This window comes from Oleiphilus sp. HI0066, assembly GCF_001635725.1.
Window position 1 is genome coordinate 1 of the sequence record NZ_LWFH01001111.1, and the last position, 50,968, is coordinate 50,968.

The window sequence follows — 50,968 nt, forward strand, 5'->3', positions numbered from 1 at the left end:
GAACTTTTTAATTGGTAAGTGATATGGATATAAAAAAGGTCAAAGGTTTTACTTTAATTGAACTAATGATCGTTGTTGCGATAATTGGTATTTTGGCTTCTGTCGCTATTCCGGCTTATCAGGATTATGTTTCAAAGTCACAGTTAACTAGTGCATTTTCAGAATTAGCATCGCTAAAAATCACCTATGAGGTTGCTGTTAATGAGGGAGAAACTCCATCGTTAACGCCCGGTTCCGGAGGGTATGTTGGTATGACCTCAGCAAGTAGTGAGTATTGTACGCTAACTCTGCTTACGTCCAATGGTGGTATTAGCTGTGCTTTGAAAAATGTAGGTGTTGGCTTAGCTGGAGCTACTTTGCAATTGCAGCGTGCTTCGGATGGAATATGGGCGTGTGTTTCTAGCGGGACAGTGACTGCAACGTCTTCAAGCATCCCAGTACGTTTTTTGCCATCCGCTTGTAGTTAAAACATGGGTCAGATCTTGCTATATCTGACCCTAAAAGGCCTTTTGGTTTTTACTTAGCTACAATCAAGTGCTTATTCTTTTCTAATATACTTTTTCCAATTCCTTTTACTTCTTTAAGTTCCTCGACGTCATGAAATGGGCCGTAGCTCTTTCGATATTGAATAATCGCTTCAGCTTTTTTCACTCCGATTCCTTTTAAATTACTCGCAATCGTTTGCGCGTCTGCTTCGTTGATATTTAAGGGTGATTGAACGGACGCTTCCGAGGTTTGGTTTGCTTCTTGTGCGTAAGCAACTGTGCTGTGTAAAAGCACAACGGCCAACACGCTGGCAAAGACTAGTGAAATAAAGGTTTTGATTTTAAACATAACTGCTCCTTGTTAAATGACACATGGAGCGCTTTTACCGATTGGTAAAGAGTTGAGTAGAATCCTTCTACGTATTTGGTCGCATCCATGCGCGGTAGAGTGTATTAAATGCACTAATGATTTGTAAATCGCAATTTTTGGTGTAGGACTGATTTACGCTGTCCATGAGACCGTGCCTTAATAAGTCTGAGCATATCAATAATGCGGAGGTGGTGGCTCTGGGGCGTTATCTTCATTGCCCGATTTCATTTCATTTAAGCTCTGTTTGAGGACTTTGTTTGCGGTCCATAAATCTTGAATATCGCGGCTTTGCTTTGTGACAATCTGATTTAATGTGTCTATCGTATCGTCCTGAAATGCAAGCTTCATCTCGAGCTCTTCGAGTTTATGCGTTAGCTGTTCTAAAGAAAGTGACATATCCGCTTCTGTGCTGGTAAATGAATGCGCGCAGTATATGGCTTATCACTTTGATTTTGAATCGGTATCGCTCGCGACTATTGGTGGTTTTGGGGCGTGCTGCTGAGCAATGTAGGTGTACGATAACAATATTGAGAAAGCGATGACGCCATATATGAAACGCCTTAACTTCGTAGTTTGTCTTCGATTATTTTGATGCGAGTGGGATGGAATCTTTTTCATTTTCCGCTGTCTGTTTATTGTTGTTGTGTGCATTCGCCGCAGATTTGTACTCGGAGTTGAGGCAAATCACGACCAAACAGCTGCATCGTTTTAAACTTGTGGCCAAATCTTAAGCGAAGATTAAGTTGTACGTCTATCGTATTTTTCTTAGTTTGATTTTTCATTTAGCCCGAGCTCGTAAGCTTGAGCGTGTTTGTTGGAGAGTAAATGAAACAGGTTACCGTCATTCTCGGCATTATCGCCCTCACATTTTTGTTGATTTTTTGGTTTGGCTTATCCAAACCTGAAGCGACAAGCGGCGCTGTTGTGCAGTCTCGTGCATTGACCGTATCGGTCGAAAAGCTTGAGTTAAAAGACCACCAAGTGCAGCTTCGTTCTTTTGGCCTTATTGAGCCTGAGTTTGATTATAAGATTCATGCTCTTGTTGCGGGGCACGTCGTGACCAAGAACCCGCGCTTCAAAAACGGCGAGCGGGTTCGTTCAGACGATGTATTACTTGAGATTGATGACGTAAGTTTCGTGAGTGCAGTGGCTCAAGCTCAGGCTGAACTCTCGGCGTCGAAGCTTAACCTAGAAGACGAAAAAGCCCGAGCGCAACAAGCGCTGACAGATTGGAATAAGCGTAATCCAAATCAAAAAGCGCAAGATTACGTGTTGCGTATCCCTCATGTTAAAGCTGCTGAATCACGTTTGAGTGCGGCAAATGTTGCGCTTGATACGGCTAAGTTAAATCTTGAGCGCACGAAGGTGCGTGCAGGCTTTGATGGTTTGATACGAAATGCGAACGTTAGGCAAGGTGAGGTGGTCTCTACTAACACTTTGCTCGGTGAAGGTTTTAGTACGAATGCAGGTATCGTAAAGCTACCAGTGAACGCAAATGAGTTGAATATACTAGCTGCTGAAGGAAGCCTAGGTGAGGTCTTGTCCATTGTTGTTGAAAACACTTTGTTATCAAGTTCAGATCAGAGCAAAGTTCTTTGGCCTGCGACATTCCAGAGATTAGAGGCTGGTGTTGATACGCAAACTCAGCAGGTTACGCTCGTCGCTAGAGTAGACTCTCCCTTTGATCAAACTCAAGAGCGCCTTGCGCTGCTCCCTGATCAATATGTGTCTGCGACAATTACAGGCCAGGTACTGCGCGACATTATCGTCATTCCCAATTCACTTATATATCAAAATGAATATGTGTACCTAGCAACAGGCGATTCATTAGATCAGCTTGAGCGCCGCACTGTGAAGGTTATTCATCAAGACGATACGTATTCAGTGATCGGCGAGGGACTTAAAGCAGGTGACATGTTAATCACTACGGCATTAGGGCAACTTTCATCTGGTACGTTGATAAAGGTTGCTGAATGATTGCTTGGTTCGCGCGCAATAGTGTCGCAGCAAACTTATTGATGCTCACAATCGTTCTGATTGGATTGGGCTCTTTAAAACTAAATATTCCTCTTGAAGTATTTCCTAGCATAGAACCTCGAATTATTCAGGCTAGCGTAGCCGTGCCTGGGGCATTGCCAAAAGATATTGAAAGCTCTGTCTCAACCAAACTAGAGCAAGCGGTTGATGATCTCGAAGGTATCGCCGCATTGTCGAGTCGCTCGACTGAGGGAGTGGCTCAGGTCAATATTGAAGTCGATGAGCGATATGATCCGCAAACGCTATTAGCTGAGGTTAAAAACCGTATTGATAGTGTCAATAACTTACCCGCTGATGCGGAACGCCCTATTGTCTCCTTGGTGAAACGTCAACGCGAAGTCATTGGCTTGGCTGTATACGGTGATCTTGCCGAGCGTGAATTGCGACAAGAAGCAATTAGTATTCGGGACGACTTGCTTGCAATTACTGGCGTAAGCCAAGTTGAGCTTGATGGTGTGCGCGATTATGAAGTGTCTATCTACGTGCGTGAGCAAGTAATAGAGCGTTACGGCATTACTCTTGAAGAAATCGCTTCGCGTATACGAGAGGCCTCACTCGATTTGTCTGCTGGAGCAATTAAAACAGTAGGCGGCGACATATTGCTTCGCTCAAGTGGTCAGGCTTATGGGGCGGATGAGTTTAGCCGTATTGTTATCCGTACTAGTAATACTGGCGGAGTCATTCGCTTGGGTGACGTTGCAGATATCGTCGACGGTTTTGTCGAGGATGTAAGTATTACGCGTTTCAACGTTAAACCAGCGGCCCTGATTGAGATCTATCGTGTTGGCGACGAAAGTGCGATTGATGTTGCCGATAAGGTAAAAGACTACATAGCAACGCGCAGTGAAGATCAAAACCAGTTGTTGCAACTAACCGCATGGCGAGATCGATCTAATATCGTCAAAAAGCGTCTCAAGACTTTAAGCGACAGTGCGATACAAGGCGGTATTCTTGTGATGTTGCTGCTGACTTTGTTTTTACGCCCCGCGATCGCATTTTGGGTTTGTATCGGTATTCCTGTCACCTTTATGGGTGCCTTTTTTGTCATGCCGTTTTTTGGCGTGAGCATTAATATCATTTCGCTATTTGGCTTCATCTTAATTCTAGGGATTGTGGTTGATGATGCGATTGTCACGGGCGAGAACATATACTCGCATCTAAGAAAATCCGAGAGCGGTATCGAGGCCGTTATCAATGGAACGCAGGAAGTTGCTGTTCCAGTGACATTCGGGATCCTCACCACTATCGCTGCGTTCATGCCCATTGCTTTTATTGAAGGTGTTCGTGGTCAACTGTTTGCTGCAATCCCTGTGGTGGTCATACCGATTCTTTTATTTTCACTAATTGAATCGAAGTTAATACTCCCAGCGCACCTCAAGAACATCAGAATTCATCGTTCTCAAAGCGATACCTTAATGGGTAAGTTGCTAGCGTTGCAGGAACGTTTTGCAATCGGGTTTGAGCGCTTTATATTACGCTTCTATCAGCCAATGCTTAGCGTCGCCTTGCGGTATCGCTACGCGTGTTTGACCTTTGCTATTTGCTTACTCTTTATACTCAGCAGTGCGCTGAGTTCCGGTTTAATGCGTTTCATATTTTTCCCTAAAGTGCAGAGTGAAGTGGCAAGAGCCTCGTTAACGATGCCAACCGGTACCCCAGCGCCTGTTACCGATCAACACGTCGTCTTCATGCTAGAGCAGGCACAAGTATTACAAGACAAGTATATCGACCCCGTTAGTGATGAATCGATTATCGAGAACATTATGGCGACAACAGGCTCTGCGGGTAGCTCATCAGGCAGTAATATTGGTCGGGTAATGTTTGAAATTACAGCACCTGAAGATCGCTCTCTGGCGATATCTAGTCGAGAACTGGTCAATGAATGGCGCCGCCTCGTAGGTACTATTCCTGGTGCTGACGGACTGACCTATCGCGCCGAAATTGGTCGTGTCAGTGATCCTATCGATATCGAATTACGTGGTGATGACTTCGATGAGCTATCGGCAATCGCCGACAAATTGAAAGAAAAGCTCGCGTCTTATCCTAGTGTATTTGATGTCAGTGATACCTTCTCTGATGGCAAGCAAGCCTTAGACATCAATTTACGCAAAGAAGCGCATGTGTTGGGATTGACTAGGCAGCAAGTTGTATCACAAGTGAGGAATATCTTCTTTGGGCTCGAGGTGCAGCGCATTCAACGTGGGCAAGACGACATAAAGGTTGTATTGCGTTATCCCATTGACGAGCGTCAGAGTGTCGCTAAATTGCGCGATGTATTAATCACGACGCCTACCGGTGAACGCGTGCGCTTGGGGGCTATTGCTGATCTGTCTCCATCGATCAGTCCCTTGTCGATTCTTCGTAAAGACGGTAAGCGTACGATCAATGTGCAGGCTGATGTCGACAAGCAAAACACCAACATGTTGATTTTGAATCAAGAGTTAAGAGATTTCTTAGACCTTGAGTTAGCTGCATATCCTGGAATTACGTACTTGTTAGAAGGTGAGGCCAAGGAGCAAAGTCAGTCCTTTGGAAGCTTGAAATACGGGTTACTGTTCGTCGGATTTGTCGTGTACTGCTTATTGGCGATTCCGTTCAAGTCCTACTTTCAGCCGTTTATTGTGATGTCTGTGATTCCCTTCGGAGCAATAGGTGCGATTGGTGGTCATTTCATTATGGGGATGGATCTTACCTTAATTAGTTTGCTCGGTATGCTCGCTCTTATTGGTGTTGTGGTAAACGATAGCTTGGTGCTCGTTGATTTCGTCAATAAAAAGCGCGCTGAAGGGATGGCGATTCATCATACCGTGCGCATTGCTGCAGCGTCACGCTTTAGGCCTGTGATATTGACGTCACTGACGACCTTTATCGGATTAATGCCTTTGTTGTTTGAAAAATCGACACAAGCACAATTCTTGATACCTATGGCGGTATCCTTAGGCTTTGGGATCTTGTTCGCGACCTTGATTACCCTGATATTAGTGCCGATTAACTATCTTGTGGTTGAAGATATCAAGCGATTGTTTTTAAAAACACATTCACACTAGAGCGCGTTTGTTTACAATGAATGGTAAGAGCTTAGGCTTCAGGTCTAGGTTGTCATTTGATGTATAGAATAAAAACTAGGTGTACTTTGAAGCGTCAGCATTCTGTTCCCATTCAACTCATTCGATCATTACTTATCGCACCTCGTAAACGCGCGGTTGATCTTGAAGCCGTGTGCGCGCAAGCCAGACTAGAGCATTGGCTTGATTTGATTAATATTGATGATGACAACACGCGCTTCCCTCTTGAGGAGCTCGGCGTATTTTTAATTACTTTGTGGCGCTACATGGAAGATGAGGCGGGCGGCTTTCTGAGTCACAGACTCAAACTCGGAACGTTTTCGATGATGTGCCACGCCCTTATCTCTGCGCCTAACCTCAGACGAGGCTTGCTTCGGAGTGCTCGGTATATCGCCTTGCTCACGGATGATCTGCGTTTGACCTTAGAAGAAGAGGGCGACGAGGCTCGCTTTGTCTTCGCGTGGGATAATCCTCTAGGTGAAGATGAAGTGTTTTTTATTACCTCTATGTTCGTGATATGGATTCGTTTGTCTTGCTGGATGATTGATCGTCCGATGTTGCTTGATAGGGTTGACTTTCAGTTTGACGAGCCTAGTTATTCAGATGAATTTTCGCTTATGTTTCCGTGCGCACTGAACTTTGGTGCCGAGCGAAATGTCTTTGCATTTAACAAACGAATGCTTGGATTACCCATTAAGCAAGATCCGCATACTCTTGTAAATTTCCTCAGCCACGCGCCTCAATCTTTGCTGACGCAATTTAGGGCAGATGATAGCGTCACAGCACAAGTGAAAAGGCTTTTAATTGATGCTTATGCTAAGTCATCAACTCTAAGTTTTGATGATACTTCAGGACATCTAAATACAACCACACATACGCTCAGACGTCGCTTAAAAGAAGAAGGGCACAGCTTTCAAGAGATCAAAGACAGTGTGCGTCGAGAGAGGGCATTCTTACTGTTAAAGACATCTGATATATCCGTGAATCAACTATCAGAGTTGCTCGGCTTCTCTGAACCAGCCGCGTTTATTCGTGCTTTCAAGAAGTGGTCAGGTCAAAGCCCAACCGCATTTCGTAGTCCAAAATCAGAATCTCATTAAATCCAATTTTTCTCTCCAGTGCTTTCGAAGTATGAGTATTTCACTTCTGTTTTGCGTCATTTTTGATCTGTGAAACATAGTCTTACCGAACTTTTAGCTTTCGTTAAACCTGTAAGAAAAGATCAACAAGCTTGTAAGGTTTTATCATTGAGCCAAGCGCTTGCTTGTTTATAGTCATTGTCGGTTTGAATCCAATACAACAGGAATGAAAGATAATGACAAACGAAGCCCTGATTTTTGATGCTATTCGTACCCCTCGTGGTCGAGGGAAGGCGACTGGCGCACTTCATGAAGTAAAACCAGTTACTTTGCTGTCCGACTTATTAAACACCTTACAAGAGCGCAATGGTTTCGATACAAATTATGTAGATGACATTGTAATGGGCTGTGTGACGGCGGTTGGTGATCAGGGCGCGGACATCGCTAAAACTGCTGCACTTGCAGCGGGATGGGATGAGGACGTTGCTGGTGTTGTGCTCAATCGTTTCTGTGCATCTGGTTTAGAAGCCGTAAATACCGCTGCAATGAAGATTCGTTCGGGTTGGGAAAATCTTGTTGTCGCGGGTGGCGTTGAGTCTATGTCACGTGTGCCAATGGGTAGTGATGGTGGTGCTTGGGCAATGGACCCAGAGACCAACTTTGATACAGGGTTTATGCCTCAAGGTATCGGTGCTGACTTAATCGCAACGCTTGGCGGATATTCGCGCGAAGATGTTGATACCTTTGCCATGAACTCTCATAAAAAAGCAGCGGCTGCGTGGGAACGCGGGTCGTTCGGTAAATCAGTCATTCCAGTGACCGATCGCAATGGCATTACGATACTTGCTCATGATGAGCTTGTTCGCGCAGATAGTAATCTAGAAACCTTAGGCGGGCTAAAAGCCTCGTTCCAGATGATGGGTGATATGGGCTTTGATGGTGTAGCACGTCAGCGCTACCCACAAGTAGAAAGTATTACTCACGTTCATAGCCCGGGTAATTCATCGGGTATCGTTGATGGCGCTGCGGCAGTGTTGATTGGTAGCGCTGAAGCGGGTGAGAAATTTGGTATGAAACCTCGTGCTCGTATTGTTTCTACGGCAGTAGTTGGTACGGACCCAACTATCATGCTTACAGGTCCAGCACCATCTGCTCGAAAAGCACTGAAAGTCGCAGGCATGTCAGTAGATGATATTGATTTATTTGAAGTCAATGAAGCTTTCGCGTCAGTAGTGATGCGCTTTATTGATGAGATGAGTGTTAACCCTGACAAAGTTAACGTGAATGGCGGTTCAATCGCTATGGGGCATCCATTAGGTGCTACCGGCGCCATGATTCTTGGAACACTTCTCGATGAGTTAGAGGCACGTGATTTGAAAACCGGACTGGCCACCTTATGTGTAGGCGGTGGTATGGGTATCGCGACAATTATTGAACGTGTTTGAGAACAAGAATTAGAGAAGGTTTAAGGAAAATTTCATGAGTTCAGTTATCTACGAAAAAGATCAAAATAATATTGTTCACCTGATTCTTGATAAGCCCAATTCTGGTGCCAACTTGATGGACCAAGAGTTCACCGAGTCTATGGTTGCCGCGGTTGAACAGCTTAAGGGTGATGATTTCGACGGTGTGGTATTTCGTTCGAATAAGACAACATTTTTTGCCGGCGGTAATCTTGATGATTTGTTCGCGACGCAGCGAGAAAATGCGCAGCAGTTATACGACATGGTACAGAGCATTAAAGTGTCGATGCGTTATCTCGAAACCTGTGGCAAGCCGGTTGTTGCCTGTATTAATGGTGCAGCGCTTGGTGGCGGTTGGGAATTAGCACTTGCCTGTCATCACAGAATATCTGTCAGCGAAGGCGTGAAGCTCGGCTTACCTGAAGTGACGCTTGGCTTGCTTCCTGGTGGGGGCGGCGTTGTGCGCATGTCACGATTGCTTGGTCTGCAAGCTGCTTTGCCATACCTGACAGAAGGCAAGCAGTTTAAGCCAGAGAAAGGTAAAGAGCTGGGGTTGATCGATGAGATCGTCGCGTCTGAAGACGAGCTTGTTGATGCAGCGATTGCATTTATCAAAGCGAACCCGAAAGTTCAGCAGCCGTATGATGTGAAAGGCTATAAAGTACCTGGCGGTAAACCAACTAATCCTGCACTCGCGAAGATGCTACCGATAGCACCGGCAATGATGCGCGACAAAACGAAAGGTGTTTTACCTGCGCCTGAAGCGATCTTGTCTGTGATGGTAGAAAGTCTTCAGGTGGATATCGACTCAGCAATGCGCATAGAGACGCGTTATTTCGTTGAGTTGGTATGTGGTCAGGTTTCTAAAAACATGATTAATACATTCTGGTATCAGCTTAATGAAATCAACGGTGGTGCGGCACGTCCTGAGGGTGTTGAGAAAACGAAATTCAAAAAGCTGGGTGTGCTTGGCGCAGGGATGATGGGTGCTGGTATTGCATATTCTGCATCAACGCGTGGTATCGAGGTTGTTCTGAAAGATGTCAGCCAAGAATCGGCAGAGAAAGGTAAAGAGTACAGTCAGAATATTCTTGATAAGAAAGTTAAGAAAGGCCGTCTGAGTGCAGATAAGCGCGATGCGACCTTGGCGCGCATTCATCCAACTGCGGATGCCGCTGATTTAGAAGGCTGCGATATTATTATCGAAGCAGTGTTTGAAGATCGTGGTTTAAAGGCCAAGGTAACGCAAGAAGCTGAAGCACAGATGCTCGAAACAGGTGTCTTTGCATCAAATACCTCTACTTTACCGATAACAGGTCTTGCTGAGTCGTCAGCGCGTCCTGAAAGGTTCATCGGTCTGCACTTCTTCTCGCCTGTCGACAAGATGCCGTTGGTCGAAATTATCTGCGGTCAGCAAACTTCCGATGAAACCTTAGCCCGAGCTTATGACTTTGTTCAGCAGATCGCGAAAGTACCTATTGTTGTGAACGATAGCCGTGGTTTTTATACCTCTCGTGTATTTGGCACTTATGCAAATGAAGGTATGGCTATGTTGGGCGAGGGTGTACCTGCAGCTGCCATCGAAAATGCGGCGTTCTTATCTGGCTTCCCTGTTGGTCCAATTGCCGTCACAGATGAAGTGAGCATGACCTTGGTCGAGAAAATTCGTAACCAAACTATTCGTGATATGGAGGCTGAGGGCAAACAATATAAAGTTCACCCAGCAGATGCTGTGGTAGACAAAATGCTAGAAGCGAGTCGTCCCGGCAAATTAGCTGGTGGCGGTTTTTACGAATACCCCGCAGCAGGCAAGAAACACCTGTGGTCTGGTCTAACGGAGTTGTTTGGTCAAAGCGCTGAGTTTGCGCTCGAAGATCTGCAAGATCGTCTTTTGTATATTCAAGCGATTGAAACTGTTAGGTGTTTTGAAGAGAAAGTGCTTACGTCTGTGCGTGACGCTAATATCGGTTCGATTATGGGTATTGGATACCCAGTGTGGACTGGCGGTATTTTACAGTTCATCAACCAAACTGGACTACCAGAGTTCGTGGCACGCGCCGAAGAACTTCACGAACGATTTGGCGATCGCTTTGCAGTTCCAGAGTTACTGAAAGAAATGGCTCAGAAAGGTGAGACATTTAAAGATTAGTGCTAGAAGCCTGACGTCTCACGTTGGGCATCTAGTAATAAGAATAATTAAGGTAATAAACATAAAACGGGGCGAGATAATCAATTCCGCCCAAGCTATAAAGAGGTTTCAATATGATCCCACGTACTGTTTATGAATCTGAACACGAGATGTTTCGAGATAGTCTTCGAAAGTTCTTGGAAGAAGAGGCTGTGCCTTACCATGCCCAATGGGAAAAAGACGGCCATGTATCACGTGAACTGTGGACGAAGGCTGGCCAGCAAGGCTATTTGTCTCCAACAGTTGTCGAAGAATATGGCGGTGTAGGCGCAGATTTTCGTTATAACGCGATCGTAGATGAAGTGGTTGCAGAGCTTGGCCTGAGTGGCATTGGTTTTGGGTTGCATTCGGATATCGCGGTTCCTTATATCGAGCGTTACGGCACGGAAGAACAGAAGCAAAAATATCTTCCGAAATGTGTAAGCGGTGAGATTGTCACCGCGATTGCGATGACTGAGCCGGGAACGGGATCGGACTTACAGGGTGTCAAGACCAATGCTGTGCTCGATGGGGATCACTATGTATTGAATGGATCGAAGACCTTTATTACTAACGGCCAGTTGGCAGATCTTTACATCGTTGTTGCGAAGACTGACCCAGACGGCGGCGCAAAAGGCACCAGCTTATTATTAGTTGATGCGGATTCAGCAGGATTTTCTAAAGGCACGAACTTAGAAAAGATTGGTATGAAAGCTCAGGATACTTCTGAGTTATTCTTCCAAGATGTAAAAGTGCCGAAAGAAAACTTACTTGGTGCTGAAGGTATGGGCTTTATTTACTTGATGCAAGAGTTGCCACAAGAGCGTTTGTCAGTCGGTTTGAATGCTATTGCTAATGCTGAGTCAATCTTCAAACAAACGCTTGCTTACGTTAAAGAGCGTAAAGCTTTCGGCAAACCAATTTCGGCGTTCCAGAACACTCAATTCAAACTCGCTGAAATGTCCTCAACGCTCACTATGGTGCGTGTTTTTGTAGATAAATGCTTGGAACTTCACCTTGAAGGTAAGTTGGATGTAGTGACAGCGGCGAAGATTAAATATCTAACCACTGAAATTCAATGCGATGTGATAGATGAATGTTTGCAACTGCATGGCGGTTACGGCTACATGTGGGAATATCCGGTTGCACGTGCTTATGCTGATGCGCGCGTTCAAAAGATATACGCAGGCACGAATGAAATCATGAAGCTAATCATTGCAAGGTCAATGGTCTGATCTTCGTTTGTATGTGAGTCACGATGTCATGTTGGGGTCAGAGTAATATTACTCTGACCTCGGTATTCCTAGAATAAGACAGCAACCTTAAACAATCACAAGAGCTTACCATTGAATATGTCCCTACCATTAGAAGGCGTCCGCGTCCTAGATTTTTCAACTTTGTTACCTGGTCCTTACGCAACTCAGTTACTTGCTGATATGGGAGCCGAGGTGCTGAGAATCGAGGCGCCAAATCGGCCTGACTTATTGAAAGTGATGCCGCCTATGGTCGGTCAAGGTAAAGCGAAGGTGTCGGCGGCGCACGCATCGATTAATCGTAACAAAAAGTCGATTGCGATCGATTTAAAGAATCCTGCTGCCAAATCAATCATCGAGAAATTGATTTCTGATTATGATGTTGTGATCGAGCAGTTTCGCCCTGGTGTGATGCAAAGGCTTGGCCTAGATTATGAGGTTTTGTCGTCAATTAACCCACAGCTCGTTTACTGTTCAATTACTGGCTACGGTCAAACTGGCCCATACAAGGACAGGGCGGGGCATGATATCAATTACTTAGCTTTATCGGGACTGGCGAGCTATTCAGGACGGAAGGAAACGGGGCCGGTACTTTCTGCAACACAAATTGCTGACATAGCCGGAGGCTCTCATCATGCGGTGATGTCTATTCTTGCTGCATTATTCGCACGCCCAAATACAGGCAAGGGTGCATACTTAGATATATCAATGGCAGATGCTGCATTGAGTCTTAACACCATGTTCGGTGCTGGGGCATTAGTCAGCGGACAGGATCCTGAGTTAGGGTCAGGAATGCTCAATGGAGGCTTATTCTATGAGTATTATGAAACAGCCGATGGCAAGTTTATCTCGATCGGTAGCTTAGAGCCTAATTTTGCAATGAGCTTATTGCAGACATTGGAGCTTAGTGACTGGTTATCAAAAATTGCCGATCAAAGACCTGAGACGCAGACATCCTTGCGCGCAGCGATTGCAGAAAAGATTTCGGCGCAAACGCAAGCCAAGTGGATCGATATATTTGGCAAGCTAGACGCTTGCGTTGAGCCTGTTATTACAGTGAACGAAGCTGCTGAACATCCTCAATTTAAGGCGCGGAAAATGTTTATTGATGTTCAATTAGAAAGCGGTGAAAGCGTGAAACAAATTGCAAGTGCTTTGCCATTTGATAGGGTTCAAGAACCAAGTTTAGGTGCACCGTTAGGAGCCCATACCGATGAGGTGCTAGGTCAGTTTGGCTTTGATGCTGGTCAACTTGAAGAGCTCAAGAAAAGTGGCTGTATTAAGCAGGGGTAAAAGAGAGAATGTCTGCACTATTTCTCAGCGCAGACAATCGATTTTCGTATTAACTAACCATAAAAGCTTAGAGACTGTATCCGATCCCTAAGTAATAATTTGGATCTTTGTCCGGTGCGGTAGATGTTTCGTCAAACGGAAATGCAGTGCCTAGCCTCAATGCGACCGGCAGCGCGCTGTAACCCAAATCTAGACCGACATTTAGCTCCACTCCGGCGGCATCAAACGTTGATTTGTCTCGGTTTGGCGTGCCGGATTCATAAAATAGCGCTCCAGAGATGGTGTGAAGACCAATAGGCCAAGCGTCGATTCCCTGGTCGACATAGGCGATAGGGAATCGGTAATCGGCCGAATAAATACTTGGCTTAAAGCCGCGAAGCTCTTGTGCAGAATCTGGATAGCCTCGCAATGGTTTTTCGCGTTGGTGAATCAAGCCTTGTTTAAATGCGGTGATGGACGGGCTATCGCCTAAATCAAAGAAGTCTGCTCCAGTTTGCGCTTCACCTATAAATGCGCGCAAGGCTAGTGTATGTGGGCCATAGAGTGCGATGTACTCGCGCCAATCAAGGATCCAAACGTTTCCATATGACTGATCACCAGAATTTATCTCGACACGATCTCGTTCGATGTTGAGTTGAATGGTGCGACCGTGCGCTGGGCTAACCCCATATAAAGCTTGAATGGCGTTGTTGTATATCGCGCTAAGCCCTAATGTTTCGACGTGGATTGATTGCTGGGTGTTGGTGAACTGATCCTCGAGGGTGCGCTGATAATTGTTTACACCTCCAGTAAGGGTCAATTGGGAAAAATCAAAACGCCATGTTTTATGCGCCAGTAACGCGCTGTCTTCTTGGTCTTCTATGAGGCGCGCTTTGTCTACGAAGGCTGGGGGCCCCGAGGCGCTGCCTTCGGTGTAATCGTATGCACGTGAGTACAATGCAGTGAGATGGTTGTATAAGGTATAAGCGCCAGAAAAGACATTTAAGTCGTTGTCGAAATCTCTACCCGCGATAAGCCCCCAGTTATGAAAATTTAAGACATCGCGCCCGTTAAGAATGATTGAGGCTGTGGTGTTGGTGTTGTCGCTAGTGAAACCAAAAAACCAAGACTGGGGTGCAATACTTTCAAGCGGATTGTAGTCGTGTTGTAAGAGGGGTTTATGTTCACGATCTTGATGCGAGCTTGTATCTAATTCTAAGCCCTTGTATGAATGAGGTGATTGAACTGTACCTGGCATGGCGTTGTTTTCTGGGTTACTTTCCGCGGTTTTCTCCGCATTTCTCTCCGCGCTCTTTTCCGCATTAATGACAGGAGATAATTCTTTATAGTCGGTTGATACGATGTCCCATCCCTTGTCGCTGTAATAGCGATAGGCGAGCTGTCCAGTTTGAGCGCTATATGATCCCGAACTCGCGCCCCCAATACTGATCGTCAAAGGGTTCAGTGACTGTTGTTCTAGATGATATGACCATAACTCTATAAATCCATTTTTATCGCTGCTCAGTATGACGTTTTGTGAGGTAGGGCCGGCGTAGATTTCAAATATATTGGTGTTCGCTTCGCTCAATACGATGTTTAAAGACTGGCCATTCAAACTATATTCAACTAGCTGCCATGGCTGTGATGGTGGCTTTCGCGTCAATAAGATTGTATTAGCGTCTTTCCATAAGGGCGTGGCTAAGTTTTCATATGAGTTTGGCGTATATAGAGTTCGTTCGTTTTCCAAATTGCCATTAATAAACTCAGCGGTCACTAAAGATTTAATTAAGCCATCTGATTTCACAGCTGCTAGCGTTAGCTTGTCATTGGTCTGAAAAAATGCGGCGCTGTTGTAGCCCGTACAATCTTTTATTTGTGAGGCTTTGCCTAGTTCAATGTTGTAAACATAGAGTGCATTGCTCGTTGCGTGGTGGCCGCAAGGGCTTGGTTGTATATAAAATACGTGGTCTGCGTCAACATACACGATCTGTGCGGTTGATTGTGTTTGTTCTAGTGAGTGAATCTCTCCGTCTTTTGAAACAGACAGCGTGCTCGGGCCATAAGGATCAAACGCGATGAAATACAGTGAACCGTCTTCACCAAAATAAGGACTCCTATTGATGTAACCAGTATTTGTAACAGGAGAAAAAGTCGTTTGATTAGCGGTTCTTACCTCAACTGTTTGTGAATACTCGAGCTCAAGCCAGGTTAAATATTCGGCCCACAGCTCTTTTAACCCGTCTGAAAATGTTGCGAATTTCGCTGGGCCATCGACGAGAAAAGGAATCAGCCTTCCACTTGTTGCTTCAACATACCGTGGAATGCTATCTGGACCGTATTTCGACTCTAAAAATTGATAGAACTTTACGCCGTAGCTATAGCTTTTGTTGAACGGCCAATCCCTAGTGCTTTGTTGAATTTTGCCTAAGGGTAAGAGACCTGATTCGACTTCGGTTCGCATCACCATATCGTAGTAGGCGCTTTGTCCTCTTCCCACGTTTTTATCTAAAGATGTTTCTGCGTAAGTAGCTAGGCCTTCTTTAAAAAAGGTAGATAAAAATATGTTTGGGAAAGAAAAGATATTCCGTCCGAATATGTAACGCGGGTAACTCGCCGCATCACGTGTTTTATCGAGATGGATAATATGGGTCATCTCGTGCAGGATCAGTAAGTCTAACCAGTTATCGTAGTCTTGAAGCTCGCTAACACCAGAGGGCAATGCGAGAAATAATACGCTTCGGTTATAAGGGAAAGGCGTTGCGTAACCATTCGCTGAGCTACTTTGATCGCTTAATACGATTTCGACTTTGTCGAAGGGTGTCCAAGATAAATAGTCACTAAGTTGAGGCAGTACATTATCCGCAGACGCAAGAGCATGCAGGGCTTCTTTCTCTCTAGTTTTTGGGTAAGTAACCTTAGAGTATTGCCCTTCAATCGTTTGCCAGTCACGCGTGATTGAGAAGTGCTCAAATGCGGAGATAGAGGCGCTAAAAATAAGCGCTAAACAAGCGGCGAAAATACGCATGATTGGCGGCGAGTCCTTTTATTATGGTCGTAGCGATTAATGAATTGAAAGGTTGGACAAATCGCAGTTTTATATAAAAACATATTGTGATTCAATGTAGCAGTTGTCTTGGCAACAAATCTTTGAGCTACGTTACATCTGTAGCTTATTAATAATGCTAACAATTTTAAAAGAGATATTTTCATGTTTAAGAAGATAACGATTAGTGCCTTGGTCGCGCTTCCGTTTCCTTTCCTTATATTCTTAGCCGGCTCACGTTTGGATGTGTTCGCAAGCGAACAATCAGCAATTGATTTTTTAAATACGTCTAATGGAATGGCTTTCTACGCGGCAGCATTCGTTTTATTTTTAGTTGCGTCAGTGATTTCGAGTTTGTTTTTTGACTCAGATGTTCGCTCTCAGCCTTGTGATGATGCCGATGACGAAGTTGGCGGTGATGAAGGCTCAAATTACGGAAGCGTAAAATGGTTCAACGTAAATAAAGGCTTTGGGTTTATTACAACAGAGTCAGGTGATGACATCTTCGTGCACTTTAGATCTATTCGTGGTCGCGGTCGTCGTAGTTTGCGTCAGGGTCAGAATGTTCGCTTTGACATTTCTGTTGGTGAGAAAGGTAAGCAGGCGGACAACGTATCTGTCGTTAAATAACAAATACTGTGTCTGGCTAATTGCTGTAATTGCCTAGATTTAGTGTGAGTGGGGAGCTCACGCTAAATCTAGGCAGTTAAGCCCAAACCACTAATTCTTTTGAATCTCTTGTAAGTTTCCACCATTTCTCACTAAATTCTTCTTCTGATTCCGTATACGATTCTGCAGAACATCTGACTTCCGTATCCATATTAGTTAACGCCGAATGAGCACATTCTAGGTCACTTTCCCACGGAGTATTCTGGCTCTTAAACCATATACTTGTGTAAGCCTTTCCTGCTGCGCGTGGAGTTATCATTAACTCAATGCGTTGTTCGTCCAGAGATATATGCGTAGTGACGGGCTTAGGGCTATCTAATTTGATATTAGTGATCAGTTTTATATCTGTGTCGCTAAAAACTTCGGCGAGCCATGAAGCGAGGTCGTTGAGCACAACATTCTTTATATAAATCTCTACATCGGGTTGCTGTGTCATCGTCGTGTATCCGTAGTGAAAAAGCGTTTTAGTCGTTGCCACAATATCATGACATATGCAGCGACAACGCCAAATATCGATAGGGCTGCTGCTATTAATGAAACTAGACCAATTAGTTCTTGTTGCACTGAATCTTCCATATAAAACTCAGCGTAGGTTAAGCCAGAGAGTGATATCAATAAGAGTGCGCTGAACACAAAGAATAGCTTAAATCTAGTTTCCATTTATATGATTCTTTGGTTTATAGCTTGCAACATATACATCGCAGCTTAATGAAAGCGATCTCAATTCTGCGGTGCGCTCGATCTCAGAGCGTTGCGCACGCCAAACATGTGGAGTCATTGTGATGAGGTCAAGAATGGCGTCTTTTGAGTTGAGCGTGAAGGTATAAGAAACGCGTTGGTCTTCGAGTAATTCAAAATCCTCGTTTGATATCGGTGTTTTCTCTACCCGCTTTTTAATTTTTACGTCTGGGTATAAGTGCTTCCGCAATTCAATGAGATGGTTTTGGCCTGCTGACACGTCAAGAAGCAGCCCATCATTCATAATGATGCGTCGTGCTTCCGACATACAGGGACGTGAAAACATATGTGTTACAAGGCTCTGACTATGATCTGAGACGGGCAATCGAAACGCATTGCCAACTAACCATGCTGCCTCTTTCACTCGTTTGGCAGCTGTGCGAATTGCTGGTATAGAAATATCTATACCAGTTAAGGCGCATTCAAGAGACATATCGCGTGCTAGAAAATTATGGAACTGTTGAGTGTAGTAGCCTTCACCGCAGGCTATGTCTGTGTACGTGATGGTAGGCACTTGGTGCGACTTCGCATGATGACTTATTTGACTAATACAAGCATCAACAATGGCTCGGTAATGGCCAAGCGCTAGAAACCGTTGACGAGCTTGTACCATCTCGATCGTATCGCCAGGGTTCTTGCTAGATTTATCTTGGTTGAGAAGTAGGTTGAAGTAACCTTGTTTAGCGCGATCAAAACAATGGTTTTGCTCACATCTCAAGGTGCGCTCCATGAGTTTGAGCGGCTTGCCGCACACAGGGCATTTGAGATGTGGCAATTGATCATTCATTGTCTTGGGCTAGTAAACTATGGCGCTAGCAACCGCGTCAGTATACCTTCATAGATATCTGACAAATCATTCAAATCCTGAACGCTTACGTGCTCGTTCACTTGGTGAATGGTCGCATTTAATGGGCCAAGCTCTAAGACCTGTGCACCTGTTGGCGCGATAAACCGGCCGTCTGATGTGCCTCCACTAGTGGATAGCTCGGTATCAATTCCTTTGACTTCTTTAATTGACGCAACGGCGGCCTCAACGAGTGGGCCTGCCTCAGTAAGAAATGGTCGTCCGCTCAGGTTCCATACAATGTCGTAGTCTAAGTCATACTTTTCGAGTACTGCTTCGGTTTTCTCTGTGAGCTCTTCTGCTGTCACCTCTGTGCAATATCTAAAGTTAAACAACACTTCACCAACGCCTGGAATGACATTAGTAGCGCCAGTTCCGCAGTTAAAGTTGGTGATTTGGAAAGAGGTTGCTGGAAAGAACTCATTTCCTTGGTCCCATTCAATATCTGCTAATTCAGCAAGCGCTCTGGAAGCTTTATGGATAGGATTATCTGCAAGGTGCGGGTAGGCAACATGCCCTTGCTTACCTTTGATAGTAAGCTTTGCGTTCAAAGAGCCACGACGGCCATTCTTAATGACATCACCTAGCGTTGTGGTGCTTGAGGGTTCGCCAACAAGACACCAGTCAATTTTCTCGTTACGAGCTTCTAAGGTTTCGATGACCTTTACCGTTCCATTTTTCGCTGGACCTTCTTCATCACTCGTAATCAAGTAGGCGATAGAGCCTTTATGCTCTGGATACTTTTCGATGAAGCGCTCAGTTGCCGTGATAAACGCCGCTAAACTACCTTTCATGTCTGCGGTACCGCGTCCATGAATATGCCCGTCTTCAATGCGTGCTTCAAAAGGAGGGTATTGCCACTGGTACTCAGGTCCAGTTGGAACAACATCGGTGTGGCCAGCAAAACAAACGAGCGGCCACTGGCGGCCTTTACGCGCCCAAAGGTTAGTCACGTCTTCGAAGTCCATTGCCTCACAAATAAAACCAAGCTTATCAAGACGATCTTCCATTATTTTTTGGCAGCCATGGTCATCAGGCGTCACGGAAGGTTGCTGAATAAGTTGTTGCGTTAGTTTGATAGTGGGCGTGTTGATATCTGGCATCAGAAGCTCTTTGTATGAATATAAATATCACTTGAAGAAGGGGCATTAAGCTGCCCCTATCTATTAAAGCTTAATTGTTCGCGTGAAGCGCTTCGTTAAGCTCAATTGCGGTCTTGTTAGTTAAACACTCAACACGACCGTTAGCAGAGTTACGTCGGAATAGTAAGTCTGCTTTATTGGCAAGGTCTCTCGCTTTAACTGTTTCAACTTCATTTCCATCAGCGTCTAGCATCACAACTTTTGTACCTGCTGTGATATATAGCCCAGACTCAACAGTACAGCGATCGCCTAGTGGAATACCGATACCTGCATTTGCACCGATTAAGCTGCTTTCACCAACCGAAATGGTGATATTACCACCGCCTGATAGCGTGCCCATTGTCGAACAGCCGCCGCCAAGGTCAGAGCCTTTACCGACCATAACGCCCGCCGAAATACGGCCTTCAACCATTGAAGTGCCTTCGGTGCCAGCGTTAAAGTTAACAAAACCTTCGTGCATAATGGTGGTGCCTTCACCGATATAAGCGCCGAGACGAACGCGCGCCGCATCAGCAATACGAACACCAGAAGGAACCACATAGTCGGTCATTTGTGGGAATTTGTCGACAGACTTCACTTCAATGACTTTACCTTGCATACGCGCTTCAAGTTGGCGTTGTGGTAATTCTGCTAAGTCGATTGCGCCTTCGTTTGTCCATGCGACGTTAGGAAGTAGACCAAAGATTCCGTCGAGCTTGATGCCGTGAGGCTTCACTAGACGATGAGAGATAAGGTGTAGCTTTAAGTACACCTCTGGTGTGCTCGATGCTGTCGTATCTTCTTCAATAATAACGAGAGCGACAGGGTTTTCTGAGCTTCTTAGTTTTTCTGCAACAACAGATAGCTCGCCGAGTGCGTGGGTGTCAGCGATAAGCTGCGTTTGCTCCGCAGTGAGTGTCAGCGTCTGGTTTCCGCCATCTAAACCTAATGTAGAGAGAAGTGCGTCAACAAGGCCTTGCTCAGGTTGATATAGCGGAGCTGGGAATAACGTTTCAAGCCATTCGCCATTTGCGTTTTTTGAGCCTACACCTAGGCCAATTGCTACTGTCATAATCTTTCCGTATTCGTGTCGTTTAAGAATAAATTGTTTCGTAGGTCTCAGGTTTGAAGCCTAAGTAAACCTGGTTGTTGTATTCGATCAACGGGCGTTTTATAAGCGACTGATTTTCAAGCATCAGTACGATTGCTTTTTGATTATTTACATCGGTCTTTTGCTCGTCACTTAGCTTTCGCCAAGTTGTACCACGTTTATTAATGAGTTGATCCCATTCCACATGACTTAACCAAAACTCGAGTTTTTCTTGTGTGATGCCAGACTTTTTGTAGTCATGGAACTCGAATTCGATATCGTGATTGGTTAACCAAGTAGTGGCTTTTTTCATCGTATCGCAAGCTTTAATGCCGTAGATTTTGGTAGAAGTACTCATTTCAAACCTTCAATAAATGTTTTGATTCTGTTTGCTGCTTCGACGCATTCATCTACGGGGGCAACAAGTGCCATTCTGACGCGGTTTGCTCCAGGGTTTATTCCGCCAACGGCGCGTGAGAGATAAGAACCGGGTACAACCGTGACATTTTGTTCTTTAAACAATTGTTGCGCGAACTGTTCGTCACTTATTGGTGTTTCTGCCCATAAATAGAAGCTTGCGTCGGTCTGCTCAACATCCATGACCGGTTCCAAAATTTCTAGCACAGCTTTGAACTTGGCGCGATATTGATCTCGGTTTTCCACAACATGAGTTTCATCATTCCACGCCGCGATACTTGCGAGTTGGTGATGCACGGGTAGTGCACAGCCATGATAAGTACGATACTTCAAATACTGCGCGAGTAAGTCAGCATCGCCCGCTACAAACCCAGAGCGGAGGCCGGGTAAATTAGAACGCTTGGACAAAGAGTGAAAAACGATACAGTTTTTGTAATCAACTCGGCCCAGTTTTACACACGCTTCGAGTAGGCCAATTGGCGCATTGGTCTCGTCCGTGTAGATTTCTGAATAACACTCATCTGACGCAAGTACAAAATCATACTTGTCTGATAGATGGATGAGCTGCTCTAGCGTTTCAAGATCAACAACCGCACCAGTGGGGTTGCCGGGAGAACATAAAAATAGAATCTGACAGCGTTGCCAAGTTTCTTCATCAACGGCATCAAAATCAGGTTGAAAACCATGTTCTTCAAGACATGGTAAAAGTTTAAGATCTACGCCTGAGAGATATGTTGCCCCTTCATATATCTGATAAAAAGGATTAGGGCTAACAACAAGGCCGTTTGCCGTATCGTCCACACAAGCCTGCGTAAATGAAAATATCGCTTCACGGGTTCCGTTAACAGGAAGAACTTGAGTATCTGGATTTAACGGTGACTGTGCCAAATCGAAGCGTTGCGTTGCCCAGTTGGCAATAGACTCGCGTAACTCAGGAATACCCTTGGTTGTCGGATACGTTTCAACCTTATTGATATTATCGATAAGTATCTTGGTCACAAATTCAGGAGCCGGATGTTTTGGTTCGCCAATAGATAACTTAATTGGCGCTAGTTTAGGATTCGCTAGGACCTCGCCGAGTAATTTGGTCAGCTTTTCAAAAGGGTAAGGCTGGAGCTTGTCTAATAAAGGATTCATGTACTTGTCTATTCAATTAATTAGGATTCGGTACTAGCAAGCTCATCTAGCTGCGTACAAATATCGTGCTGTAGCGTTTCGCATTGCTCAACATCACTCAAAGGAAAACCGTTTTCTTGCGTGATAAAGAAAACATCTTCTACACGTTCACCCAAGGTGGCGATTCTTGCGCTTACCAAGCTTAGATCGTGCTGATAAAGAATATGGCCAATACGTGCTAGTAGTCCTGGACGGTCAGGTGTTACGACCTCGACGACTGTTCGATGATTTACTGCATCGTTGCTTAGCGTAACCTCAGTAGGGAATGAAAAATGTTTAAGGGCGCGAGGCGTTCGTCTACCAATGATTTCAGGGTAGTCGTTTGGATCATCAAGTGCCTCGGAGAGCTTTTCAATAATAAGAGACTTTCGTTCTGGGTCGTCTGCTAGCGAATCGCCATTAGAATTAGTGATCGCGAAGTTGCTTACGGTAAAGCCGCCACTCGCTGAGCTAATGCGCGCACTCAATACGTTAATGTTGAGCTGTTCAAGCATCGCGGTCTTTGCAGCGAAAAGATCGTCGTCTGAACGTAGGTAAACCATCAGCTGCGAGAACCCCTGATTGGTACCATCGTCTTTATCTCTAAGGGCAATAACGGGCTGTGCCTTGTCTTCTTGTGCAAGGATCGCTTCGCACTGCCATACGATGTCGTCAACTGCTCCTTGAAGGAAGAACTCGTCGTCAAGCGTATCTACTAGGTCATTTACGTGAGAGGCAAGATACTCTTTTTGAAACAGGGTCGAACGCACTTCTTGGCGAGTTGCGTTAATCCAGGCACCTCTTGATACCGGAGATTCAACGCCTTTACGTAGGGCGCGGCGTGCTTCCACAAACAATTGCTGTAGTAAGCTTGCTCGCCAAGTATTCCATAGCTTCGGGTTCGTCGCCGCAATGTCGCATACCGTCAATACATAGAGATATTCTAAATGGACAATGCTCGGTATTTTTGCTGCGAACTCGTAAATGATCTCAGGGTCAGCTACGTCTTTTTTCTGAGCAGTTGTCGACATCAATAAGTGCTGTTCAACCAGCCAAGAAACCAAGTGTGTGTCGCGCTCACTAAAGTGGTGGCGCTGACAGAATGCACGAACGTCGATCGCGCCAAGTTCGGAATGATCTCCGCCTCGACCTTTGGCAATATCGTGGTAAATGCCTGCTACATACAACAGCTCTAACTTAGGAAGTCCTTTGACGAGCGAAGCGGCGAGCGGAAATGATTCTTTGTGCTGTTCGTCATGTAATCGAACAATGTTTCTAACTAGTCGAATGGTGTGCGCGTCAACAGTATAGGTATGAAACAGGTCGTGCTGCATCTGTCCGACGGTCGAGGCAAATTCAGGTAAATAACGGGAAAGTACATTGTACTTAAGCATGTTGCGCAAGGTTCGGTGAAGTCTATGCGGTGTTCGCAGAATCTCTCGGAACATTGTCGTGTTAGCTAGGTCTGCGCGGAAACTATCATCGATCAGATATTGATGTTCTCGAATCAGTCTAATCGTTGTCGCGTGAATACCCTTGATTGCAGGGTTTTGCGCCATTAACAAAAATATTTCGATCAGTGCGTACGGGGAGCGATCAAAGACACCATCATCTACCGTCTCTACATAGCCATTGCTAACTTGAAAGCGGTTGTTCAGTGGAGTCGTTACAGTCTCTCGATTTGGATTAAGATAAAAACCATCAAAGTACTGAAGAATCACATCAGCGAGTTCAGCAAGAGCGAGTACAGTACGATAGTAGCGCTGCATCATAAGCTCAACGCCCAGTGAATTGTCACTGTCTTCGTAGCCAAGAATTTTGGCAACCTTGCGTTGGTGATCAAACAGCAGTCGGTTTTCGCTTCGATTTGCAACCATCTGAAGACCATAGCGCAAAGACCATAAAAAGGTCTCCCCTGAAAGAAGGAGGTTGAATTCTTCGTCCGTCAGAAAGTGATATCGTTCTCTTGCGGTTTTGGCCTCAGGGCCAAAGTGACGCTTTGTAATCCAGCCAACTGTCTGAATATCGCGAAGTGTACCAGGCGAAGCTTTAATGTTCGGCTCAAGATTGTATTCGTTGCCACCATAACGTTCGTGGCGTTCGACTTGCTCTTTGAACTTGGCCATAAAGTAGTCTTTGGACGTATAGACTTCGTCAGAATACATACGGCTTGTGAGTGTTGATTTTAATGACTCGGCGCCGGAAATTGTTCGAGTCTCTAAAAGATTTGTTGCAATCGTTACATCTAGGCTTGCTTGCTCAATACATTCGTCGATTGTACGAACACTATGTCCTATTTCGAGCGACAGGTCCCACAGCAGAGTAATGAAGCTGCTTAGATCGCTTTCAGATTCAGTGGGGATCTGATCTTTTGCAAGAATAAGAAGATCAATGTCTGAATGAGGCTGTAACTCTCCGCGACCATATCCACCAACAGCGATCAGAGAAAAATTATCTTGATCAAACGCGTAACGTGACCAGAGAGCGTTAAGAACTTGATCCATAAACCATGCTTTGGCGCCAATGATCGCTCGGATATCTTCGCCGTCACAATAGAGTTCGTCGAAGCAATCGGCAGCACGTTTTAGATATTCTTTTGTAGCCTTTGCTGGATAGCCTTGGCCGGTCAGATCTTCAAACAGTGTTGTTAGTGAAATGCCAGATTGTTCTAAAAAGCGGGATTTAATTGTTGGTTCCGCTAATTGATAGTTCATGCTAAACCGAAATGCTCTTTCTCTTCTTGGCGCATCGTTAGGACTTCAAAACCATCTTTTGTGACAAGAATCGTATGTTCCCATTGCGCTGATAACTTGTGATCCTTCGTGACAACGGTCCACTCATCCGGGAGTAATTTACAGTGTCGCTTTCCTTGGTTGATCATCGGCTCGATCGTGAAGGTCATACCTTCTTTGATCTCCATGCCTGTGCCTTTCTTTCCATAGTGCATGACTTGAGGGTCTTCGTGGAATACCGCGCCGATACCATGGCCGCAATACTCGCGCACAACCGAGTAGTAGTTGCTCTCAGCGTGCTTTTGAATGACTGCGCCAATATCACCTAAGCGAGCTCCTGGTTTGACCAAAGCAATGCCTTTATACATGCACTCTTGCGTAATTCTAACTAAACGCTCCGCAGCGATACTCGGTTCACCAACAAAAAACATCTTGCTGGTGTCGCCATGATAGCCATCTTTTATAACTGTGATGTCAATGTTAATGATGTCACCATTTTTCAGCTTCTTTTTCTCGCTTGGAATGCCGTGACAAATAACATGGTTAACCGAGGTGCAAATGGATTTAGGGAATCCTTTGTAGTTTAGAGGGGCGGGAATCGCTTGCTGCTCGTTGACAATGTAATCATGACAAATCTTGTCTAACTCTTCCGTCGTGACGCCCGCTTTTACGTAAGGGCCTATCATTTCTAATGCTTCTGCGGCTAAACCGCCGGCAATGCGCATTTTTTCGATTTCTTCAGGAGTTTTAATAGTGACGGTCATAAGTATAAAAGATAGTCGTAGTTAATAAGTCTGGGGCGAATAAGTCTAAAAGACCTAACCGCGCCATTCTACAGTGACTGTGGCGGATTACAAAGGCCATTATTACTTTAGGTCAGGCTTAAAACTCAAAGTGGGCGGCTAAGCTTTTCATTGGTGTGTCTTTATGGTATAAACCGCACCGCGAATATTCGCATGGCAGTAATGCTATTAGTTAAATAAATCCGCACATGATTCGTCACGTTTAACTGGGTGCTTGATAGCTTTTGTCTTGATGGTTGTTAAATGGGGGTCGTGGAGGTTCAACCCAATACATTAAGGAATGTAAACATGGCAGCAGTTTCAATGCGCGACCTGCTTAAAGCAGGTGTACACTTCGGACACCAGACTCGTTACTGGAATCCAAAAATGGGCAAATACATCTTCGGTGCCCGAAACAAAATCCATATCATTAACCTCGAGCAAACAGTTCCTGCTTTCAACGAGTCTTTAGCGATGGTTAAAAGACTTGCTGAGAACAAGAACAAAATCTTGTTCGTTGGTACTAAGCGTGCGGCTAGCAAAATCATCAAAGAGGAAGCTGAGCGCGCGGGTATGCCTTACGTGAATCATCGTTGGTTGGGCGGTATGTTGACCAACTACAAAACGATTCGTCAAAGCATCCGTCGTTTACGCGATCTTGAGAAGCAGAAAGAAGATGGTACTTTCGAAAAACTAACCAAGAAAGAAGTCTTGATGCGTACGCGTGAGATGGACAAGCTTGAGCGTGGTATCGGCGGTATCAAAGATATGGGCGGCTTGCCAGATGCGTTATTTGTTATCGATGTTGATAACGAGCGTATCGCAATTAAAGAAGCGAACAAATTAGGTATTCCTGTTATCGGTATCGTTGATACTAACAGTGATCCTGATGGTGTTGACTACGTTATCCCAGGTAACGATGACGCGATTCGTGCGATTCAAATCTACGCGAAAGCATTTGCTGATGCGGTAGTTGAAGGCACTGCGTCAAACGGTGGCGAATACGTAGAAGTTGCTGAAGAAGCAAAAGAAGCGCCAGCGGCAGAGTAATCTGTTAGCTTTCAAGCTTTGAAAAATCAAAAGACCTGCAAGTTCGCTTGCAGGTCTTTTGTACTAAATAGCTAAAAATTTTGCGGCGGGGATTTAACGATGTCCACGACGCTAACAAACCTAAATGCCTATTACAGGCGATATAGATGAGGAAATATCATGGCTGCAATTAGTGCCTCAATGGTAAAAGAGCTTCGTGAGCGTACTGGTCTTGGTATGCTTGAGTGTAAAAAAGCACTCGCTGAGACGGACGGTGATGTAGATAAGGCAATTGAAGAATTGCGTAAGAAGAGCGGTATGAAAGCAGCTAAGAAAGCTGGTCGTACTGCTGCAGAAGGTGTTGTTGTTGTTAAAGTTGCTGACGACGCGTCAAAAGCAATGTTGGTAGAAGTTAACTCAGAAACAGATTTTGCTGCGAAGAACGAAGACTTTTTGGCGTTTGCTAATAAGGTTGCAGAAGAGGCGTTTGCTAGCGGTTCAACTGATGTTGCTGGTTTGTTAGATGCTGAGCGTGAAGCGCTTGTTCAAAAAGTTGGTGAGAATATCTCTCCTCGTCGCGCTGTAGCTCTTGAGGGTGCAGTTGTTGGTTCATACGTTCACTCAAACAACCGTATTGGTGCAATTGTTGTGCTATCTGGTGGTTCTGCTGAGTTAGCTAAAGATATCGCTATGCACGCAACTGCGGTAAACCCTCGTGTTCTTCGCCCAGAAGATATGGCTGAAGAAGAGTTAGAGAAAGAGAAAGAAATCATTAAGGCGCAACCTGACATGGAAGGTAAGCCTGCAGAGATCGTTGAGAAAATGATGGGTGGTCGTATCAAGAAGTTCCTTAAAGAGAACTCTATGACAGAGCAGCCTTTCGTTAAAAATCCAGAGCTTACTGTTGGCCAGTTAGCGAAAGAAGGTGGTGCTGAGATCGTATCTTTCGTTCGCCTTGAAGTGGGTGAAGGTATTGAGGTTGAAGAGACTGACTTTGCAGCTGAAGTTGCTGCTCAGTTGGCTGGCGATGCTTAATCTCCATATCTAATATGCGATCTAAAGAAGTGTTTTTGTCGTAGCGGCAAACTCTGCTTCTTGCTACAATTCGCGCCGGTGCCGTACCTTAAGCTTTAAGGTGCGGCATTGTTTTATATGGCGTCAGAAAAACTAAGGTGACGCTACGCTCAAATACGCTTTTCAGGACACGACATATGCCAACAAACTTGCAGCCAAAATATAAGCGAGTGCTACTTAAATTAAGTGGCGAAGCCCTCATGGGTGATGAGAACTTCGGTATCGACCCAAAGGTACTGGATCGTATGGCGCTGGAAGTTGGTCAACTAATCGGTATTGGCGTGCAGGTAGGTATGGTAATCGGCGGCGGTAACTTGTTCCGAGGTGCTGCGTTAAGCGCTGCGGGCATGGATCGTGTAACGGGTGATCATATGGGAATGCTTGCAACTGTAATGAACGCACTTGCAATGCGCGATGCTTTAGAGCGGTCTAATATTTCCACGCGTGTTATGTCTGCAATACCAATGAGTGGTGTTGTCGAGCACTATGATCGTAGGACCGCGATGCGTTGGTTGAAAGACGGCGATGTTGTTATTTTTAGTGCAGGTACAGGTAATCCATTTTTTACGACAGATTCTGCGGCTTGCTTGCGCGGAATAGAGGTAGAGTCTGATGTTGTTTTAAAGGCCACAAAAGTTGACGGCGTGTATGATGCCGATCCTATGAAAGTCAAAAAAGCGAAGAAGTTTGATCGCCTTACTTACGATGAGGTTCTCGACCGTAAGCTTGGTGTGATGGATTTGACTGCCATTTGCTTGTGTCGCGACCATGAAATGCCTGTACGTGTTTTTAATATGAATAAACCAGGAGCGTTAACTTCTATTATGGTTGGCGAACCTGAGGGTACTTTGATTGAGCCGGCCCAAGCTCCAGTATCTGAACAAGAATAGTTAACTAGTAGATTTTAAGAGGAATTCGCAGTGATTGAAGATATTAAGCAAGATGCTGAAGACAGAATGAAAAAAAGCTTGGAAGCACTTTCTGTTGCGTTTGCAAAAATTCGAACTGGTCGTGCGCACCCAAGTATTTTAGATGGCGTCATGGTCTCTTACTATGGCGCAGATACGCCACTTAAGCAGGTTGCGAATATTAGTGTTGAAGATGGTCGTACACTTGCTATTTCGGCTTGGGAAAAGCCCTTGGTTCCCGCGATTGAGAAAGCGATTATGGCTGCGAATTTAGGTTTGAATCCTTCAACATCTGGCGATTTAGTGCGTGTACCGATGCCTGCGCTAACCGAAGAAACACGCCGCGATATGGTTAAGCTTGCTAAATCAGACGCCGAGAGTGCTCGAGTCTCTATTCGTAACGCGCGTCGCGATGGTAATTCGATGCTTAAAGATTTGGTCAAGGAAAAAGAGATTACTGAAGACGACCAAAAGCGTGGCGAAGATCAAATGCAAAAGCTAACGGATAAGTACGTAGCTGATGTTGAGAAAATGCTACAAGATAAAGAATCTGATTTGATGGAAGTTTAAGCTTCCCAATAGATAACTAAGGGCTGCTTTATGCGGCCCTATTAGTGTTTAAAGATAATAATGAGTTCAAAGATACCGTATTGCGCAGATTCTAAACCAAAGCATATTGCGATCATTATGGATGGCAATAATCGTTGGGCAAAAGCGCGAAAGCAAATTGGCGTTTCCGGTCATAAGGCTGGGGTAGAGGCCGTGCGCTCAGTAGTAGGTGCTTGTGCTAAAGAAGGGATAGAAGTTCTTACCTTGTTTGCATTTAGTAGCGAGAACTGGCGTCGCCCAGCAATTGAAGTTGGTGCGCTAATGAAGCTGTTTTTGTTTGCGCTACAGCGCGAGGTTAAGAAGCTTCACAAGAATAATATTCGTTTAAGAATTATTGGTGATCGCTCCAAGTTTAGCGAGTCGCTTCAAAAGCATATGGAAAGTGCTGAGTCGTTAACTGCTGACAATACTGGGATGACCTTGGTGGTTGCCGCAAACTATGGTGGTCAATGGGATATTGCGAATACGGTTCGTCATCTCGCCCAAGACGTTGCTAACGGAGCGCTAAATCCATCCGATATTACTGAGGATTTAATCCAGAAAAATTTAAGTATTGGTGATTTGCCAATGCCGGATTTGATGATTCGTACCGCTGGTGAATATCGTATTAGTAACTTTATGCTTTGGCAGCTTGCTTATGCGGAATATTATTTCTCAGATCTTTATTGGCCTGACTTTAGAGAAGCTGAAATACTAGAGGCAATAAAAGCTTATTCACTGCGAAAACGACGTTTCGGACAGACTGACGAACAAGTGTCCGGAGAGCTTGCTGATGCGCCGTCAGCTGAAGATCTAAATAATGTTAATTGGCCAGAAGATGAAGAACTTAGCCGTTAAGAGCTAAGCGTAAATACAAGGGGTTTTGGTTTGCTTAAGCATCGAATAATTACTGCATTGATCTTGGCGCCGCTTGCATTGGCGGGTGTGTTTGGTACGGACGTACAGGGTTTTTACTGGTTTGTGGGTGGTATTGTTGCTGTGGCCGCGTGGGAATGGGCACGTATTGCTGGTTATGAAGCTCAATCACTGCGTGTTGCGTATGCTGTTTATATTGCTATTTGGCTGATATTTGCGCGTTATTTGCCTGCAACCCCAATTTTATACGCCGGATTATTGTGGTGGCTTGTCGCGATCGTTTTGGTGCTTCGCTACCCAGATACAGGTCGATTTTGGAAGCAACGCTCAGTTAAGTTGTTTATTGGTCTATTTGTCCTTATTCCGTTCTGGAAAACGATGCTCGCCCTCCGCGAAGCAGAGATGAGTATTGGTCTAGATATTGAAGTACATATCATTCTGCTCTACGCATTATTGCTCACATGGGCTGCGGATACCGGCGCGTACTTTGCCGGGAGAGCGTTTGGCAAGGCAAAGCTAGCGCCTGCAGTTTCTCCTGGTAAAAGCTGGGCGGGAGCATGGGGCGGATTGGCTTGTACGGTTTTATTGGCGTTAGCGTCTTCAGCGTATCTTGGTTTAAGTGCGTCAATGACAATTCAGCTTGTCATTATTACTTTGTTGGTCGCAATTATTTCGATTTTCGGTGATTTGACCGAGAGCATGTTCAAGCGTGAGGCGTGTATTAAAGACAGTAGTAATCTTTTACCTGGGCATGGTGGTGTGCTTGATCGTATCGATAGCCTTACAGCTAGTATTCCAGTACTAACTGCACTTCTTTATAGCTTTGCTTGGATCTCTTGGGGTGGTCAGTGAGTTCTGAAGCTGTCTGTGTATTAGGTGCGACAGGTTCTATTGGTTTAAGTACGTTAGATGTTTGCGCGCAGCACCCTGAGAAGTTTTCAATATTTGCTCTAAGCGCACATTCTGATTGGCGGGCGCTACTAAAGCTGTGTTTGGTTCACAAGCCCAAGTATGCCGTTATTTCATCTGAGCAGGTGCGTGCTGATGCGGTTGAGGCGTTTAAAAATGCGAGTACCGACACGGAACTTTTGTTTGGGGCGGACGCGTTAACATTTATCGCTAGCCATAATGAAGTAGATATTGTTATGGCTGCAATCGTTGGTGCGGCTGGTTTATCTTCGAGTTTTGCTGCGGCCCAGTCAGGAAAAAAACTTCTTTTAGCGAATAAAGAGTCTCTCGTGTTGGCGGGATCGCTGCTCATGAATGCAGTGCGTGAGTCCAATGGTGTCCTGTTGCCTATCGATAGCGAGCATAACGCGATTTTTCAGTGCTTACCGCACAACTACGCGTGTGGGAATAAGCCTGGTTCGGAAGTAACCCAAATATTATTGACCGCTTCCGGTGGTCCGTTCCGTTCTTTCAATCGGCATCAGCTTGAGTTGGTAACGCCAGAGCAAGCGTGCACTCATCCCAATTGGTCAATGGGTAGAAAAATATCAGTCGATTCAGCAAGCCTTATGAACAAAGGTTTAGAGTTGATTGAAGCTTGTTGGTTGTTTGATGTTTCAAGTGCCGATATTGAGGTTGTTGTGCATCCTCAAAGCATTGTTCACTCTATGGTTCGTTATGGAGATGGTTCTGTATTGGCGCAAATGGGAGAGCCGGATATGCGTACGCCTATCTCGTATGGTTTGAGTTGGCCTCATAGAATTGAGTGCGGTGTTAAGCCTTTAGACTTAACTGAAATTGCAACGCTGCATTTTGAAAAGCCAAATAGCGATTTGTTCCCATGTTTGAATCTGGCTCGCGAAGCGTTTGACGCCGGTGGATATGCCTCTGCTTATTTAAATGCTGCGAACGAAGTCGCAGTTGATGCATTTCTTAAAGGTAAGGTCAGGTTTGTCGATATTCCTGATATTATCGCCAATGCAATGAGTCGTGCACCAAAGACTGAGGTCGGTACGATTACTGATATTTTCTCAGCAGATAAAGATGCTCGTTCTCTTGCTGAATCTTTCATCGAAACACAAGCGTTAGTTTAACAGTTGCCATGGAATTCTTAGAGTCAGTCATTTCGTTAATTATTACCCTCGGTATTTTGGTGACCGTCCATGAGTACGGTCATTTTTGGGTGGCAAGACGATGTGGTGTTAAGGTCCTACGATTTTCCGTAGGTTTTGGTAAGCCGATTTTTAGTTGGCATGACAAGTTGGGAACAGAGTATGTAGTTGCCGCGATTCCGTTAGGCGGATACGTTCGCATGCTTGATGAACGAGAAGGTCATGTACCAAGTGAGCTCAAAGTTCAGGCTTTTTCTTCAAAACCTGTTTCGCAACGTATAGCAATTGCGTTCGCTGGCCCGTTAGCAAACTTTATATTTGCGGTATTAGCTTACTGGTTAATGTTTGTATTGGGCTTTAGCGCAATACAGCCAAAGGTTGGTGCTGTCATCGATGGAAGTCCAGCTTACGAAGCTCAAGTTCCTGTTGGTTCTATTATTACTCAAATTGACGATGAGCCCGTTCATGGTTGGCGTGATCTCGTTATGGGTTTGGTGAATTATATTGGTGATACGGACACAGTATCGTTAACTGCTCAGGTTGATGGCGTCAGTAAGCAGTTTGATGTTGAGCTAGATAAGTGGGTAGCTGGCGAGAAAGAACCTGACTTATTACGTAGTTTCGGTTTAGAACCCTTTAAGCCAAGAATTGAGCCTGTACTGGACACTATTATAGAAGGCGGCGCGGCCGATCAGTCTGGAATGTTATCGGGTGATATTGTCCGGGTTGCTGACGGAGTCGAAATTGATGATTGGTATCAATTTGTAGAGATTGTTCAGAACAGTGCTGGTCAGCAGTTGATTGTTGAAGTTGAGCGATCTCAATCTCCGGGTTTAGTGGCGCTTAAAGTTGTGCCTGAAGGTGTCGAATCACAAGGACGCCTTGTAGGAAAGATAGGTGTCGGTGTCGAGCCTTATAAATACCCAGAAGAGTTGATTGTTCAAGTAAGTTATAGCCCGCTTGATTCAGTTGGCGCAGCTGCATCACAGACTTGGTCAGATATTGCGATGACTTTTGGTGCTGTGAAAAAAATGGTCGTTGGCTTAGTTTCGCTGGATAACTTAAGTGGCCCTATTACGATTGCGCGCGTCGCAAATCAGTCTATTAGTACTGGTCTAGAAGAGTTCTTGAGGTTCCTGGCGCTTTTGAGCGTTAGCCTTGGTGTTCTGAATTTGTTGCCGATTCCAATGTTGGATGGCGGCCATATTCTGTTTTATTTAGTTGAGGCTGTGCGTCGTAAGCCGCTTTCCGAAAAGAGTCAGTTGATGGCGCTAAAACTCGGCATGTCTTTTGTGTTTATGTTAATGGCAGTCGCTTTTTATAACGATATTATGCGTCTTTAATGCTGCCTCTTCGGTAGTTTTGTGTGTGAGTAATGAATGAATAGTATTTCTTGGTACCCCGCCTTTTTTGCGTTAGCGATAGGGATGGTGCTTGCTTTCTCTGTAAATGCGAAAAGCTTTCAAGTCGAAGATATTCAAGTTGAAGGGTTGCAGCGTGTTTCGGCTGGTACGGTATTCTCGAGTTTTCCAATAGCCGTTGGGGAAGAAGTTGATACGATGAAGTTGTCTGAGGCGAGTAGATCGCTATTTCAGACGGGCTTGTTTACAGATATAAAATTGCTTGTAGATGATCGAGATCTGATTGTTTCTCTCGTTGAGCGTCCTTCTATAGCTAAGATTGAAATTGAGGGTAACAAAGATATTGCAGCCGAGGACCTGTTGGAAGGCTTGAAGCAAGCTGGGATGTCCGAGGGTCAGGTTTTTAAGCGCGTCACCTTGGAACGTTTGGAACTCGAAATCCTGCGTTCTTACGTCACTCAAGGGCGCTATAGTGCTTCAGTTGACGCAGAAGTCGAGGTTCTTGAGCAGAATCGCGTTAATATCAATATCAATATTGAAGAAGGTGAAGTGTCTTCGATTCTTCATATCAACATCGTTGGTAATGATGCTTTCTCTGATGAGTCTCTTATCGATTTGATGGAACTCAAAACACCTACCTTTTGGTCGTTCGTAACGAGTGATGACAAATATAGTCGTGAAAAATTGAGTGGTGATATCGAACGGATTCGTTCGTATTATCTTGATAGTGGCTATATCAAATTCACGATCGACTCTACGCAAGTGTCTATTTCGCAGGACAGCAAGGACGTCTTTATTACTATTAACGTCACTGAAGGTCCGTTATTTACGGTGCGAGACTTTCAGCTCAAGGGCGAGCTAATTTTAGAAAAAGAAGAACTAGAAAAGCTCGTACTCGTCAAAGAGGGGGATACATTCTCACGTCAGAAATTAACGCTCTCTGCAGACAATATTTCTCGCGCACTCGGTGGCGAGGGATATACCTATGCGAGTGTTAATCCAATTCCTGAGCCTCATGACGATAATAGCGCGAGCATTGTTTTTTATGTTGACCCAGGAAAGCGAAACTACGTTCGTCGAATTAATTTCCGCGGAAATACAACCACTAAAGATGAGGTTCTCCGTCAAGAAATGGTTCAAATTGAGGGTGCTTCGGCATCGACTGATCTAATTGAAGCATCTAAGACAAAACTTTCTCGTCTAGGATATTTCGCTAACGTCACGGTCGATACGCCTGCGGTTCCAGGTGTAAATGATCAGATCGACGTAAATTACTCTGTCGAAGAACAAAGCTCCGGCAATCTTTCTGCTAGCTTAGGCTTTAGCCAGGGTAGTGGTATCACTTTGGGTTTAAGTGTCTCTGAAAATAACTTCTTTGGTACCGGTAAGCGCGTTTCCTTCGGTGTAAATACTAGTGAGTCTGTCAAATCCGCTAATTTTAGTTATTTGAATCCTTATTACACGGTGGATGGGGTTAGTCGAGGGTTTAGTATCTTCGCAAGAGAGACTGATTTTGATGAATCGAATCGTTCTGATTATGTTCTTGATAGCACAGGGGCGTCAGTCACTTTCGGTTATCCAATAGACCCGGTATCTCGTTTAAGCTTTGGAGTGGGGTACAACCATACGAGCTTATCTGTTGGAGATTTACCCGCCTTAGAAATTGATCGCTTCATTCAAAAGTATGGCGATTCATTCAACAATTATGAGCTTGATGGTGGTTGGTCGCGTAGTACGTTGAATCGAGGCATGTTCCCAACCGCTGGTTGGCGCCAAGGTTTAAGCGCTTCGATTACTGTGCCGGGAAGCGATCTTTCATTTTACAAGGTTCGCTATAACTCTAATTTTTACGTTCCGCTAAGCAGTCAACACGACTTTGTTTTCCGTATGCGGAACGAGCTTGCTTATGGCGGGGCGTATGGTGACACAGATCAAATGCCATTTTATGAGCATTATTATGCCGGTGGTATCAACTCGGTAAGAGGGTATGAAAACAACTCTCTTGGTCCCAAGACAACTGAGCAGTTCCAGTTTGCGACAGCTGATCCATTTGGCGGTGATTTGCTAGTTGAAAATAGTTTTGAACTAATATTTCCATTGCCTTTTATCAAAGATCAAAGCTCCATGAGAATGGCATACTTTGTTGATACGGGTAATGTATTTGATACCGCACGAGGTTATGACTTTGCGTTTGAAGAAATTAGATGGTCAACTGGCTTAGCTTTGCAGTGGAATACATTTATCGGTCCACTTGGATTTAGCTTTGGCAAGGCCATGAATGCGACGCCTGAAGACGAAAAGCAGTTTTTCCAGTTTTCTCTTGGACAACCATTTTAATAAAAACGAGGATTTTATCTCATGAAATTAATTAGATCAGTTAGTGCTGTGGTAATGCTTGCGATGCTTAGTTTCTCAGTTGCAGCTGAGACTCGCCTTGGTTTGATCGATATGCGAGCAGCTTTATTTTCGTCAAAGGCGGCACAAAGCTTCTCGGATAAAATGGTCGCTGAGTTTAAGGAACAAGACCTTGAGGTCCGCGCTGTAAGTGAGGCTGCGCGCAAACTTGAACTGCGTTTGCAAAACGATGCGGCAATTATGAGTGATAGCGAACGAGCAAAACTTTCCGCGGATTTAGAGGAAAAAGCGCAAGAGTTTCGTTACTTGAAAACGAAGCTTGATAAGGCTTTGGCGGAGAAGCGTCAGGAATTTTTAGAACTGTCACGCCCGAATTTGGATATGGTGATTGCAGACTTGGTTGCTCAGGAAAAGCTGGATGTCATTATGCCAAGAGAAGCGGCTTTGTATGCCGATCCAAAACTTGATTACACACAAAAAATCATCGATATGCTTGATGCATTAAAATAGAGTTCTGACGATTATATATGCTTCAAAAGACTTTTACTCTTATCCAGCTTGCTGAAAAAGTTGGTGGCTCTGTTCAAGGTGACGAGTCATTAGCCATTAATGGCTTAGCGACTATTCAGGATGCGGATCAGGCTAAGTTGAGCTTCATTGCAAATCCTGCCTATGTAAAGCATTTGGCGACGACCTCAGCAGGCGCTGTCATTTTATCGCCTAAACTCGCAGAAGGTTTCGAGGGAAATGCTCTCGTTCATGAGAATCCATACCTCGCATACGCCAAACTAAGTGTCGAGTGGGATTCCGTCGCTAATTTTACGCCCGACATTTCTGATCGCTCCGTTATTGCGGAATCAGCGAGTATTGGGAGTAATGTATATATTGGACATGGCGTTGTCATCGCAGATGATGTCGTGATCGGTGATGGCGTATATGTCGGTGATAACGTGTCAATCGGTGCGAATTCTGAGCTTGGTTCCAATTCTCGTCTCTATAGTAACGTTGTTGTTTATCATGGGGTGACGATTGGAGAGCGTTGTACTGTTCAAGCAGGGGCGGTGATAGGATCTGAAGGCTTTGGATTTGCGCCGACAGGTAGTGGTTGGCAACGTATTAGTCAGTTGGGTGGCGTAGTTATCGGCGATGATGTTGAAATTGGTGCGAATACTACGATCGATCGTGGCGCGCTCGATAATACTGTTATTAGCAATGGCGTTATTTTAGATAACCAAATACAGATTGCTCACAATGTTGTGATTGGCGAAAACACCGCGATTGCAGCATGTTCCGCTGTCGCAGGGTCAACAACGATAGGTAAGAATTGTATCGTCGGCGGCGCAAGTGGTATTGCTGGGCATTTGACGATTACTGATGGTGTGCATGTTACTGCAATGACCATGGTCATAAAGAGCTTGACCGAACCTGGCGCATATTCCTCCGGCACAGGTGTTCAGAGTAACAAAGATTGGAAGCGCAGCATTGCACGACTGCGACGCTTAGATAGTACAGAGTCTCGTTTGAAGGCTGTTGAAAAACGACTAGACTCGATCAATCCAGAATAAGGGAATTAATATGACGGCGGAAAATACTGTGCGCACGATGGATATCGGTGAAATTCATGAATATCTACCCCATCGACCGCCCTTTTTATTTGTTGATCGAGTTACCTCTGTTGTTGGTGGTGAGCGAATTACAGGATATAAAAATGTATCTATTAACGAAGGGTTCTTTCAGGGGCATTTTCCTGGGATGCCAATTCTGCCGGGAGTATACATTTTAGAGGCGCTTGCTCAGATATCTGGCATTTTGGGTTTCGTGACAACAGATAAAAAGCCTAATGAGAATTTAGTGCATTACTTTGCGGGCGTTAATAAAGTTCGTTTTAAACGTCCTGTAGTGCCTGGAGATCAGTTAGTGCTTGAGTCAGACATATTGTCGGCTAAGCACAATATTTGGAAGTTTGACTGCCGCGCTCTTGTAGATGGCGAGATGGTTTGTGTTGCGGAAATTATGACCGCTGAGAGAGAACGTTAATGACAATTCATTCTACTGCGATCATCGATCCTAGCGCCAAAATCGGCGCGAATGTTTCGATCGGTGCCTACTCGGTTATCGGCCCGGATGTAGAAATTGGAGACAACTGCGATATTCGTTCGCATGTCGTAATTAATGGCCCGACGGTAATCGGGTCAGGAAATAAAATTTACCAATTCGCGAGCGTTGGGGAAGAGTGCCAAGACAAGAAGTTTGCGGGTGAAAAAACCCGTCTGGTAATGGGTAGCGACAACATAGTTCGTGAAGGCTGCACCATTCATCGTGGAACGATTCAGGATGAAGGGGTGACTACCATTGGTAACGGCAATTTGTTTATGGCTTACGTGCATGTAGCACACGATTGTCGTATCGGCAGTCACTGCATATTTGCAAATACTGCAACCATGGCGGGTCACGTTCATGTTGATGATCACGTAATACTTGGTGGTGGCACCATGGTTCATCAATTTTGTAAGGTGGGGGCGCATGCTATGAGTGCTGGCGGCAGTATTGTGTTGCGCGATATTCCCGCCTTTGTGATGGCAAGTGGCCAATCTGCTTCGGCTCATGGGCTTAATTCTGAAGGTTTAAAACGCAGAGGCTTTTCTCCAGAATCACTTAAGCTACTTAAATCCGCATATCGCACACTGTACCGCAATGGTCTTCGTTTGACTGATGCTTTAGACGAGTTGAAGCGGCTTGAGGACATTGACGGCATAATCGCGACATTCATCGAAAGTATCGAACGATCTGATCGCGGATTGATGCGTTAACTTTATGTCGAATGGCCCAGCAAATAAGCCCCTTCACGTCGGTATTGTGGTCGGTGAAGCTTCAGGGGATATATTGGGCTCTGGTTTAGTTAAAGAGCTTAAGGCGCACGATCCAAATATTTGTTTTACGGGAATTGGTGGTCCTTTGATGCAAAAAGAGGGCTTTGAATCCCTTTACCCGATGGAGCGCCTATCTGTAATGGGCTTGTTTGAGGTTCTCGGGCGTATTTTTGAGTTAGTCGGGATAAGGCGCGGGCTCAAAAAGCATTTTTTAGCGAATCGGCCAGATGTCTTTATTGGAATCGATGCGCCTGACTTCAACATCGGTTTAGAGTTGCAGTTACGGCAAGCTGGAATCAAGACCGCGCATTATGTCAGTCCGTCGGTATGGGCATGGCGTCAGAAGCGTGTTGTTAAGATTGCCCGCGCGGTTGATTTGATGTTGACCCTATTTCCGTTTGAAGCAAAGTTTTATAAATCGCACAATGTTTCTGTTCGGTTTGTCGGACACCCTCTCGCCGATTTGATACCCCTTAAGCCTAATCGAGAAGCAGCACGAAAGGCTTTAAGTCTCCAAAATATGGACTCCATGGTAGCCATATTGCCGGGAAGTCGTTCGGGCGAGGTAAGCCGTATCGCTCGCTCCTTCTTTGAAGCTGCAGAATTAATCAGAAAAGAGAATCCATCGACAACGTTTGTTGTTCCTTGTGTTAATCAAGATCGTTTCGACCAAGTTGAAGAGATATTAAAAGAATTCCCGGATCTCAACGTTTCGTTAGTACTTGGGCGTTCACGCGAGGTGATGGCAGCTTCCAATTTGGTTTTGCTAGCATCTGGAACTGCTACGCTTGAGTGTATGTTGATGAAACGGCCAATGGTTGTATCGTATCGTTTGAACAAGCTTACGTACTGGGTGATGCAGAGGTTAATTAAGACGCCATTTGTCGCTTTGCCAAACTTATTAGCGAATAAGCTACTAGTGCCAGAGTTGTTACAAGACGACGCAACGCCGGTTAATATATCTAAGGCTGCTTTAGAGCGCCTTTCTGATGAGGGTCAGAACGAAGTCGCTGCTACTTTCACTTCTCTACATGAAAGCCTGCAACGTAACGCTAGTTCCGAAGCTGCTCAAGCTGTTTTGGATTTGGTTCGCCGTTAATGGAATGCTTCTTCCGTGATGATTTTCAGTACGCTAAGGGCTATTCTGGGCAGTTATTAGCTGGAGTTGATGAGGTTGGCCGAGGGCCGCTTGTTGGTTCTGTGGTTGCTGCAGCCGTAATTCTTGATCCTGACCAAGAAATCGAAGGTTTAGCAGACTCTAAAAAACTGTCTGAAAAAAAACGCACGAAACTTGCTGACGAAATTAAGAGTAAAGCGCTTGCGTGGTCTATCGCTGAAGCAAGCCCAGCGGAGATCGATGAGCTAAACATTCTCCACGCCTCCATGTTAGCGATGGAGCGTGCGGTTAACTCTCTTAGCGTTCGTCCCGAGCATTTGCTTGTCGATGGAAATCGTGTTCCAAAGGGTCTCAATTGCTCAGCAAGTCCTTTAATAAAGGGGGATGCATTGGCGAAGTGTATTAGCGCCGCTTCTATTCTCGCCAAGGTATGGCGCGACGCTGATATGGTTCGTCTGGATGCTTGCTATCCTCAGTATGGATTCGCGAAGCATAAAGGCTATCCCACAAAGGCGCATTTTCTTGCGCTTGATCAACATGGTGTTTGTCCAGAGCATCGAAAGTCTTTTGCTCCCGTTGCAAAGTTGTTGCACAAAACTACTAGTTAGCAGGTTCTGCGTGACTTAGCACTTATATTGGATTTGCAGTAATTCACAAAACGCAAATTGGTCAAAAATATGACGCAAAGCTAGCATTATATGCGATGTAATTCCGTCTAAATTCCTGAGGTACGACTACGCTTTTCTCACTGATACGAATTTTGGTGAGAATTAAGATGGTTTACCAAGCGACTCAAAACTTATTGAAAACCTCTATCCTAGCAAGCGTTTTAGGGCTCGCGGCATGCGGGGGTGGCGGTTCCGGCTCTGATGACGCTAGCGCGGCGCCTGTTGCAACCGCTGCATTGTCAGATGAGGTGTCTGTAAGTGGTCGCGCAGTCAAAGGTGTCATCAAGCAGGGTTTGGTGACGGCATATCGTATTCAAATGAATGGCCAAAAGAATGTCGCCTCTTCAGTAGTTGGGAGTCCGGTGCGCACAGATTCTGAAGGCTATTACTCAATTAATCTTCCTCGCAGTGTTGTAGGTGAGCAGATTGTTTTTGAGGTGACGGCTGATGAGCAAACGCGAATGACTTGTGAGGCGACGAGCGGTTGTAGCGAAAACGGTGTGTACGATTTCGGCGAAGATTTTACGCCAGGTGCTGACTTAGTATTGTCAAGCGTTAGCCCTGTTCTCGAGTCTGTTTCTGATAACAGTGTTCATGTTACGCCTTTTACCCACATGGTGCGCGTAAAAGCAGAGTATTCTGATAGTGGTCTAACCATCGCCGCCACTCAAGCCGCACAGAATGAAATAGAGGGCCTGTTCGATCTTGAGCAAGGTGCTTTATTACGGGAGCCTATAGATATTACAGAAGTAGAAGAAAGGTCGTCTGCAAGCGCGGAGCGGGTTAAATTATCTTCTATTAGTGCGGGTATGCATGAGCTAGCTAATGGCGGGGCATACGATGGTGTGACTGACGTACTTGAAGAGATCGAAATGAATCTGAAGGCAAGCGGCAGTTTAGTGTTGTTTGATAAAGAAGGCTCAAGCACTGTAGCTGTTGATGAGTTGGTTTACGCTGCACAAGGCGTTATTTCAGATGTAACTAGCTTGCACTTAGGTCAAGATGAGTCGAATTATGATCAGTTAGTAACTGAGCTTGTTCAGGTGCAGAATAGTGCGATGGATCAAGGGGCTTTGGTTCAGCGAGTCCAGATTATGACTCAGCCTGTTGGTGTGGTAACTGAAGCCGGTGAACGGGTATCGTTGACGGCAAATATTATTGGTGGTTTGCCAATGTCTTATCAGTGGTTTAAAGATGGTGAGTTGATTGAAGGTGCAACAACTTCTGCATTAGTGTTGGGTTCAGTGAGTATCAATGATTCAGGAGCTTACTCTCTACGCGTATCTAATCCATCAAGTGTCGTTACAAGCGCAACTGCGGAAGTTGTTGTCCAAGTACTAAGCGCTGACGATGAAAATGCTAGTCAGCCTGACGATTCAAGTGATTCAACCGATGATCAATATGTTGCTGACAACCAGAATAGTGGTGATTCTTCGGACGACGCTAATTCCAATGATGGCCAGCAGTCTAATGGCGGTTCAAATGATACTTCTTCACGCAGCATTTCTCTGTCTTGGGATATTCCGGTTGAACGCGAAGATGGTAGTGATCTTGAACTGTATGAAATTAATGGCTATGTCATTAAGTATGGAAGCAGTGCCGGAGGTATGGCCAATACGATTAACATTAGTGGTGGTAACGTAACGCAATACACGCTAGATAATTTGAATAGTGGTACCTATTATTTCGCGATTGCAACGGTTGACTCTGATGATGTTCAAGGAGAATTTTCGTCTACCATATCTGCTGGGGTTAATTAGACCGTGTGCATCAGATTAGTTTTTAAATTCTCTTATAAGTAAGTTCTCTATCGGTTTTTGAGCCCATTTATATTTCGTGTGTAAGTGGGCATGAAAGCGAAACTCAGCCACAAACTGATTACACAGAAATAGACTGTCGCGCTGGCTAGCATTCAGAGACTTTAATGTTGGTGTCGGCAGTATCCCAAAGTCTGACCTTCCAAGTTTTACGAACTTAACGACAGATTCAGTGTTTGGTACTAAATTTATTGATGCAAACAGTGGTTCAAAGTAAGTTTTGTATAGTTTTACTCCATGAATTCCGGCGGCTGTTTTCTCTTTAAGTTTGTTCTCGCTCACTTCGCATAATTGATGTCTTTTGTTTGTAGTAAATACAGTGAACTCAAATATGCTGATTGGTGGTTCAAGTTTAATGATCTCGTGCGTGTATTTTATAGCGCTTGGTGTTCTGAATAATTCTAAGCCTATTGAGCTTGAAAGAAGTTCTTGAAAAGAGCGTCTATTGGGAAGGTTTTATAGCTCGAATGCCAGTTCGGTTCTTGTAAGTGCTCGTCTTAACCTAAAGCTTGTAACGGGAAGATTTTGCTCGATGGTTGGCAAAATATTTACCTTGATCACCTCGGGCTGTGCGTAGACCGTCGAGCTACTAATGAATATCGATAGAGTAATAGCAAAGTGTTTTATTTTTAGTATTAGCATCAAATTGTCTGATGTTCAGAAAGCTTTTATCAATACTTATAGTATTTTTATAAAACTCTGCAGGGTTTGCTGGGATGATTTTTGTGTTTTGATAGGCTTTTCGGTTCGGCTGGATCTAGGTAAAGCCGGCAGGGTTTACCACGGATTCGTTATATGCATAAATTGCAGGCATAAAAAAAGATGTACAGTTTTCACTGACGTCTTTTAGAAATATGCCTTATGAAATTGGCTCCCCCGAGCTGGGCTTGATCTAGGTAAAGCCGGCAGGGTTTACCACGGATTCGTTGTATGCATAAATTGCAGGCATAAAAAAGACGTACAGTTTTCACTGACGTCTTTTAAGAATCTGTCTTATGAAATTGGCTTCCCGAGCTGGGCTTGATCTAGGTAAAGCCGGTAGGGTTTACCACGGATTCGTTGTATGCATAAATTGCAGGAATAAAAAAAGACGTACAGCTTTCACTGACGTCTTTTAAGAATATGTCTTATGAAATTGGCTCCCCGAGCTGGGCTTGAACCAGCGACCCACGGATTAACAGTCCGTTGCTCTACCAACTGAGCTATCGGGGAACTTCATAAGAGGCGCGTATAGTAATGATCTAACGCGCCTTGGTCAAGCGTTTATCCAAGAACTTTTTTGATTCTTGAAACAGCATCTTGAAGGACTTCCATGCTCGTCGCGAAGCTGAGTCTCATGCACCCTGGCGAACCAAACGCAGAGCCTGGCACTAATGCGACACCAGCTTCTGAAAGGAGTAATTCGGCTAGTCCGATATCTGAGTTTGCAGAACTCTGTTCAATTGCATTGCTGAAGTCAGGGAATACATAAAACGTTCCGTCACCGGCAAGGCAATTGACGCCATTGATGTCATTCAGCGCTTCGACAAGGTAGTCATGGCGCTTTTTGAATTCAACGACCATTGCATCTACGCACTCTTGATCACCAGTTAGTGCAGCGGTAGCGGCAGCTTGTGAGATAGATGCTGGATTTGAGGTGCTTTGCGATTGAATCTTCTTCATTGCTGCAATGACTTTTTGAGGTCCTGCTGCGTAACCAATACGCCAGCCAGTCATGCTGTAAGCTTTTGATACCCCATTAAGTACAAACGTACGATCATAAAGCTCTGGGCAGACCGTTAGGATGTTATGGAAGCCTTCTTTGTTCCATAAGATGTGTTCGTACATATCGTCGGTCGCAACCATTACGTGCGGATTCGCTAACAACACTTCCGCAATATCTTTAAGCTCGCTAGTCGTATACGCCATGCCTGTTGGGTTTGAAGGGCTATTAATAACGAACAATTTTGTCTTTGGAGTAATCGCTGCTGCGACTTGTTCGGCAGTAACTTTAAAGCGCTGATCAGCGCCAGATTCAATAATTACTGGTGTTCCATCAGCTACCTTCACCATATCTGGGTATGATACCCAGTAAGGCGCAGGAATAATGACTTCGTCCCCCTCATTTAACAGCGCAAGTGCGAGATTGAAAAAGCTCTGTTTGCCGCCGCATGAAACGAGTATCTGATTTGGCTCGTAAGATAAACCGTTATCGTTTTTGAACTTGGCGATGATTGCTTGTTTTAACTCGGGCGTGCCGTCTACTGCTGTATAGCGAGTTTGGCCATTATCAATGGCTTTAATTGCGGCATCTTTAATATGTTGAGGTGTATCAAAATCTGGCTCGCCAGCGCCTAAGCCAATAATGTCCTTGCCGGCAGCACGTAATTCGTTTGCCTTATTTGTTACAGCAAGTGTTGGTGATGGTTTTATATTTTGAACACGATTGGATAATGAAGGTTCCAAGATGTATGCCTCAACTCTATGATTGTTACGTTCAATGAATACGCGTACTAACGAAGACTTTTTGTTAGCATTTGCGAAAATTGACCGATAAAGCTTCCAAATCTGAGCGTTATTTATAGCACTCAGTATTGCGGGGCGTAAGTTTACCACTGCATAGTTGTTTCTGAAATATGAAGACCAAGGAATTTAAAGTCTCTTCCAAATTTTCTCCATCTGGGGATCAGCCAACTGCCATCGCGGGTTTAGTCGATGGCATTGATGATGGATTAATGCACCAAACCTTACTTGGTGTTACGGGATCAGGTAAGACATTTACCATTGCAAATGTCATCGAAAAGATTCAACGGCCAACCATCATCATGGCGCATAATAAAACCTTAGCAGCACAACTCTATGGCGAGTTTAAGGAGTTTTTCCCCGACAATGCAGTTGAATACTTTGTATCGTATTACGACTATTACCAGCCTGAAGCATATGTTGCTGCATCGGATACATTCATCGAGAAGGATGCGTCAGTCAACGAGCACATTGAGCAAATGCGATTGTCCGCGACGAAGGCGTTGATGGAGCGTCAAGACACAATAATCGTAGCGACTGTATCCGCGATCTATGGTCTGGGCGATCCTAAATCCTACATGAAAATGATGCTCCACCTAGATCGTGGTGAAATTACAAATCAGCGCAAGATTCTTCAGCGTCTAGCCGAATTACAGTACACAAGAAACGATATGGAACTTCAGCGCGCAACATATCGCGTCAGGGGGGATGTCATTGATGTATTCCCGGCCGAGTCAGAGCGGGATGCAGTTCGTATTGAGTTGTTTGATGATGAGGTAGAGCAGTTATCTGAGTTTGATCCGCTTACCGGCGAAGTATTGCGTAGAGTACCTAGAATCACAATTTACCCGAAGTCGCATTATGTAACCCCTCGTCAAACCATTTTGGATGCGGTAGACCAAATTAAAGAAGAGTTGTCCGGGAGGCTTGTTCAACTCAAGGATAATAACAAGTTGGTTGAAGCACAGCGTCTTGAAGAGAGGACGCGATATGATACAGAAATGATGAACGAACTTGGTTATTGCAACGGGATCGAAAATTACTCTAGGTATTTGTCAGGACGTCCTGCCGGAGCGCCACCTCCAACATTGTTTGATTACCTGCCAGCGAACGCACTTATGGTAATCGATGAATCGCATGTTACCGTCCCTCAGATTGGGGCAATGTATAAAGGCGATCGATCTAGAAAAGAAACTCTAGTCGAATATGGTTTTCGCTTACCTAGTGCTCTTGATAATCGACCGATGCGCTTTGATGAATGGGAGAGAATCTGCCCACAGACAATTTTTGTTTCGGCCACGCCTGCGAAATACGAAGAAGAGCATGCAGGGCAGGTCGTTGAACAGGTTGTGCGGCCGACAGGGCTTCTCGATCCAATTTTAGAGGTTCGTCCAGCTACAACGCAGGTTGATGATTTGCTCGGGGAGATTCATAAATCTGTTGAGGCAGGTGATCGAGTGCTTGTTACGACGCTTACCAAACGGATGGCAGAAGATCTAACGGATTACCTAATGGAGCATGGCGTTAAGGTTCGATATTTACACTCCGACATTGATACCGTAGAAAGAGTCGAAATTATTCAAGACTTACGCAAGGGCGTATTTGATGTATTGATTGGTATTAATTTGCTTCGGGAAGGTTTGGATATGCCTGAAGTAGCTCTTGTCGCGATTTTAGATGCGGACAAAGAGGGGTTTCTAAGATCTGATAGATCGCTAATTCAAACGATCGGTCGGGCAGCGCGAAATATAAATGGTAAAGCAATTTTGTATGCAGATCGTGTGACGGGTTCAATGCAGCGTGCTATGGATGAAACCGAGCGACGAAGAGCAAAACAAGAAGAGTACAACAAAGAGAATGGTTTGACGCCCAAATCGCTCAACAAATCTGTTGGAGATATCATGGAGGGCGCGGTCGTAATTCCTGGGCGGGTTAAGGTTGGCGGTAGAAAAGTTGCTGAAGAAAGTGGGAGCTACGGCGCTGATTCCGGCTCTAAACTGAAGTCAATTAAGGCGTTAGAGGACGAAATGTACGCCGCCGCGAAGGCCTTAGATTTTGAGCGTGCGGCAGCCCTAAGAGACCGTATTAGTGAGCTTAAACATAACTAGTATTGTGCAAAGCGGACAATTTTTTGACTATTTTATGCACATTCATGATTTTCGTGTTTAGCTTTTGATCTTTTAACGTTAAAAGCTATGTTTAAAAAATAATCGTACGTAAGTTGTTGTTTTTAAACAATTAAAATAATTGGTTAAAAAATGATCAATTTGATATGGTTCGCATTATTACAGGGGGTTTGGTGACGATTCCGCTGTTTTTGCACAGAGTTATCCACAGCAAATGTGGGTAATGTTTCAATTTTGTAAACGAGCGAGTTGTCAAGCGTGAATTAGTCAAAAATTTAATCTTGGACGTGGATATTTCTCGCCATTTTTTTATCAGGCGCTATACTTTCGGGCGATTATTTCTGGAGCGCCTATGTCCTATACATTACTTACCAAAGCTTTATTCTGTTTACCTCCTGAAACTGCCCATGATCTGTCACTAGACTGGATGAGTGCCCTAAATCGCTTGGGCGTTTTTAAACCTTTTATGCCTAGTGTTGCAGATGATCCGGTCGAAGTAATGGGAATTCGATTCCCAAATCGAGTCGGTTTAGCTGCAGGTCTAGATAAAAATGGTGAGCATATAGATGCGCTTGGCGCAATGGGTTTTGGATTTGTTGAAGTTGGAACGGTTACCCCCCGCGCTCAAGATGGAAACCCTAAACCGCGAATGTTCCGTTTGGTCGATGAGCAGGCGATTATTAACCGTATGGGGTTCAATAATAAAGGAGTAGAGAACTTACTTAACGCAGTTTCGAAACGACACTATAAAGGTCCAATCGGGATCAACATTGGTAAGAACTTTGACACAAGTGTTGAAGATGCCAATCAAGATTACTTGATTGGTTTGAGAAAGGCTTATACCGCAGCGGATTATATTGCCGTCAATGTTTCTTCTCCGAACACGCCAGGATTGAGAACTTTGCAGTTTGGTGACTCACTGAAAGAACTGTTGTCATCTTTGAAAGAAGAACAGCTTGTTCTGTCTAACGCCTCAAATCGCTATGTTCCCATAGCGGTTAAGGTGGCGCCGGATATGACAGACGAAGAAATTAAGTTAGTAGCTGCTAGTCTCCGTGAAAATGAAATGGATGCTGTGATTGCAGGGAACACTACCGTCGATCGCTCTTCTGTTCCTAATAGTCAATTTGTAAATGAAGCAGGTGGTCTTAGTGGTGCGCCATTAAGGATACGTTCAACAGAAGTAGTACAAGCTTTTTATGCGGAGTTAGGCGACGATCTGCCGATTATTGGGGTGGGTGGAATATCTGAAGGCGAGTATGCTCTGGAAAAAATAAAAGCGGGTGCGAAGCTTGTGCAGATCTACAGTGGTTTGATATATAAAGGTCCTAAATTGGTTAAGGATTCCGTGGAAGCAATTCGTTTTGGGAAGTAAAAGAAAGCCCGCTGTAGCGGGCTATTATAAGGGCACTAAGTCCCTTGCTTGTTAAAAGCTCGGAATTTTTAAACGTTAGGGAGTCTGTGGATGCCTGAGACGCCAGTTAATCCGTCCCAGTTGTCTTCGCGGCCGTTTCGCCATCCATTAAGCCAGTCTTGTTGCGCGTCTTCGGAATACCCAGAACATAGAGATTTTGATTTTCCAGAAATGCCAGCTTGATAACCTCTATTATATGCACGTTGCATTGGGTTTCTTTTCTGTCTTTTCATTGAGTGGACCTCTTTTTGAATCTGCTGAATAAGCGTATCGAGACGTTAACATTAAGTCTCAAATACACTTACAAGGTGTTTTGTAATTCGCTTTATCGCTGCTTAAATTGTCGCAGCTTAGATTGTGTCAGAACTCCTTAATACTTCTTCAGTTACATGAAGAAAAGTTTGAGCGTTGCGCTTTTAAGCGCGCTTAGCAAGAACGGCTTTTTAATGCTTTAAATACAGTACCAAAGCATCTGTTCAAAAGTATAGAAATGTTTTTAGCTATTAAAGTAACTAAATATTATTAGTTGGTATAAGTCAGTTTTTACCTTTGTATGAGCTTGCCTTGAAAGTTTTCAAAATGTTGCGGGTTTACCCTTAAACGTTTGTTTGTGTTGGGATTGTATTATGAATGTCTTTGTTTCTTGCCCTAGGGGTATGCAGTATCTTCTGGAAAAGGAGCTAAACACCTTAGGTTTGATGTCGTGCAAGCCGGTTTCTGCAGGTGTCGAGCTAAGCGCGGAGCTAGATCAGGTCTACACAATATTGCTTTGGTCTCGCATAGCGAACAGGGTGTTTGTTGAGCTGGCAAGCGGAAAAATCGATAAAGCAGAAGATGTATATAGTCACGCTGCGCGTATTCCGTGGCAATCTCATTTTGGGGTCGACAATACATTTTCTGTTAACTTCTCAGGCACTAATAAGCACATAACAAATTCCGCCTTTGGCGCTCTTAAGGTCAAGGACGCTATTGTTGATTACTTTCGTGATGTTGTTGGAGAGCGGCCAAATGTCGATAAAGATAATCCTCAAATTAGGGTGGCTGCTAAGTTAAGTAAAGGTGTGCTCAGCATCAGCTTGGATTTGTCGGGGGAAAGTCTCCACAAGCGTGGATATCGAATAGACAAGGGCGCTGCGCCATTACGCGAGAATGTTGCGGCCGCATTACTGATGCAAGCAGGTTGGGGAGATGTCTGCTCAGATAATGCTTCGTTTTTGGATCCTATGTGCGGTTCGGGAACATTCTGTATCGAGGCTGCTTTGATGGCGATGGATTGTGCCCCTGGATTATCTCGTGAAGAGTGGGGCTTTGATTATTGGGTCAAGCATGATTCACGTAAATGGGGGGCGTTGGTCGCGTCAGCCAATGAGCGCGCAACAACTGGTAGAGAAGCGTTTAATAATAAAATTATTGGATATGATGCAGATGCTCGTGTGATTTCGGTTGCATGGGAAAACATTAAAAGGGCTGGCTTGCATGAGTTTATTCATGTTGAGAAGAAGTCTGTTTCAGATTTAGAGTTGCCTCCCAATGTTGAGAAAGGTTTGTTGCTGACAAACCCTCCTTATGGGGAAAGGCTCGGAGAAGTCGAAACTCTAATGGCTTTATATCGCGATCTTGGTGATAAATTCGACGAATATTTTCATGGCTGGAGAGCAGGTGTTTTTACAAGCAACGAGAAATTAGAAAAAGCCTTGGGTTGGCGTTATTTTAAGCGCTACAAGTTTGTTAATGGAGCCTTAGATGTTGCTCTACTATTGTTTGACCTTAATGCGGACAACCGTTTTAAGACGCCTTGGCTGAGTTCACAAGAATATCTTCAGAACCCTTCTTTGTGGCGTGTAGCAAATCAAGAGCGTGCTGCAATGCTCGCCAATCGCTTAAAGAAAAATCAAAAACAGTTTTCTAAGTGGGCTGCAAAAAACGATATTTCCTGTTACCGCCTCTATGATGCAGACATGCCAGAATTTGCCTTTGCAATCGACCGTTATGAAAGTGAGCAAGGTGAAGTCTATCTATACATTCAAGAATACGCGCCTCCAAAATCTGTCAATGAACGAGTATCCTTAGAGCGTCTGAGTGAGGGGCTTAAAACCATTGCGGATACCTGCGAAGTATCAGTAAATCAAATATTTGTTAAGCAGCGAAGCGTGAAAAAAGGCGTGTCGCAGTACGAGAAGGAGCATGTCGAAGGAGAGGGTTTTGTAGTTTGTGAGAATGGTGCGCGTATCAAAGTGAATATCGGGCGCTATTTGGACACCGGTTTGTTCCTTGATCATCGCGCAATACGCCGATGGATAAAGTCAGAATCAAAGGGCAAGAAGGTTCTAAATTTATTTTCTTATACAAGTGTAGTGAGTTTGCATGCTGCGCTCGGTGGTGCATGTAGTGTACTCAGCGTAGATATGTCCCAGACGTATT

42 protein-coding genes and 1 tRNA gene are annotated in these 50,968 nt (G+C 44.7%); 28 read left to right on the forward strand and 15 right to left on the reverse strand.

Going from position 1 to position 50,968, the window contains the following annotated elements; all coding sequences use genetic code 11:
• Window positions 1-23 precede the first annotated feature (23 nt).
• The gene (locus A3738_RS14375) at window positions 24-467 is read left to right on the forward strand and encodes a pilin (RefSeq protein ID WP_082878351.1); all 444 of its coding nucleotides are present in this window, start codon (window positions 24-26) and stop codon (window positions 465-467) included.
• A 49-nt stretch (window positions 468-516) separates the two neighbouring features.
• Here A3738_RS14375 and A3738_RS14380 read toward each other — a convergent pair whose 3' ends face one another.
• Together A3738_RS14380 and A3738_RS14385 are read right to left on the reverse strand one after the other, a co-directional pair.
• A complete protein-coding gene (locus A3738_RS14380; protein WP_068501262.1) occupies window positions 517-834 on the reverse strand; it encodes a ComEA family DNA-binding protein in 318 nt (105 codons plus the stop codon).
• A 195-nt stretch (window positions 835-1,029) separates the two neighbouring features.
• Window positions 1,030-1,251 carry a SlyX family protein gene (locus tag A3738_RS14385; protein ID WP_068501259.1) on the reverse strand — a complete coding sequence of 74 codons (222 nt, stop codon included), beginning with the start codon at window positions 1,249-1,251 and terminating at the stop codon, window positions 1,030-1,032.
• A gap of 429 nt (window positions 1,252-1,680) precedes the next feature.
• On the opposite strand from A3738_RS14385, the gene A3738_RS14390 reads away from it, so the two are divergent.
• The 7 genes from A3738_RS14390 to A3738_RS14420 all read left to right on the forward strand — a co-directional run bounded on the left by A3738_RS14390 (window position 1,681) and on the right by A3738_RS14420 (window position 13,212).
• Window positions 1,681-2,832 (forward strand): efflux RND transporter periplasmic adaptor subunit, encoded by a 1,152-nt coding sequence (locus tag A3738_RS14390; RefSeq protein ID WP_068501257.1) that lies wholly within the window; start codon window positions 1,681-1,683, stop codon window positions 2,830-2,832.
• Window positions 2,829-5,939, forward strand: coding sequence for an efflux RND transporter permease subunit (locus A3738_RS14395; protein WP_068501255.1), 3,111 nt, complete (start codon window positions 2,829-2,831; stop codon window positions 5,937-5,939). The genes A3738_RS14390 and A3738_RS14395 overlap by 4 nt, the downstream gene beginning before the upstream one ends.
• Before the next feature lie 86 nt (window positions 5,940-6,025).
• Window positions 6,026-7,057 (forward strand): AraC family transcriptional regulator, encoded by a 1,032-nt coding sequence (locus tag A3738_RS14400; protein WP_068474712.1) that lies wholly within the window; start codon window positions 6,026-6,028, stop codon window positions 7,055-7,057.
• 215 nt (window positions 7,058-7,272) lie between these two features.
• On the forward strand, window positions 7,273-8,481 hold the full coding sequence (locus tag A3738_RS14405) for an acetyl-CoA C-acetyltransferase (protein ID WP_068478445.1): 1,209 nt from the start codon (window positions 7,273-7,275) through the stop codon (window positions 8,479-8,481).
• 34 nt (window positions 8,482-8,515) lie between these two features.
• Window positions 8,516-10,648, forward strand: coding sequence for a 3-hydroxyacyl-CoA dehydrogenase NAD-binding domain-containing protein (locus A3738_RS14410; protein ID WP_068478443.1), 2,133 nt, complete (start codon window positions 8,516-8,518; stop codon window positions 10,646-10,648).
• Window positions 10,649-10,761: 113 nt separating this feature from the next.
• The gene (locus A3738_RS14415) at window positions 10,762-11,901 is read left to right on the forward strand and encodes an acyl-CoA dehydrogenase family protein (RefSeq protein WP_068478441.1); all 1,140 of its coding nucleotides are present in this window, start codon (window positions 10,762-10,764) and stop codon (window positions 11,899-11,901) included.
• Window positions 11,902-12,018: 117 nt separating this feature from the next.
• A complete protein-coding gene (locus A3738_RS14420; protein WP_068478439.1) occupies window positions 12,019-13,212 on the forward strand; it encodes a CaiB/BaiF CoA-transferase family protein in 1,194 nt (397 codons plus the stop codon).
• Between the two features lie 67 nt (window positions 13,213-13,279).
• Here the strand turns inward: A3738_RS14420 and A3738_RS14425 are convergent, their stop codons facing one another.
• Window positions 13,280-16,216: a hypothetical protein gene (locus A3738_RS14425; RefSeq protein WP_068478436.1), complete on the reverse strand. Its 2,937-nt coding sequence runs from the start codon at window positions 16,214-16,216 to the stop codon at window positions 13,280-13,282.
• Window positions 16,217-16,399: 183 nt separating this feature from the next.
• On the opposite strand from A3738_RS14425, the gene A3738_RS32410 reads away from it, so the two are divergent.
• Entirely contained in the window at window positions 16,400-16,864 is a 465-nt protein-coding gene (locus A3738_RS32410; RefSeq protein ID WP_068478434.1) for a cold-shock protein, read from the forward strand.
• Between the two features lie 76 nt (window positions 16,865-16,940).
• On the opposite strand, the gene A3738_RS14435 is transcribed toward A3738_RS32410, so the two are convergent.
• The 9 genes from A3738_RS14435 to map form a co-directional block, all read right to left on the reverse strand.
• Window positions 16,941-17,339, reverse strand: coding sequence for a hypothetical protein (locus A3738_RS14435; RefSeq protein ID WP_068476868.1), 399 nt, complete (start codon window positions 17,337-17,339; stop codon window positions 16,941-16,943).
• The gene (locus tag A3738_RS14440; protein ID WP_068476870.1) at window positions 17,336-17,563 is read right to left on the reverse strand and encodes a hypothetical protein; all 228 of its coding nucleotides are present in this window, start codon (window positions 17,561-17,563) and stop codon (window positions 17,336-17,338) included. Before A3738_RS14440 ends, A3738_RS14435 begins: the two co-directional genes overlap by 4 nt.
• Entirely contained in the window at window positions 17,553-18,428 is an 876-nt protein-coding gene (locus A3738_RS14445) for a putative RNA methyltransferase (protein ID WP_068478432.1), read from the reverse strand. Before A3738_RS14445 ends, A3738_RS14440 begins: the two co-directional genes overlap by 11 nt.
• Window positions 18,429-18,445: 17 nt before the next feature.
• The gene (gene dapE, locus A3738_RS14450) at window positions 18,446-19,588 is read right to left on the reverse strand and encodes a succinyl-diaminopimelate desuccinylase (RefSeq protein ID WP_068503177.1); all 1,143 of its coding nucleotides are present in this window, start codon (window positions 19,586-19,588) and stop codon (window positions 18,446-18,448) included.
• Between the two features lie 70 nt (window positions 19,589-19,658).
• The gene (gene dapD, locus A3738_RS14455; protein WP_068478428.1) at window positions 19,659-20,678 is read right to left on the reverse strand and encodes a 2,3,4,5-tetrahydropyridine-2,6-dicarboxylate N-succinyltransferase; all 1,020 of its coding nucleotides are present in this window, start codon (window positions 20,676-20,678) and stop codon (window positions 19,659-19,661) included.
• Window positions 20,679-20,700: 22 nt separating this feature from the next.
• The gene (locus A3738_RS14460) at window positions 20,701-21,054 is read right to left on the reverse strand and encodes an ArsC family reductase (RefSeq protein WP_068476057.1); all 354 of its coding nucleotides are present in this window, start codon (window positions 21,052-21,054) and stop codon (window positions 20,701-20,703) included.
• Window positions 21,051-22,250 carry a succinyldiaminopimelate transaminase gene (gene dapC / locus A3738_RS14465; RefSeq protein ID WP_068478426.1) on the reverse strand — a complete coding sequence of 400 codons (1,200 nt, stop codon included), beginning with the start codon at window positions 22,248-22,250 and terminating at the stop codon, window positions 21,051-21,053. Before dapC ends, A3738_RS14460 begins: the two co-directional genes overlap by 4 nt.
• Before the next feature lie 20 nt (window positions 22,251-22,270).
• The gene (glnD, locus tag A3738_RS14470) at window positions 22,271-24,982 is read right to left on the reverse strand and encodes a [protein-PII] uridylyltransferase (RefSeq protein ID WP_082868940.1); all 2,712 of its coding nucleotides are present in this window, start codon (window positions 24,980-24,982) and stop codon (window positions 22,271-22,273) included.
• Window positions 24,979-25,764 (reverse strand): type I methionyl aminopeptidase, encoded by a 786-nt coding sequence (gene map / locus A3738_RS14475; protein ID WP_068478424.1) that lies wholly within the window; start codon window positions 25,762-25,764, stop codon window positions 24,979-24,981. The genes glnD and map overlap by 4 nt, the downstream gene beginning before the upstream one ends.
• Before the next feature lie 327 nt (window positions 25,765-26,091).
• On the opposite strand from map, the gene rpsB reads away from it, so the two are divergent.
• The 16 genes from rpsB (at window position 26,092) to A3738_RS14555 (ending at window position 42,448) form a co-directional block, all read left to right on the forward strand.
• Entirely contained in the window at window positions 26,092-26,832 is a 741-nt protein-coding gene (gene rpsB / locus A3738_RS14480) for a 30S ribosomal protein S2 (RefSeq protein ID WP_068477618.1), read from the forward strand.
• Window positions 26,833-26,991: 159 nt separating this feature from the next.
• Window positions 26,992-27,846 carry a translation elongation factor Ts gene (tsf, locus tag A3738_RS14485; protein WP_068478422.1) on the forward strand — a complete coding sequence of 285 codons (855 nt, stop codon included), beginning with the start codon at window positions 26,992-26,994 and terminating at the stop codon, window positions 27,844-27,846.
• Window positions 27,847-28,022: 176 nt separating this feature from the next.
• On the forward strand, window positions 28,023-28,775 hold the full coding sequence (gene pyrH, locus A3738_RS14490) for a UMP kinase (RefSeq protein ID WP_068478421.1): 753 nt from the start codon (window positions 28,023-28,025) through the stop codon (window positions 28,773-28,775).
• A gap of 30 nt (window positions 28,776-28,805) precedes the next feature.
• Window positions 28,806-29,363: a ribosome recycling factor gene (gene frr, locus A3738_RS14495; RefSeq protein ID WP_068478419.1), complete on the forward strand. Its 558-nt coding sequence runs from the start codon at window positions 28,806-28,808 to the stop codon at window positions 29,361-29,363.
• Window positions 29,364-29,423: 60 nt separating this feature from the next.
• Window positions 29,424-30,239, forward strand: coding sequence for an isoprenyl transferase (locus tag A3738_RS14500; protein WP_082868941.1), 816 nt, complete (start codon window positions 29,424-29,426; stop codon window positions 30,237-30,239).
• Between the two features lie 30 nt (window positions 30,240-30,269).
• Window positions 30,270-31,109 (forward strand): phosphatidate cytidylyltransferase, encoded by an 840-nt coding sequence (locus tag A3738_RS14505; RefSeq protein WP_068478417.1) that lies wholly within the window; start codon window positions 30,270-30,272, stop codon window positions 31,107-31,109.
• Complete coding sequence (gene ispC / locus A3738_RS14510) at window positions 31,106-32,299, forward strand: 1-deoxy-D-xylulose-5-phosphate reductoisomerase (protein ID WP_068478415.1); 1,194 nt, start codon at window positions 31,106-31,108, stop codon at window positions 32,297-32,299. Before A3738_RS14505 ends, ispC begins: the two co-directional genes overlap by 4 nt.
• 8 nt (window positions 32,300-32,307) lie before the next feature.
• Window positions 32,308-33,660: an RIP metalloprotease RseP gene (gene rseP / locus A3738_RS14515; protein ID WP_068478413.1), complete on the forward strand. Its 1,353-nt coding sequence runs from the start codon at window positions 32,308-32,310 to the stop codon at window positions 33,658-33,660.
• A 36-nt stretch (window positions 33,661-33,696) separates the two neighbouring features.
• Complete coding sequence (gene bamA / locus A3738_RS14520; RefSeq protein ID WP_068478411.1) at window positions 33,697-36,015, forward strand: outer membrane protein assembly factor BamA; 2,319 nt, start codon at window positions 33,697-33,699, stop codon at window positions 36,013-36,015.
• 21 nt (window positions 36,016-36,036) lie between these two features.
• A complete protein-coding gene (locus tag A3738_RS14525; RefSeq protein WP_068478409.1) occupies window positions 36,037-36,543 on the forward strand; it encodes an OmpH family outer membrane protein in 507 nt (168 codons plus the stop codon).
• Between the two features lie 17 nt (window positions 36,544-36,560).
• Window positions 36,561-37,598: a UDP-3-O-(3-hydroxymyristoyl)glucosamine N-acyltransferase gene (gene lpxD, locus A3738_RS14530; protein ID WP_068478407.1), complete on the forward strand. Its 1,038-nt coding sequence runs from the start codon at window positions 36,561-36,563 to the stop codon at window positions 37,596-37,598.
• Window positions 37,599-37,635: 37 nt separating this feature from the next.
• Window positions 37,636-38,070, forward strand: coding sequence for a 3-hydroxyacyl-ACP dehydratase FabZ (fabZ, locus tag A3738_RS14535; RefSeq protein ID WP_068478631.1), 435 nt, complete (start codon window positions 37,636-37,638; stop codon window positions 38,068-38,070).
• Window positions 38,070-38,843 (forward strand): acyl-ACP--UDP-N-acetylglucosamine O-acyltransferase, encoded by a 774-nt coding sequence (gene lpxA, locus A3738_RS14540; RefSeq protein WP_068478405.1) that lies wholly within the window; start codon window positions 38,070-38,072, stop codon window positions 38,841-38,843. Before fabZ ends, lpxA begins: the two co-directional genes overlap by 1 nt.
• A 4-nt stretch (window positions 38,844-38,847) precedes the next feature.
• A complete protein-coding gene (gene lpxB, locus A3738_RS14545; RefSeq protein WP_068478402.1) occupies window positions 38,848-40,002 on the forward strand; it encodes a lipid-A-disaccharide synthase in 1,155 nt (384 codons plus the stop codon).
• The gene (gene rnhB, locus A3738_RS14550) at window positions 40,002-40,628 is read left to right on the forward strand and encodes a ribonuclease HII (protein ID WP_068478400.1); all 627 of its coding nucleotides are present in this window, start codon (window positions 40,002-40,004) and stop codon (window positions 40,626-40,628) included. The genes lpxB and rnhB overlap by 1 nt, the downstream gene beginning before the upstream one ends.
• A gap of 167 nt (window positions 40,629-40,795) precedes the next feature.
• Window positions 40,796-42,448 carry an Ig and FN3 domain-containing protein gene (locus A3738_RS14555; protein ID WP_068478398.1) on the forward strand — a complete coding sequence of 551 codons (1,653 nt, stop codon included), beginning with the start codon at window positions 40,796-40,798 and terminating at the stop codon, window positions 42,446-42,448.
• 1,193 nt (window positions 42,449-43,641) lie between these two features.
• On the opposite strand, the gene A3738_RS14565 is transcribed toward A3738_RS14555, so the two are convergent.
• Window positions 43,642-43,717 (reverse strand) — tRNA-Asn (locus A3738_RS14565).
• Window positions 43,718-43,768: 51 nt separating this feature from the next.
• Window positions 43,769-44,953, reverse strand: coding sequence for a pyridoxal phosphate-dependent aminotransferase (locus tag A3738_RS14570; RefSeq protein WP_304440106.1), 1,185 nt, complete (start codon window positions 44,951-44,953; stop codon window positions 43,769-43,771).
• A gap of 167 nt (window positions 44,954-45,120) precedes the next feature.
• Here A3738_RS14570 and uvrB point away from each other — a divergent pair, with 167 nt between their 5' ends.
• A complete protein-coding gene (uvrB, locus tag A3738_RS14575) occupies window positions 45,121-47,115 on the forward strand; it encodes an excinuclease ABC subunit UvrB (protein WP_068478393.1) in 1,995 nt (664 codons plus the stop codon).
• Window positions 47,116-47,485: 370 nt separating this feature from the next.
• Window positions 47,486-48,508: a quinone-dependent dihydroorotate dehydrogenase gene (locus tag A3738_RS14580; RefSeq protein ID WP_068475846.1), complete on the forward strand. Its 1,023-nt coding sequence runs from the start codon at window positions 47,486-47,488 to the stop codon at window positions 48,506-48,508.
• A gap of 68 nt (window positions 48,509-48,576) precedes the next feature.
• On the opposite strand, the gene rmf is transcribed toward A3738_RS14580, so the two are convergent.
• Window positions 48,577-48,780 (reverse strand): ribosome modulation factor, encoded by a 204-nt coding sequence (rmf, locus tag A3738_RS29400; protein ID WP_068501493.1) that lies wholly within the window; start codon window positions 48,778-48,780, stop codon window positions 48,577-48,579.
• A 393-nt stretch (window positions 48,781-49,173) separates the two neighbouring features.
• Between rmf and rlmKL the strand changes: the two genes are divergently transcribed.
• A partial coding sequence (gene rlmKL / locus A3738_RS14585; protein WP_156504266.1) for a bifunctional 23S rRNA (guanine(2069)-N(7))-methyltransferase RlmK/23S rRNA (guanine(2445)-N(2))-methyltransferase RlmL occupies window positions 49,174-50,968 on the forward strand: 1,795 nt, incomplete at its 3' end.

Excerpts from the sequence above, each read along its gene's own strand:
- A3738_RS14580 (WP_068475846.1), top strand. The coding sequence starts at position 47,486 with ATGTCCTATACATTACTTACCAAAGCTTTATTCTGTTTACCTCCTGAA.
- rnhB (WP_068478400.1), top strand. The coding sequence starts at position 40,002 with ATGGAATGCTTCTTCCGTGATGATTTTCAGTACGCTAAGGGCTATTCT.
- A3738_RS14440 (WP_068476870.1), bottom strand. The coding sequence starts at position 17,563 with ATGGAAACTAGATTTAAGCTATTCTTTGTGTTCAGCGCACTCTTATTG.
- A3738_RS14555 (WP_068478398.1), top strand. The coding sequence starts at position 40,796 with ATGGTTTACCAAGCGACTCAAAACTTATTGAAAACCTCTATCCTAGCA.
- A3738_RS14385 (WP_068501259.1), bottom strand. The coding sequence starts at position 1,251 with ATGTCACTTTCTTTAGAACAGCTAACGCATAAACTCGAAGAGCTCGAG.
- bamA (WP_068478411.1), top strand. The coding sequence starts at position 33,697 with ATGAATAGTATTTCTTGGTACCCCGCCTTTTTTGCGTTAGCGATAGGG.
- dapE (WP_068503177.1), bottom strand. The coding sequence starts at position 19,588 with ATGCCAGATATCAACACGCCCACTATCAAACTAACGCAACAACTTATT.
- A3738_RS14460 (WP_068476057.1), bottom strand. The coding sequence starts at position 21,054 with ATGAGTACTTCTACCAAAATCTACGGCATTAAAGCTTGCGATACGATG.
- glnD (WP_082868940.1), bottom strand. The coding sequence starts at position 24,982 with ATGAACTATCAATTAGCGGAACCAACAATTAAATCCCGCTTTTTAGAA.
- A3738_RS14445 (WP_068478432.1), bottom strand. The coding sequence starts at position 18,428 with ATGAATGATCAATTGCCACATCTCAAATGCCCTGTGTGCGGCAAGCCG.
- tsf (WP_068478422.1), top strand. The coding sequence starts at position 26,992 with ATGGCTGCAATTAGTGCCTCAATGGTAAAAGAGCTTCGTGAGCGTACT.
- A3738_RS14395 (WP_068501255.1), top strand. The coding sequence starts at position 2,829 with ATGATTGCTTGGTTCGCGCGCAATAGTGTCGCAGCAAACTTATTGATG.
- rmf (WP_068501493.1), bottom strand. The coding sequence starts at position 48,780 with ATGAAAAGACAGAAAAGAAACCCAATGCAACGTGCATATAATAGAGGT.
- dapD (WP_068478428.1), bottom strand. The coding sequence starts at position 20,678 with ATGACAGTAGCAATTGGCCTAGGTGTAGGCTCAAAAAACGCAAATGGC.
- A3738_RS14500 (WP_082868941.1), top strand. The coding sequence starts at position 29,424 with ATGAGTTCAAAGATACCGTATTGCGCAGATTCTAAACCAAAGCATATT.
- A3738_RS14375 (WP_082878351.1), top strand. The coding sequence starts at position 24 with ATGGATATAAAAAAGGTCAAAGGTTTTACTTTAATTGAACTAATGATC.
- lpxB (WP_068478402.1), top strand. The coding sequence starts at position 38,848 with ATGTCGAATGGCCCAGCAAATAAGCCCCTTCACGTCGGTATTGTGGTC.
- rseP (WP_068478413.1), top strand. The coding sequence starts at position 32,308 with ATGGAATTCTTAGAGTCAGTCATTTCGTTAATTATTACCCTCGGTATT.
- dapC (WP_068478426.1), bottom strand. The coding sequence starts at position 22,250 with ATGAATCCTTTATTAGACAAGCTCCAGCCTTACCCTTTTGAAAAGCTG.
- A3738_RS14410 (WP_068478443.1), top strand. The coding sequence starts at position 8,516 with ATGAGTTCAGTTATCTACGAAAAAGATCAAAATAATATTGTTCACCTG.
- A3738_RS14405 (WP_068478445.1), top strand. The coding sequence starts at position 7,273 with ATGACAAACGAAGCCCTGATTTTTGATGCTATTCGTACCCCTCGTGGT.
- A3738_RS14415 (WP_068478441.1), top strand. The coding sequence starts at position 10,762 with ATGATCCCACGTACTGTTTATGAATCTGAACACGAGATGTTTCGAGAT.
- lpxD (WP_068478407.1), top strand. The coding sequence starts at position 36,561 with ATGCTTCAAAAGACTTTTACTCTTATCCAGCTTGCTGAAAAAGTTGGT.
- A3738_RS14390 (WP_068501257.1), top strand. The coding sequence starts at position 1,681 with ATGAAACAGGTTACCGTCATTCTCGGCATTATCGCCCTCACATTTTTG.
- A3738_RS14525 (WP_068478409.1), top strand. The coding sequence starts at position 36,037 with ATGAAATTAATTAGATCAGTTAGTGCTGTGGTAATGCTTGCGATGCTT.
- rpsB (WP_068477618.1), top strand. The coding sequence starts at position 26,092 with ATGGCAGCAGTTTCAATGCGCGACCTGCTTAAAGCAGGTGTACACTTC.
- A3738_RS14380 (WP_068501262.1), bottom strand. The coding sequence starts at position 834 with ATGTTTAAAATCAAAACCTTTATTTCACTAGTCTTTGCCAGCGTGTTG.
- fabZ (WP_068478631.1), top strand. The coding sequence starts at position 37,636 with ATGGATATCGGTGAAATTCATGAATATCTACCCCATCGACCGCCCTTT.
- pyrH (WP_068478421.1), top strand. The coding sequence starts at position 28,023 with ATGCCAACAAACTTGCAGCCAAAATATAAGCGAGTGCTACTTAAATTA.
- uvrB (WP_068478393.1), top strand. The coding sequence starts at position 45,121 with ATGAAGACCAAGGAATTTAAAGTCTCTTCCAAATTTTCTCCATCTGGG.
- A3738_RS14425 (WP_068478436.1), bottom strand. The coding sequence starts at position 16,216 with ATGCGTATTTTCGCCGCTTGTTTAGCGCTTATTTTTAGCGCCTCTATC.
- map (WP_068478424.1), bottom strand. The coding sequence starts at position 25,764 with ATGACCGTCACTATTAAAACTCCTGAAGAAATCGAAAAAATGCGCATT.
- A3738_RS14420 (WP_068478439.1), top strand. The coding sequence starts at position 12,019 with ATGTCCCTACCATTAGAAGGCGTCCGCGTCCTAGATTTTTCAACTTTG.
- lpxA (WP_068478405.1), top strand. The coding sequence starts at position 38,070 with ATGACAATTCATTCTACTGCGATCATCGATCCTAGCGCCAAAATCGGC.
- A3738_RS32410 (WP_068478434.1), top strand. The coding sequence starts at position 16,400 with ATGTTTAAGAAGATAACGATTAGTGCCTTGGTCGCGCTTCCGTTTCCT.
- A3738_RS14435 (WP_068476868.1), bottom strand. The coding sequence starts at position 17,339 with ATGACACAGCAACCCGATGTAGAGATTTATATAAAGAATGTTGTGCTC.